Source organism: Citrobacter sp. Ct235 (genome assembly GCF_030332305.1).
Classification (GTDB): domain Bacteria; phylum Pseudomonadota; class Gammaproteobacteria; order Enterobacterales; family Enterobacteriaceae; genus Citrobacter_A; species Citrobacter_A telavivensis.
In genome coordinates, this window is sequence record NZ_JAOWIC010000043.1 from 344,765 (window position 1) to 402,435 (window position 57,671).

Annotated in this window: 51 protein-coding genes, 1 other RNA gene and 1 pseudogene (2 of these 53 running past the window's edge); 27 read left to right on the forward strand and 26 right to left on the reverse strand. The window is 55.3% G+C overall.

Going from position 1 to position 57,671, the window contains the following annotated elements:
• The 5 genes in view from ygeW to arcC are tightly spaced (at most 59 nt apart) and all read left to right on the forward strand, a layout consistent with a single transcriptional unit that may run on beyond the window.
• Window positions 1-68: the end of a knotted carbamoyltransferase YgeW gene (ygeW, locus tag OGY35_RS10765; protein WP_152402191.1), read on the forward strand. Its footprint begins 1,120 nt before the window's first position; the window shows 68 of its 1,188 coding nt (coding positions 1,121-1,188); its start codon lies beyond the left edge, outside the window; the stop codon is at window positions 66-68.
• Between the two features lie 56 nt (window positions 69-124).
• Window positions 125-1,321, forward strand: coding sequence for a diaminopropionate ammonia-lyase (gene dpaL, locus OGY35_RS10770; RefSeq protein WP_152402188.1), 1,197 nt, complete (start codon window positions 125-127; stop codon window positions 1,319-1,321).
• Window positions 1,322-1,380: 59 nt separating this feature from the next.
• Entirely contained in the window at window positions 1,381-2,592 is a 1,212-nt protein-coding gene (locus OGY35_RS10775; RefSeq protein WP_152402185.1) for a YgeY family selenium metabolism-linked hydrolase, read from the forward strand.
• A gap of 48 nt (window positions 2,593-2,640) precedes the next feature.
• Window positions 2,641-4,047 (forward strand): dihydropyrimidinase, encoded by a 1,407-nt coding sequence (hydA, locus tag OGY35_RS10780; protein WP_286632264.1) that lies wholly within the window; start codon window positions 2,641-2,643, stop codon window positions 4,045-4,047.
• 13 nt (window positions 4,048-4,060) lie between these two features.
• Window positions 4,061-4,993, forward strand: coding sequence for a carbamate kinase (arcC, locus tag OGY35_RS10785; RefSeq protein ID WP_152402180.1), 933 nt, complete (start codon window positions 4,061-4,063; stop codon window positions 4,991-4,993).
• Window positions 4,994-5,096: 103 nt separating this feature from the next.
• Here arcC and yqeB read toward each other — a convergent pair whose 3' ends face one another.
• Window positions 5,097-6,722 carry a selenium-dependent molybdenum cofactor biosynthesis protein YqeB gene (gene yqeB / locus OGY35_RS10790; RefSeq protein ID WP_286632265.1) on the reverse strand — a complete coding sequence of 542 codons (1,626 nt, stop codon included), beginning with the start codon at window positions 6,720-6,722 and terminating at the stop codon, window positions 5,097-5,099.
• A gap of 48 nt (window positions 6,723-6,770) precedes the next feature.
• Window positions 6,771-7,538 carry a selenium cofactor biosynthesis protein YqeC gene (gene yqeC / locus OGY35_RS10795; RefSeq protein WP_286632266.1) on the reverse strand — a complete coding sequence of 256 codons (768 nt, stop codon included), beginning with the start codon at window positions 7,536-7,538 and terminating at the stop codon, window positions 6,771-6,773.
• A 48-nt stretch (window positions 7,539-7,586) separates the two neighbouring features.
• Between yqeC and mocA the strand changes: the two genes are divergently transcribed.
• From mocA to idi, 11 genes are all read left to right on the forward strand, one after another.
• Window positions 7,587-8,159, forward strand: coding sequence for a molybdenum cofactor cytidylyltransferase (gene mocA / locus OGY35_RS10800; protein ID WP_286632267.1), 573 nt, complete (start codon window positions 7,587-7,589; stop codon window positions 8,157-8,159).
• 378 nt (window positions 8,160-8,537) lie between these two features.
• Entirely contained in the window at window positions 8,538-11,636 is a 3,099-nt protein-coding gene (gene ygfK, locus OGY35_RS10805; RefSeq protein WP_286632268.1) for a putative selenate reductase subunit YgfK, read from the forward strand.
• A gap of 2 nt (window positions 11,637-11,638) precedes the next feature.
• On the forward strand, window positions 11,639-12,967 hold the full coding sequence (ssnA, locus tag OGY35_RS10810) for a putative aminohydrolase SsnA (protein ID WP_286632269.1): 1,329 nt from the start codon (window positions 11,639-11,641) through the stop codon (window positions 12,965-12,967).
• A gap of 46 nt (window positions 12,968-13,013) precedes the next feature.
• Window positions 13,014-13,793 carry a molybdopterin-dependent oxidoreductase FAD-binding subunit gene (gene ygfM / locus OGY35_RS10815; protein ID WP_152402165.1) on the forward strand — a complete coding sequence of 260 codons (780 nt, stop codon included), beginning with the start codon at window positions 13,014-13,016 and terminating at the stop codon, window positions 13,791-13,793.
• Window positions 13,790-16,660: a molybdopterin-dependent oxidoreductase Mo/Fe-S-binding subunit gene (locus tag OGY35_RS10820; protein ID WP_286632270.1), complete on the forward strand. Its 2,871-nt coding sequence runs from the start codon at window positions 13,790-13,792 to the stop codon at window positions 16,658-16,660. The genes ygfM and OGY35_RS10820 overlap by 4 nt, the downstream gene beginning before the upstream one ends.
• Before the next feature lie 162 nt (window positions 16,661-16,822).
• Window positions 16,823-18,223, forward strand: coding sequence for a nucleobase:cation symporter-2 family protein (locus tag OGY35_RS10825; protein ID WP_152402161.1), 1,401 nt, complete (start codon window positions 16,823-16,825; stop codon window positions 18,221-18,223).
• 17 nt (window positions 18,224-18,240) lie between these two features.
• A complete protein-coding gene (gene guaD, locus OGY35_RS10830; protein WP_286632271.1) occupies window positions 18,241-19,557 on the forward strand; it encodes a guanine deaminase in 1,317 nt (438 codons plus the stop codon).
• Between the two features lie 32 nt (window positions 19,558-19,589).
• The gene (gene ghxQ, locus OGY35_RS10835) at window positions 19,590-20,957 is read left to right on the forward strand and encodes a guanine/hypoxanthine transporter GhxQ (protein ID WP_286632272.1); all 1,368 of its coding nucleotides are present in this window, start codon (window positions 19,590-19,592) and stop codon (window positions 20,955-20,957) included.
• 61 nt (window positions 20,958-21,018) lie between these two features.
• Window positions 21,019-22,467, forward strand: a complete 1,449-nt coding sequence (locus OGY35_RS10840; RefSeq protein ID WP_286632274.1) for a nucleobase:cation symporter-2 family protein — start codon at window positions 21,019-21,021, stop codon at window positions 22,465-22,467.
• A 1-nt stretch (window position 22,468) separates the two neighbouring features.
• A complete protein-coding gene (locus OGY35_RS10845; RefSeq protein WP_286632275.1) occupies window positions 22,469-22,594 on the forward strand; it encodes a hypothetical protein in 126 nt (41 codons plus the stop codon).
• A 133-nt stretch (window positions 22,595-22,727) separates the two neighbouring features.
• On the forward strand, window positions 22,728-23,273 hold the full coding sequence (gene idi / locus OGY35_RS10850; RefSeq protein WP_152402154.1) for an isopentenyl-diphosphate Delta-isomerase: 546 nt from the start codon (window positions 22,728-22,730) through the stop codon (window positions 23,271-23,273).
• A 67-nt stretch (window positions 23,274-23,340) separates the two neighbouring features.
• Here the strand turns inward: idi and lysS are convergent, their stop codons facing one another.
• The 5 genes from lysS to xerD form a co-directional block, all read right to left on the reverse strand.
• Window positions 23,341-24,858: a lysine--tRNA ligase gene (gene lysS, locus OGY35_RS10855; RefSeq protein WP_286632276.1), complete on the reverse strand. Its 1,518-nt coding sequence runs from the start codon at window positions 24,856-24,858 to the stop codon at window positions 23,341-23,343.
• A 9-nt stretch (window positions 24,859-24,867) separates the two neighbouring features.
• Window positions 24,868-25,966, reverse strand: a protein-coding gene (gene prfB, locus OGY35_RS10860; protein ID WP_152402150.1) for a peptide chain release factor 2 whose coding sequence is annotated in 2 segments (ribosomal slippage) — window positions 24,868-25,890 and window positions 25,892-25,966 — 1,098 coding nt in all. Because the reading frame shifts where the segments join, the coding sequence is not laid out codon by codon here.
• A 105-nt stretch (window positions 25,967-26,071) separates the two neighbouring features.
• A complete protein-coding gene (recJ, locus tag OGY35_RS10865) occupies window positions 26,072-27,805 on the reverse strand; it encodes a single-stranded-DNA-specific exonuclease RecJ (RefSeq protein ID WP_286632277.1) in 1,734 nt (577 codons plus the stop codon).
• Window positions 27,806-27,810: 5 nt separating this feature from the next.
• On the reverse strand, window positions 27,811-28,524 hold the full coding sequence (gene dsbC, locus OGY35_RS10870) for a bifunctional protein-disulfide isomerase/oxidoreductase DsbC (RefSeq protein ID WP_152402146.1): 714 nt from the start codon (window positions 28,522-28,524) through the stop codon (window positions 27,811-27,813).
• Window positions 28,525-28,547: 23 nt separating this feature from the next.
• On the reverse strand, window positions 28,548-29,444 hold the full coding sequence (xerD, locus tag OGY35_RS10875) for a site-specific tyrosine recombinase XerD (protein ID WP_152402144.1): 897 nt from the start codon (window positions 29,442-29,444) through the stop codon (window positions 28,548-28,550).
• Window positions 29,445-29,544: 100 nt separating this feature from the next.
• On the opposite strand from xerD, the gene fldB reads away from it, so the two are divergent.
• Window positions 29,545-30,066: a flavodoxin FldB gene (gene fldB / locus OGY35_RS10880; RefSeq protein ID WP_286632278.1), complete on the forward strand. Its 522-nt coding sequence runs from the start codon at window positions 29,545-29,547 to the stop codon at window positions 30,064-30,066.
• A gap of 99 nt (window positions 30,067-30,165) precedes the next feature.
• Here the strand turns inward: fldB and OGY35_RS10885 are convergent, their stop codons facing one another.
• Together OGY35_RS10885 and sdhE are read right to left on the reverse strand one after the other, a co-directional pair.
• Complete coding sequence (locus OGY35_RS10885) at window positions 30,166-30,573, reverse strand: protein YgfX (protein WP_152402141.1); 408 nt, start codon at window positions 30,571-30,573, stop codon at window positions 30,166-30,168.
• Entirely contained in the window at window positions 30,554-30,820 is a 267-nt protein-coding gene (gene sdhE, locus OGY35_RS10890) for an FAD assembly factor SdhE (RefSeq protein WP_152402139.1), read from the reverse strand. The genes OGY35_RS10885 and sdhE overlap by 20 nt, the downstream gene beginning before the upstream one ends.
• A gap of 256 nt (window positions 30,821-31,076) precedes the next feature.
• On the opposite strand from sdhE, the gene ygfZ reads away from it, so the two are divergent.
• A complete protein-coding gene (gene ygfZ / locus OGY35_RS10895; RefSeq protein ID WP_286632279.1) occupies window positions 31,077-32,057 on the forward strand; it encodes a tRNA-modifying protein YgfZ in 981 nt (326 codons plus the stop codon).
• 357 nt (window positions 32,058-32,414) lie between these two features.
• Here the strand turns inward: ygfZ and trhA are convergent, their stop codons facing one another.
• Window positions 32,415-33,074: a PAQR family membrane homeostasis protein TrhA gene (trhA, locus tag OGY35_RS10900; RefSeq protein WP_046486956.1), complete on the reverse strand. Its 660-nt coding sequence runs from the start codon at window positions 33,072-33,074 to the stop codon at window positions 32,415-32,417.
• Between the two features lie 162 nt (window positions 33,075-33,236).
• Entirely contained in the window at window positions 33,237-33,548 is a 312-nt protein-coding gene (yqfB, locus tag OGY35_RS10905) for a N(4)-acetylcytidine aminohydrolase (RefSeq protein ID WP_152402134.1), read from the reverse strand.
• 51 nt (window positions 33,549-33,599) lie between these two features.
• Between yqfB and OGY35_RS10910 the strand changes: the two genes are divergently transcribed.
• Both OGY35_RS10910 and bglA read left to right on the forward strand, forming a co-directional pair.
• Window positions 33,600-34,328, forward strand: coding sequence for a MurR/RpiR family transcriptional regulator (locus tag OGY35_RS10910; RefSeq protein ID WP_152406257.1), 729 nt, complete (start codon window positions 33,600-33,602; stop codon window positions 34,326-34,328).
• A 119-nt stretch (window positions 34,329-34,447) separates the two neighbouring features.
• The gene (gene bglA, locus OGY35_RS10915) at window positions 34,448-35,881 is read left to right on the forward strand and encodes a 6-phospho-beta-glucosidase BglA (RefSeq protein ID WP_152402132.1); all 1,434 of its coding nucleotides are present in this window, start codon (window positions 34,448-34,450) and stop codon (window positions 35,879-35,881) included.
• Between the two features lie 94 nt (window positions 35,882-35,975).
• Here bglA and OGY35_RS10920 read toward each other — a convergent pair whose 3' ends face one another.
• The 4 genes from OGY35_RS10920 to gcvT form a co-directional block, all read right to left on the reverse strand.
• Window positions 35,976-36,719 (reverse strand): SDR family oxidoreductase, encoded by a 744-nt coding sequence (locus OGY35_RS10920; protein WP_152402130.1) that lies wholly within the window; start codon window positions 36,717-36,719, stop codon window positions 35,976-35,978.
• A gap of 64 nt (window positions 36,720-36,783) precedes the next feature.
• Complete coding sequence (gene gcvP, locus OGY35_RS10925) at window positions 36,784-39,657, reverse strand: aminomethyl-transferring glycine dehydrogenase (protein WP_286632280.1); 2,874 nt, start codon at window positions 39,655-39,657, stop codon at window positions 36,784-36,786.
• 131 nt (window positions 39,658-39,788) lie between these two features.
• Complete coding sequence (gene gcvH / locus OGY35_RS10930; protein ID WP_152402127.1) at window positions 39,789-40,178, reverse strand: glycine cleavage system protein GcvH; 390 nt, start codon at window positions 40,176-40,178, stop codon at window positions 39,789-39,791.
• 25 nt (window positions 40,179-40,203) lie between these two features.
• Complete coding sequence (gene gcvT, locus OGY35_RS10935; protein WP_178824757.1) at window positions 40,204-41,298, reverse strand: glycine cleavage system aminomethyltransferase GcvT; 1,095 nt, start codon at window positions 41,296-41,298, stop codon at window positions 40,204-40,206.
• A gap of 316 nt (window positions 41,299-41,614) precedes the next feature.
• On the opposite strand from gcvT, the pseudogene OGY35_RS24565 reads away from it, so the two are divergent.
• Window positions 41,615-41,674 (forward strand): annotated as a pseudogene (locus tag OGY35_RS24565) (hypothetical protein); the annotation flags it as partial.
• Between the two features lie 72 nt (window positions 41,675-41,746).
• Here OGY35_RS24565 and ubiI read toward each other — a convergent pair.
• The 4 genes from ubiI to ygfB all read right to left on the reverse strand — a co-directional run bounded on the left by ubiI (window position 41,747) and on the right by ygfB (window position 46,139).
• Window positions 41,747-42,949 (reverse strand): FAD-dependent 2-octaprenylphenol hydroxylase, encoded by a 1,203-nt coding sequence (ubiI, locus tag OGY35_RS10940; protein ID WP_286632281.1) that lies wholly within the window; start codon window positions 42,947-42,949, stop codon window positions 41,747-41,749.
• A gap of 91 nt (window positions 42,950-43,040) precedes the next feature.
• Complete coding sequence (gene ubiH / locus OGY35_RS10945) at window positions 43,041-44,219, reverse strand: 2-octaprenyl-6-methoxyphenyl hydroxylase (protein WP_286632282.1); 1,179 nt, start codon at window positions 44,217-44,219, stop codon at window positions 43,041-43,043.
• The gene (pepP, locus tag OGY35_RS10950; RefSeq protein WP_152402118.1) at window positions 44,219-45,532 is read right to left on the reverse strand and encodes a Xaa-Pro aminopeptidase; all 1,314 of its coding nucleotides are present in this window, start codon (window positions 45,530-45,532) and stop codon (window positions 44,219-44,221) included. Before pepP ends, ubiH begins: the two co-directional genes overlap by 1 nt.
• A 28-nt stretch (window positions 45,533-45,560) precedes the next feature.
• On the reverse strand, window positions 45,561-46,139 hold the full coding sequence (gene ygfB, locus OGY35_RS10955) for a UPF0149 family protein YgfB (protein WP_152402116.1): 579 nt from the start codon (window positions 46,137-46,139) through the stop codon (window positions 45,561-45,563).
• A gap of 166 nt (window positions 46,140-46,305) precedes the next feature.
• On the opposite strand from ygfB, the gene zapA reads away from it, so the two are divergent.
• The 3 genes from zapA (at window position 46,306) to OGY35_RS10970 (ending at window position 47,492) form a co-directional block, all read left to right on the forward strand.
• The gene (gene zapA, locus OGY35_RS10960) at window positions 46,306-46,635 is read left to right on the forward strand and encodes a cell division protein ZapA (RefSeq protein WP_286632283.1); all 330 of its coding nucleotides are present in this window, start codon (window positions 46,306-46,308) and stop codon (window positions 46,633-46,635) included.
• 41 nt (window positions 46,636-46,676) lie between these two features.
• Window positions 46,677-46,860, forward strand: a non-coding RNA gene (gene ssrS / locus OGY35_RS10965) — 6S RNA.
• A gap of 20 nt (window positions 46,861-46,880) precedes the next feature.
• Window positions 46,881-47,492 carry a 5-formyltetrahydrofolate cyclo-ligase gene (locus OGY35_RS10970; protein WP_286632284.1) on the forward strand — a complete coding sequence of 204 codons (612 nt, stop codon included), beginning with the start codon at window positions 46,881-46,883 and terminating at the stop codon, window positions 47,490-47,492.
• 373 nt (window positions 47,493-47,865) lie between these two features.
• Here OGY35_RS10970 and serA read toward each other — a convergent pair whose 3' ends face one another.
• Both serA and rpiA read right to left on the reverse strand, forming a co-directional pair.
• Window positions 47,866-49,098, reverse strand: a complete 1,233-nt coding sequence (gene serA, locus OGY35_RS10975; RefSeq protein WP_152402111.1) for a phosphoglycerate dehydrogenase — start codon at window positions 49,096-49,098, stop codon at window positions 47,866-47,868.
• A gap of 267 nt (window positions 49,099-49,365) precedes the next feature.
• On the reverse strand, window positions 49,366-50,025 hold the full coding sequence (rpiA, locus tag OGY35_RS10980) for a ribose-5-phosphate isomerase RpiA (protein ID WP_042322083.1): 660 nt from the start codon (window positions 50,023-50,025) through the stop codon (window positions 49,366-49,368).
• Between the two features lie 159 nt (window positions 50,026-50,184).
• On the opposite strand from rpiA, the gene argP reads away from it, so the two are divergent.
• The gene (argP, locus tag OGY35_RS10985; RefSeq protein WP_061075288.1) at window positions 50,185-51,078 is read left to right on the forward strand and encodes a DNA-binding transcriptional regulator ArgP; all 894 of its coding nucleotides are present in this window, start codon (window positions 50,185-50,187) and stop codon (window positions 51,076-51,078) included.
• Between the two features lie 7 nt (window positions 51,079-51,085).
• On the opposite strand, the gene OGY35_RS10990 is transcribed toward argP, so the two are convergent.
• The 4 genes from OGY35_RS10990 to serB are packed head-to-tail and all read right to left on the reverse strand — an operon-like array spanning window position 51,086 to window position 55,624.
• Entirely contained in the window at window positions 51,086-51,985 is a 900-nt protein-coding gene (locus tag OGY35_RS10990) for a LysR family transcriptional regulator (RefSeq protein WP_152402109.1), read from the reverse strand.
• Window positions 51,986-52,007: 22 nt separating this feature from the next.
• The gene (gene nadR, locus OGY35_RS10995; RefSeq protein ID WP_286632285.1) at window positions 52,008-53,240 is read right to left on the reverse strand and encodes a multifunctional transcriptional regulator/nicotinamide-nucleotide adenylyltransferase/ribosylnicotinamide kinase NadR; all 1,233 of its coding nucleotides are present in this window, start codon (window positions 53,238-53,240) and stop codon (window positions 52,008-52,010) included.
• 21 nt (window positions 53,241-53,261) lie between these two features.
• Entirely contained in the window at window positions 53,262-54,644 is a 1,383-nt protein-coding gene (gene radA / locus OGY35_RS11000; RefSeq protein WP_286632286.1) for a DNA repair protein RadA, read from the reverse strand.
• 11 nt (window positions 54,645-54,655) lie between these two features.
• Window positions 54,656-55,624, reverse strand: coding sequence for a phosphoserine phosphatase (gene serB, locus OGY35_RS11005; protein ID WP_152402102.1), 969 nt, complete (start codon window positions 55,622-55,624; stop codon window positions 54,656-54,658).
• A gap of 116 nt (window positions 55,625-55,740) precedes the next feature.
• Between serB and OGY35_RS11010 the strand changes: the two genes are divergently transcribed.
• Entirely contained in the window at window positions 55,741-56,409 is a 669-nt protein-coding gene (locus tag OGY35_RS11010) for a YtjB family periplasmic protein (RefSeq protein ID WP_286632287.1), read from the forward strand.
• A 1-nt stretch (window position 56,410) separates the two neighbouring features.
• Entirely contained in the window at window positions 56,411-57,427 is a 1,017-nt protein-coding gene (lplA, locus tag OGY35_RS11015; RefSeq protein ID WP_286632288.1) for a lipoate--protein ligase, read from the forward strand.
• Window positions 57,428-57,523: 96 nt separating this feature from the next.
• Here the strand turns inward: lplA and deoD are convergent, their stop codons facing one another.
• Window positions 57,524-57,671 carry the 3' end of a purine-nucleoside phosphorylase gene (deoD, locus tag OGY35_RS11020; protein WP_061075292.1) on the reverse strand. 572 nt of this gene lie beyond the right edge of the window, so 148 of the gene's 720 nt are visible here — the last part of the coding sequence; the start codon falls outside the window, past its right edge — the gene reads right to left on this strand; it ends in the stop codon at window positions 57,524-57,526.

Here is a 57,671-nt window from a genome sequence, read left to right on the forward strand (position 1 = left end):
GCAAATATCCGAAGCCAGGCGTACTGCTGGAACAACTGTTGAAAGAAGCGCAACCGCGCGTGAAATAACCCCCTGAGCCGACCTGCCGGTCGGCTCTCCTTTCCGGAGGCCAAAAGGATAGGATATGTCCGTTTTCTCATTGAAGATCGATATTGCCGATAACCGCTTTTACAACGGTGAAACGTCGCCCCTTTTTTCGCAAAAACAGGCCAAAGTCGCTCGCCAGTTCCATCAAAAGATCGCCGGCTACCACCCAACGCCGCTTTGTGCGCTGGATGACCTTGCCTGCCTGTTTGGCGTGAAGAAAATTCTCGTCAAAGATGAATCAAAACGCTTTGGACTCAACGCGTTCAAGATGCTCGGCGGAGCCTGGGCCATCGCCTGCCTGCTGTGTGAGAAATATCATCTTGATATTGAGACGCTCTCTTTCGAGCAGCTCAAAAACGCCATCGGCGAAAAAATGACGTTTGCCACCACCACCGACGGCAACCACGGTCGCGGTATCGCCTGGGCGGCACAACAGCTTGGACAACATGCGGTGATTTACATGCCGAAAGGCTCTGCGCAAGAGCGCGTGGACGCCATTCTCAACCTCGGCGCGGAGTGCATCGTCACCGACATGAACTATGACGATACCGTTCGTCTGACGATGCAGCATGCCCAACAGAACGGCTGGGAAGTGGTGCAGGATACCGCCTGGGAAGGCTACACCAAAATTCCCACCTGGATTATGCAGGGATACGCCACGCTGGCCGATGAAGCCGTTGAGCAAATGCGCGCCCTGGGCGTCACGCCAACCCACGTGCTGTTACAGGCCGGCGTTGGCGCCATGGCGGGCGGCGTATTGGGCTATCTGGTGGACGTCTATGGCCCACAAAATCTGCACAGCATCATCGTCGAACCGGACAAAGCGGACTGCATTTATCGTTCTGGCGTGAAAGGCGACATCGTCAACGTCGGTGGGGATATGGCAACCATCATGGCCGGTCTGGCCTGTGGCGAACCTAACCCGCTTGGCTGGGAAATTCTGCGCAACTGCGCCACACAGTTTATCTCCTGTCAGGACAGCGTTGCCGCGCTGGGCATGCGCGTACTGGGCAATCCCTTTGGCCACGACCCACGCGTGATCTCCGGAGAGTCCGGAGCCGTAGGGCTAGGCGTTCTGGCAGCCGTCCATCATCACCCACAGCGTCAGGCCTTAATGGACAAACTGGCGTTAGATAAAGACGCCGTTGTGCTGGTCATCAGTACCGAAGGCGATACCGATGTGAAGCACTACCGCGAAGTGGTCTGGGAAGGTAAACATCCGGTCGCACTGTAATCACCCCCTATTGGACAACGCTCCCCAGGAGATTCGGGAGCGAACACTGGAGAAAAGTCATGGCGAAGCACATTCCCTTTAAACTGATTCTTGAAAAAGCAAACGACTACAAAGAGGACATGACGCGTTTCCTGCGCGACATGGTCGCCATTCCCAGCGAGAGTTGCGATGAAAAACGTGTCATCCATCGTATCAAGCAGGAAATGGAGAAAGTCGGTTTTGATAAAGTCGAGATCGACCCGATGGGCAACATTCTGGGGTACATCGGTCATGGTCCGCGCCTGGTTGCGATGGACGCGCATATCGATACGGTCGGTATTGGCAACATCAAGAACTGGAATTTCGATCCCTACGAAGGGATGGAGACCGACGAACTGATCGGCGGACGCGGCACGTCTGACCAGGAAGGCGGCATGGCGTCAATGGTTTACGCCGGGAAGATCATTAAAGATCTCGGCCTGGAAGATGAGTACACGCTGCTGGTCACCGGTACGGTACAGGAAGAGGACTGCGACGGCCTGTGCTGGCAGTACATCATCGAGCAATCCGGTATCCGCCCGGAATTCGTCGTCAGCACCGAACCAACCGACTGCCAGGTCTATCGTGGACAGCGCGGACGCATGGAGATACGCATTGATGTACAGGGAGTCAGTTGCCACGGTTCCGCCCCGGAGCGCGGCGATAACGCCATTTTCAAAATGGGCCCCATCCTCAACGAGCTACAGGAATTGTCACAGAATCTGGCCTGGGACGACTTCCTCGGTAAAGGAACCTTAACCGTTTCCGAAATCTTCTTCACGTCACCCAGTCGTTGCGCCGTGGCGGACAGTTGCGCCGTCTCCATCGACCGTCGTCTGACCTGGGGCGAAACCTGGGAAGGTGCGCTGGAAGAGATTCGCGCCCTGCCGGCAGTGAAAGCGGCCAATGCAGTGGTCTCGATGTACAACTATGACCGCCCCTCCTGGACCGGGCTGGTTTACCCCACCGAATGCTACTTCCCAACCTGGAAAGTGGAAGAAGATCACTTCACCGTCAAAGCGCTGGTCAGTGCCTATGAAGGACTGTTCGGCAAAGCGCCGGTGGTCGACAAGTGGACCTTCTCCACCAACGGCGTATCGATTATGGGACGTCACGGTATTCCGGTGATCGGCTTTGGTCCGGGTAAAGAACCCGAAGCCCATGCGCCAAACGAAAAAACCTGGAAATCACATCTGGTGACCTGCGCCGCGATGTACGCAGCTATTCCACTGTCCTGGCTGGCAACGAAATAACAATCCATCTACCTCCCCCGGTTTACCGGGGGATTTCTGGAGTGTGCTATGCGCGTATTGATTAAAAATGGCATCGTCGTTAACGCCGACGGACAGGCAAAACAGGACTTACTGATTGAGAACGGCATTGTTCGCCAACTGGACGCGGAGATCGCGCCGCCTCCCTCTTGTGACGTCATTGACGCAGCGGGATGTTACGTATTTCCCGGCGGCGTGGATGTGCATACACATTTCAATATCGACACAGGCCTCGCCCGTAGCTGTGATGATTTTTTTACCGGCACCCGCGCGGCGGCGTGTGGCGGTACAACAACCATTATCGATCATATGGGATTTGGTCCGAGAGGCTGCCGCTTACGCCATCAACTGGAGGTCTATCAGGAATATGCCGCGCATAAAGCGGCGATCGACTACAGTTTCCACGGCGTCATTCAGCACGTTAATCACGCCATTCTCGATGAGATCCCGATGATGGTGGAAGACGGCATCAGCAGCTTCAAGCTCTATCTGACCTACCAGTACAAACTCAACGATGATGAAACCTTGCAGGCGCTGCGCCATTTGCACAAGTCCGGCGCGCTGACCACCGTCCACCCGGAAAACGATGCCGCTATCGCCAGTAAACGGGCCGAATTCATTGCCGCTGGCTTAACCTCGCCGCGCTATCACGCCCAGAGCAGACCGCTGGAATGTGAAGCCGAGGCCATCGCCCGGATGATCAACCTTGCACAGCTTGCAGGGAACGCGCCGTTGTATATCGTTCACCTGTCCAACGGTCTGGGACTGGACTATTTACGTCTGGCGAAAGCGAATCATCAGTCCGTGTGGATAGAGACCTGCCCACAATATCTGCTGCTGGATGAACGCCGTTATGACGCGGAAGATGGCCTGAACTTCATTCTCAGCCCACCGTTACGCAATGTTCGTGAGCAGGACAAGCTCTGGTGCGGCATCAGTGACGGAGCCATCGACGTGGTGGCAACCGATCACTGTACCTTCTCAATGGCCCAACGCCTGCAGATCTCAGGCGGTGATTTTAGCCGCTGTCCGAATGGTTTGCCCGGCGTGGAAAACCGCCTGCAACTGCTCTTTTCTGAAGGCGTTATGAGCGGACGAATTACCCCTGAACGTTTTGTCGCGCTGACCAGTGCGATGCCCGCCAGACTGTTCGGCCTGTGGCCGCAAAAGGGTCGGCTGGCACCTGGCGCTGATGGCGATGTGGTGATTATCGATCCCCGTCAGAGTCAGGAAATCCATCATGCCCACCTGCACGATAACGCTGACTATTCGCCCTGGGAGGGTTTCCGCTGTCAGGGAACGATTGTCAGAACGCTGTCGCGTGGCGAAACGATCTTCTGCGACGGCATCTTTACAGGGAAAGCAGGTCGGGGCCGCTTCTTACGGCGTAAACCGTTTACCCCGCCCGGCGTTTGTGAAACAGACAACTGTGTATGATAAGTGAGGAAAAATGAGGAAGAAAATAGTTCTCGCGCTGGGTGGTAACGCGCTGGGTGAGGATCTGGCCGGACAGATGCAGGCCGTCAAAATTACGGCGCAGGCCATTGTGGATCTGATTGCGCAGGGCCATGAAGTTATCGTGACCCACGGTAATGGGCCGCAGGTAGGTATGATCAACCAGGCATTTGAAGCGGCGGCAAAAACAGAAGCGCACTCTCCCATGCTGCCGATGTCCGTCTGCGTGGCATTAAGCCAGGGCTACATCGGCTACGATCTGCAAAACGCGCTGCGTGAAGAATTACTCTCACGTGGGATGCACAAACCTGTCGCCACGCTGGTGACGCAGGTAGAGGTCGACGCTAACGATCCTGCGTTCCTGAATCCCACCAAACCCATCGGTTCGTTCTTCACGCAGCAGGAAGCGGAACAGCTGGAGAAACAAGGCTATACGCTCAAAGAAGATGCGGGTCGCGGTTATCGTCGCGTCGTTGCTTCTCCTAAGCCGGTGGACATCATCGAGAAAGAGACCGTCAACGCGCTGGTTGAGGCCGGACAGGTGGTTATTACCGTGGGCGGAGGCGGAATTCCGGTGATTCGAGAGGGTAATCATCTGCGTGGTGCCAGCGCGGTGATCGACAAGGACTGGGCCAGTGCCCGCCTGGCAGAGATGATTGATGCGGATATGCTCATCATCCTGACGGCTGTCGAAAAAGTCGCGATTAACTTTGGCAAAGAAAATGAACAATGGCTGGATCGTCTGTCGTTGAGCGACGCGGAGCGTTTTATCCGCGAGGGGCATTTTGCCAAAGGTTCTATGCTACCGAAAGTCGAGGCCGCGGCGTCGTTTGCCCGCTCCCGTCCCGGCCGGGAAGCCCTGATTACGGTGCTGAGTAAAGCGAAAGAAGGGATTGAAGGAAAAACCGGAACCGTAATCTGTCAGTAATCTAATGCGTTTATCCAGCGCGTTTGCCGGGGAGCTTCGCTTGCCCGGCCTACCGTTTACTCCCCGTAGGCTGGATAAACGCAGCGCCATCCGGCAACGCCTTTTACGCCACTTCAAGCACCTCATTCGTTGACTTCACGCCCTGATGCATCAGCATCATTAGCGCTTCCAGCACACCGCCGCCTATCGCTCTCGCCTTGTCGGAGACGCTGGTAAAATCAGCCGTCACGCCGCGTGGATCGATATCGCCGATCTTAAAGCCGCCCACCACCGCCAGTCCGTCGCTTAACAGGCCGCGCACCATACCCGACAGCGGCGCTTTGATTTCGTTTTCGCCAATCCAGGCAATCACGTCGCCTTCTTCCACCAGATCGCCTAATTTCACTCTGGCACGCATGATGCCTGCGGCAGGCGCACGGATCACCCGTCGTGCGGTATGCCCCATGATATTGCCAGGAATGCCGGTATTTTCCTGCGCGCAACCGGCGTAAATCACCTGTCCCAGCCAGTGTCCGCGATTCGTTTCAATCACCGCATGGCAGTCTTCACCGGCAGTAAACCCTGGCCCCAACGCAATGGTGACGGGCGCCATCTCTTTACGCATGCCCAGATTCTGTTTTGCCAGGATAGCATCGACCACGCAGACGGGTTTCAGTGCGTCAATCAGCGAACCGGCAGGATCAACCAATATCGGAATGAAGCCGCGCTCGGCTAACGCCGCTGCCTCTGCAGACGAGGTGGCCAACCGGGCCGTCACGCCTTCCACGATCATTTCGCCATCAAAGACCGCCTGCGCGAACGCGACGCTGCGGCGAATGACGGTCGGTTTCTCCACTTCCAGCATGATTACTTTGAAACCGGCATGAAACAGACGCAGCGCCACGCCGCTGGCAATATCCCCCGCGCCGCGAATCACCACGCGCTGATGACCGGATGGATGTGCGGCTCGCATCATCAGTCCGCCTGGGGCATTGTTTTTAACCTGTAGGATCTCCGCCAGCACGCTAACCGCAATTTCCTGCGGCGTTTCCGCACCAATGTTGTAACCAACAGGCGCATGCAGACGCGCAATGTGCTCTTCACCGACGCCCTTTTCCCGCAACTGACGCAGGAACAACTGCACTTTTCGACGGCTCGCCAGCAAACCCAACCACGCGACGGGCTGCGCGATCAATTTGTCCAGCGCTTCCCGATCCTGATTATTCGTCGCGATAAGCACAAAGTTGTCTGGACGAATCTCCAGCGCATCCACCGCCGCGGAAAAAGAATCGGCATGTAACAGCTGTACCGAAGGGGGGAAAGCGTCCGGATTGACACTCTCGCGATAAACATCCGCCACGGCAATATCAAACCCTAGCAGTGCCGCACTCTGCGCAATCGCCCGGTTCACATGCCCACCGCCAATTAGCACCAGTCGCGGACGCAGGCCGTGCACGCTAATAAAGACCGACATCGCGCCGCCGCAGTCCGAGCCAACGGCATCGGCACCGTTGCGGGCCATCCGGCCATGGAACATGCGCGGCTTTCTCTCCTGCAACGCCAGCAGCGCCTCCTCGATAACCTTGCGCTCCACCATGCCCCCGCCAATAGTCCCGACGATAGATCCATCCTGATGCACCAGCATCTGTGCCGAATGGCGGGGTGTGGAACCCCGGCTGTCGACAATCTGCGCCAGCGCAAAGGGGCGGTTTTGCTCTTCAAGTTTTGCAGCCTCTGTGAAAATATTCATACGAACCTCAATGGATATCCTTTCAGTAACCCGGTGTTCCCGGCGTCGCTATCTCACAAATCTGCGCGCGATTGCAGGTGTTTCCTGTACATTCCCCAGCCAGATAGCCTCCACATCACCGTCTAACAACGGCTGGATGAGCTCACTTTCATCAATAGCATTCTCAGATTGAGAAAAACGATTGAGAAACCAGACTCGTCGACTGGCAGGCGGTGCATTTTTGAATGCCCCCTGTGGATGCTGAACCAGTCGGATAAGCGCCTTCAGCGGTAAGGGGGATCCCTCCGTCAGACCAGTAATCCCGGCGAACTGCGGCCAGCGATGCACCTGCTCTCCCCCCACGCTTTTCCCCATAAGGTGTCCACCCATAACGGCAATCACGCAGCAACTGCTTTCAGGTATGCAAGGTTCGTGCTCATCTGGCGCTTTGAGCGGCATTCCGCGGGCACCGTCTGCCTCGACGAGAACCACGTCACATTCCGCCCGCCGGGCTAGCGCATCTATGGCGTCTGGTGAGAAGCCACACGCTTTTCCTGATGCCGCTTTCCATGACTGAAAGCAGGTTATGATGGGTTGCATTAAGGTGTGATATGGCAACGCGGCGGGCTCCCGACAGAAAAGGGTCGGCCAGGGCTGGTCAGACAGAAACATATGCGTCGTGGTGGTGATAAATACCCGTCGACCTGATAATTGAAAGAGGCGAGCGAGCCAGAAAAGGGTACTGGTTTTCCCACCGGCACCGACAACCGAAATAACCGTAGGCCGTTTCTGTGCACCCAAATCAAAGAATAAAGAAGCATGACCCGATATACTCATAAGCCTCTCTGAAGTGACGCAACGTCTAATAGACATTATGGAGTCGCTATGCCTGCGGTCGACTGTATAATTACTGCTGCTGGGTTATCATCCAGAATGGGAAAATGGAAAATGATGTTACCCTGGCATGGGGGAACAATTCTTGATGCAAGTATCAAAAACGCGCTGCAATTTTGCAACAGAGTGATATTAGTTTCCGGCTATCGCGCAACGGAGATACATAATCGCTATGCGAATCAGCCTAATATTATTATTACGTACAATCCAGATTATGCTCAGGGCTTATTTACATCAATTAAGGTCGCCGCCACCGCCGTGCGCAGTGAATATTGCTTCATTACGCACGGTGACATGCCAGAACTGAACCGCGATATCTTTCGTAAAATCTGGGCATTACGCAATGACAGCGCCCTTATCCCCTGCTATCAGGGCCAGCCAGGGCATCCTATTTTACTCTCTAAAAAATGCCTGTTGCAGGCCATATCACAGCCGAATGTCAACAGCATGCGTCAGGCATTGCTGCGCGGGAAACATAATATCGCTGAAATGAACGATCCCCGGATCACGCTGGATATTGATACCCAGGAGGATTTTATCAATGCGCAGAACCGACACAAATAAATAGAGAACCCGTAGTTAAACGATTGCGTTCAAATATTCTCCCGCCTCATTTTCCACTTATCATAATGATAAGAGTCCACCATTTTTGAGAAAATAGAATGCGGCAATGAAATTGCCTTATCGCAATAACTCCCCGGCTGATTTTCATTCTCATTTAGCGTTTGTGAGATATTTCACAAAGCGGACTTAAGATTAGAACCGCTTCACAAAATTATATTTTTATAGCGCTGTTTTGTCAGAGTGGTGCGAATGTTGCTCTATCTCTCCAAACCGCTGGCCTTATTAGTCCCGGTCAACCAATGACATCTATGAACACGCGCTCCTTCCCGTTGCCTTGCAACTCCCTGAAGGAGGTCGAGTAAAGCTAAGGAGAGGGGTATGGGGGATATAATGCGTCCGATTCCATTTGAGGAACTTTTGACGCGCCTATTTGATGAATATCAGCAGCAGCGCTCGATCTTTGGTATTCCTGAGCAGCAGTTCTATTCACCGGAAAAAAGCAAATCGGTAAGCGTCTTCGGTGAAACCTGTGCCACCCCCGTCGGCCCCGCCGCCGGCCCGCACACTCAACTCGCCCAAAATATCATCACCGCCTGGCTGACAGGCGGCCGGTTCATCGAACTCAAAACCGTCCAGATTCTCGATCGGCTGGAGCTGGAAAAACCCTGTATTGATGCGGAGGATGAGTGCTTCAATACCGAATGGTCAACTGAATTTACCCTGCTGAAAGCGTGGGATGAGTATCTTAAAGCCTGGTTCGCACTGCATTTGCTGGAACAACTGCTGCACCCTTCCGGTGCTGGTAAGTCGTTCATTTTTAATATGAGTGTCGGCTATAACCTTGACGGCATCAAGCAACCGCCCATGCAGCAGTTCATCGACAACATGATGGACGCGTCGGCGCATCCTAAGTTCGCGCAGTATCGCGACACGTTGCAGCACTGGCTGCACGATGAGACGTTCCTGGCTCGCCACGGGCTGAACGAACATCGACAGCGTCTACAGGCGCTGCCAGCACGCATTCCCGCAAAACTGGTGCAGGGCGTCACGCTGTCCACGATGCACGGTTGTCCACCGCACGAAATAGAAGCCATCTGCCGCTACATGCTGGAAGAGAAAGGCCTGAATACCTTTGTGAAGCTGAATCCGACGCTGCTGGGTTACCCACGCGCGCGTGAAATTCTGGACCGCTGCGGCTTTGGTTATATCGGCTTAAAAGAGGAGTCGTTCGAGCACGATCTCAAACTCAGCCAGGCGCTGGAAATGTTGCAGCGGTTGATGACGCTGGCAAAAGAAAAATCACTGGGTTTCGGCGTCAAACTCACCAATACGCTGGGCACTATTAATAACAAAGGCGCGCTTCCCGGTGAAGAGATGTATATGTCCGGCCGGGCGCTGTTTCCCCTCTCGATCAACGTAGCCGCCGTGCTTTCCCGGGCCTTTGACGGCAAATTACCCATCTCCTATTCCGGCGGCGCCAGCCAGTTGACCATCCGCGATATCTTCGACACCGGAATCCACCCGATCACGATGGCGACCGACCTGTTAAAACCAGGTGGTTATCTGCGTCTTAGCGCCTGTATGCGTGAGCTGGAATCCTCGGATGCGTGGGGAATGGAACATGTCGATGTCGAACGGTTGAATCGGTTGGCGGAAGAGGCCGTTACGATGGCCTACACCCAGAAACACTGGAAGCCTGAAGAGCGCATTGACGTGGCCGACGGCTTACCGTTGACCGACTGCTACGTGGCCCCCTGTATTACAGCCTGCGCCATCAAACAGGATATTCCGGAGTATATTCGCCTGCTTGGCGAGCAGCGTTATGCCGACGCGCTGGAGCTGATTTATCAGCGAAACGCCCTCCCCGCGATCACCGGCCATATCTGCGATCATCAATGCCAGTACAACTGTACCCGTCTGGACTACGACAGCGCGCTTAACATTCGTGAACTGAAAAAAGTGGCGCTGGAAAAAGGCTGGGAAGAGTACAAACGGCGCTGGCATAAACCTGCAGGCTCGGGTTCATGTCATCCTGTTGCGGTCATCGGCGCGGGTCCGGCCGGGCTTGCGGCCGGTTATTTCCTTGCCCGGGCAGGACATCCGGTGACGCTATTCGAGCGCGAAGCCAATGCGGGTGGCGTGGTGAAAAATATCATTCCCCAGTTCCGTATTCCGGCAGAGCTCATTCAGCACGATATCGATTTTGTCGCCGAACACGGCGTGAAGTTCGAATATGGCTGTGCACCGGATCTGACCGTTCAGGGCTTGAAAGATCGGGGTTTCCACTATGTCCTGATCGCAACCGGTACGGATAAAAACAGCGGCGTGAAGCTCAACGGCGACAACCCCAACATCTGGAAATCACTTCCTTTCCTGCGTGAATACAACCAGGGAACGGCGTTGACGCTCGGTAAACATGTGGCGATCGTCGGCGCGGGCAACACGGCGATGGACTGCGCCCGTGCGGCACTGCGCGTGCCGGGCGTGGAAAACGTCACGGTGGTCTACCGTCGTTCGCTACAGGAGATGCCCGCCTGGCGTGAAGAGTATGAAGAAGCCCTGCACGACGGAGTTGAATTCCGTTTCCTCAACAATCCGGAACGCTTTGATGCGGATGGTACGCTCACCCTGCGCGTCATGACGCTCGGGGAACCGGATGAGAAAGGGCGTCGCCGTCCGGTGGAAACCGACGAAACGCTGACCCTGCACATCGATAGCCTGATTACCGCCATCGGTGAACAGCAGGATAGCGACGCGCTGAGCGCAATGGGCGTACCGCTGGATAGCAAAGGTTGGCCTGCGGTGAACAACAATGGCGAAACCCGTCTCTCCGACGTGTTCATGATTGGCGATGTCCAGCGCGGCCCGTTATCCATTGTTGCCGCCATCGGCTCTGCGCGACGGGCCACAGATACCATTCTCTGGCGGGAAAATATCCGCTCCCACCACGGCGATAAGCGCTGGAGTAACGTCAGTCCCGCTGAAATCTATCAGCGTAAAGGTGAGATAGCGGTCGCGAAGGTCGATAAAGACGACCGTGACGCCTTTGTCGCCCAGGAAGCGGCCCGTTGCCTTGAATGTAACTATATCTGCAGCAAATGCGTGGACGTCTGTCCGAACCGCGCCAATGTGTCGATTCCCGTTCCTGGCTTCCAGAACCGCTTCCAGACGCTGCACCTGGACGCTTACTGCAACGAATGCGGTAACTGCGCCCAATTCTGCCCGTGGCAGGGCAAACCGTATAAAGACAAAGTCACGCTCTTTAGCCTGGCCGAGGATTTCGACAACAGCAGCAACCCCGGTTTCCTGGTGGAAGACGGTCGGGTCAGGGTCCGGTTGAATGACCAACGCTGGACATTGAACATCCGCAGTGATGGGCAGTTCGCCAGAATCCCGCCGGAGCTGGATGACATGTGCCGCATCATCAGCTATGTCCACCAGCATCACCATTACCTGTTAGGCCGCGTGGAGGTGTAATCATGTTGATTCTGAAAAATGTCACCGCCGTACAACTTCATCCGGCCAGCGTGCGCGAAGGCGTGGATATTGCGATAGATAAAGACGCCATCGTCGAAGTGGGCAATGCGCTGACGCAGCGCTACCCGCAGGCGCAATGGAAAGAGATGCACGGGCGAATCGTGATGCCGGGACTGGTCTGCGCGCATAACCATTTTTACTCCGGTTTATCGCGTGGGATCCAGGCCAATATTGCCCCCAGCCCGGACTTTATCTCAACGTTGAAGAACCTGTGGTGGCGTCTGGACCGGGCTCTGGACGAAGAGTCGCTCTACTACAGCGGGCTGATTTGCTCGATGGAAGCGATTAAGAGCGGATGCTCTGCAGTTATCGATCACCACGCTTCGCCGGGCTACATACAGGGGTCGCTCTCTACGCTGCGTTCAGCATTTATAAAAGTGGGCCTGCGGGCAATGACCTGCTTTGAAACCACCGACCGTAACGAGGGAATCAACGAGTTGCAGGCCGGCGTCGAAGAGAATATCCGCTTCGCCCGTCAGATAGACCACGCGCGGGAGACCGGTAACGAGCCGTATCTGGTGGAAGCGCACATTGGCGCGCACGCCCCGTTTACCGTATCCGACGCCGGTCTGAAGATGTTGCGCGAGGCCATCAACGCCACCGGGCGCGGCCTGCACATTCATGCGGCGGAAGACCGCTACGATGTCTCCCACAGTCATCACCTGTACGGTAAAGACCTGCTGGTAAGGCTCGCGGAATACGGACTTATCGACAGTAAAACGTTGGTGGCACACGGCCTGTACCTGTCTGCGGAAGATATCGCGTTGCTGAATCAGCAGGATGCCTTCCTGGTACACAATGCCCGCTCCAACATGAATAACCATGTGGGTTACAACCCCCACCTTACCCACATTCGCAATCTGGCGCTGGGGACGGACGGCATCGGCTCCGACATGCTTGAAGAGATGAAATTTGCCTTCTTCAAACATCGTGACGCGGGCGGTCCTCTGTGGCCTGACAGCTTTGCGAAAGCGCTGGCGAACGGCAACGAACTGTTGCACCGCAACTTCGGGGAAAACTTTGGTCAACTGCAAGCCGGTTATAAAGCCGATTTAACCTTCCTCGACTATTCGTCGCCGACGCCGATGATCGCTGAAAACGTTGCCGGGCATATCGCTTTCGGCCTCGGTTCAGGCAGCGTGCACAGCGTGATGGTGAATGGTGTGATGGTGTATGAAGACCGTCAGTTCACTTTCGATACCGATTCCATTTATGCGCAGGCCCGAAAAGCCGCCGCCAGCATGTGGCGGCGAATGGATGCGCTGGCATAGCCCATACCCTCTCCTGAACGGGAGAGGGAGTGATGAGGAATGATTGATGATTGAACAATTTTTCAGGCCCGACTCCGTTGACCAGGCGCTGGAACTCAAGCGCCGCTATCAGGAGGACGCCGTCTGGTTTGCCGGGGGCAGCAAGCTCAACGCCACGCCAACGCGTACCGATAAGCGGATTGCCATTTCACTGCAGGAGCTGGAGCTGGAGTGGATCGACTGGGACAATGGCGCATTGCGTATTGGGGCGATGACTCGCCTGCAACCGTTACGCGACGCCCGCTATCTCCCGGCGGCACTGCGGGAGGCAATCGGCTTTATCTACTCGCGTCATTTACGCAACCAGGCAACCCTCGGCGGAGAGATTGCCGCGCACCAGAAAGAGTCCGTGTTACTCCCCGTCCTGCTGGCGCTGGACGCTCAGTTGGTTTTTGGTGATGGCGAAACCCTGTCGCTGGAAAGCTATCTCGCCTCCCCGCACGATCGCCTGATCACCGAAGTTATCATTAAAGATCCCTTCCGCCCTTGCGCCACTCGCAAAGTGAGCCGTTCACAGGCCGGACTCACCGTCGTGACGGCGGCGGTCGCGTTAACCGAACACGGAGGGATTTGCATCGCGCTGGACGGCGTGGCGGACAAAGCACAACGCCTGCGTGATGTGGAAACACAAACGCGTGAAGGTACGGAACTGGAACAGGCGGTCGCTAACGCGATATTCCCGCAGGAAGATATACGGGGCAGCGCCGCCTATAAGCGCTATATCACCGGCGTGGTGGTGGCCGATCTGTATGCCGACTGCCTGATGGCCGGGGAGGACGTTGTATGATGATTCACTTCACATTGAACGGCATGGTCCGTGAAATGAAGATTAACCCGGGCGAAAACGTACAGAAACTGCTGTTCAACCTCGGTATGCACTCGGTGCGCAACAGCGACGACGGATTCGGCTTCGCCGGTTCGGATGCGATTCTCTACAACGGTCGCATCGTCAATGCCTCATTACTGATTGCCGCGCAGTTGGATCACGCGGAGATCCGCACCAGCGAATCACTCGGTAAATGGAATGCGCTGAGCCTGGTACAACAGGCGATGGTGGATGTCGGCGTTGTACAGTCCGGTTACAACGATCCTGCCGCTGCGCTTATCATCAGCGATCTGCTGGAGCGTATCGCACTCCCCACGCGGGAAGAGATTGACGATGCGCTGTCCGGTCTGTTCAGTCGCGACGCGGGCTGGCAGCAATATTATCAGGTGATCGAACTGGCGGTAGCGCGTAAAAGCGATCCGCAAGCCCATATCAATGTCGCCCCCACGTTCCGCGACGATCTCGCAGTCATTGGCAAGCCCTGGCCAAAAACCGATGCCGCAAAAATGGTCCAGGCCAAGCCCTGCTATGTGGAAGATCGCATCACCCCTGACGCCTGCGTGATTAAAATGCTGCGCAGTCCGCATGCCCATGCGTTGATTACTCATCTCGACGTCAGCAAAGCCGAAGCGTTACCCGGCGTGGTTCACGTTATCACCCACCGTAACTGTCCCGATATCTACTATACGCCAGGCGGGCAAAGTGCGCCGGAACCCTCCCCGCTTGACCGTCGCATGTTCGGTAAGAAACTGCGCCACGTCGGCGATCGTGTTGCCGCCGTGGTTGCAGAAAGCGAAGAGATTGCACTGGCAGCGCTGGCGCTTATCGACGTGAAATATGACGTGCTTAAACCGGTATTGTCGATTGACGAAGCGATGGCGGACGATGCGCCAGTCGTACACGATGAACCGGTGGTATATGTTGCTGGCGCGCCGGAGACGCTGGAAGAAGACAACCGCCATGCCGCCCAGCGTGGCGAGCACATGATCATCAACTTTCCGATTGGTTCTCGTCCGCGCAAGAATATCGCCGCCAGTATTCATGGCCATATCGGCGACATGGAGAAAGGTTTTGCCGAAGCGGATGTGATTATTGAGCGTACCTACCATTCCACACAGGCGCAGCAGTGCCCGGCTGAGCCTCACATCTGCTTTACCCGCATGGACGGCGATCGCCTGATCATTCACGCCTCAACGCAGGTGCCGTGGCATCTTCGTCGCCAGGTCGCCCGTCTCGTCGGCATGAAGCAGCACAAGGTCCACGTCATCAAGGAGCGCGTCGGCGGCGGCTTTGGTTCCAAACAGGATATCCTGCTGGAAGAAGTCTGTGCCTGGGCGACCTGCGTGACCGGACGCCCGGTCTATTTTCGCTATACCCGTGAAGAGGAGTTTATTGCCAATACCTCCCGCCACGTTGCGAAAGTCACGGTTAAACTGGGCGCGAAGAACGATGGTCGCCTGACGGCGGTAACAATGGACTTCCGCGCCAATACCGGCCCTTACGGCAACCATTCGCTGACCGTGCCGAGCAACGGTCCGGCGCTCTCGCTACCGCTGTATCCTTGCGACAACGTCGATTTCCAGGTCACCACCTACTACAGCAATATCTGTCCAACCGGGGCGTATCAGGGCTATGGCGCGCCGAAAGGCACCTTTGCAATGACGATGGCGTTAGCCGAGCTTGCCGAACAGTTGCAAATTGACCAACTGGAGATCATCGAGCGCAACCGGGTTCACGAAGGACAGGAACTGAAAATCCTCGGCGCAATCGGTGAAGGGAAAGCGCCGACCTCTGTCCCTTCCGCCGCCAGCTGTGCGCTGGAAGAGATCCTGCGCCTGGGGCGGAAGATGATCGACTGGTCTTCCCCCAAACCGCAGGACGGTGACTGGCATACCGGTCGCGGGGTCGCCATTATCATGCAGAAATCAGGGATCCCGGATATCGATCAGGCCAACTGCATGATCAAACTGGAGTCCGATGGCACCTTCATCGTCCATTCCGGCGGGGCGGACATCGGCACCGGACTGGATACCGTGGTCACCAAACTGGCGGCGGAAGTGCTGCACTGCGCGCCAGAGGAAGTGCATGTCATCTCCGGCGATACTGACCATGCGCTCTTCGACAAAGGCGCTTATGCCTCATCCGGCACCTGCTTCTCGGGGAACGCGGCGCGTAAGGCGGCGGAAAACCTGCGCGAGAAAATCCTCTTTCACGGGGCGCAAATGCTGGGCGAACCCATTTCTGACGTTCAACTGGCGGCCCCTGGCGTCGTGCGCGGCAAGCAGGGAGAAGTGAGTTACGGTGACATCGCGCACAAAGCGGAGACAGGAACCGGTTTTGGCACGCTGGTCGCCACGGCCAGTTACATCACCGCAGACTTCGCTTTCCCCTATGGGGCGAACTTCGCCGAAGTCGCGGTGAATACCCGAACCGGCGAAATCCGTCTCGACAAGTTCTACGCGCTGCTGGACTGCGGCACGCCGGTCAACCCGGAACTCGCGCTGGGGCAAATCTACGGGGCATCAATGCGGGCCATCGGTCATAGCCTGAGCGAAGCGATCCTCTATGATGCCGAAGGCCATCCTCTGACCCGCGACCTGCGCAGCTATGGCGCACCCAAAATTGGCGATATCCCCCGGGATTTTCGTGCCGTGCTGGTGCCGAGCGACGATAAGGTCGGCCCGTTCGGCGCCAAATCGATCTCTGAAATTGGCGTAAATGGCGCGGCACCTGCCATTGCTACCGCGATTCATGATGCCTGCGGCGTGTGGTTGCGCGAATGGCATTTCACACCGGAGAAAATACTGACCGCGCTGGAAAAACTGTAGCGACGCGGGCCGCTCAGGCGGCCCGTGTTCATGACTCAATAATGATTAAATGCCGTCTGCGGAAATGAGATAAGCCGTTCTCAGGGCAACCTGCGCCTCAAATTCGCAGAATTTAATTCTGCTGATTCAGATGATCAAATTTACTTATTAAGGAGTGAAGGGATGTCTGATATATCACGTGCAGGCTCAGATCTGATTTACGAACTGGAGGATCGCCCTCCCTTTCATCAGTCGATTATTGGCGCGATCACCCACCTGCTGGCCATTTTTGTTCCCATGGTTACGCCAGCATTAATTGTCGGCACCGCGCTACAGCTCTCGGCGGAAACCACCGCCTATCTGGTCTCAATGGCGATGATTGCCTCCGGCATCGGCACCTGGCTGCAGGTCAATCGCTATGGCATGGTCGGCTCCGGTTTACTCTCGATTCAGTCGGTGAACTTCTCATTTGTCACGGTGATGATTGCGCTGGGCAGCGGGATGAAAAACGACGGCTTCCATGAAGAGTTGATCATGTCATCGCTGCTCGGCGTTTCCTTTGTCGGGGCATTTCTGGTGGTGGGGTCGTCTTTCATTCTGCCTTACTTGCGCAGAGTCATCACCCCAACCGTCAGCGGCATTGTGGTGCTGATGATTGGCCTGAGCCTGATTAAAGTCGGGATCATCGATTTTGGCGGCGGCTTTGCGGCGAAAAGCAGCGGCACCTACGGGAATTACGAGAACATCGGCGTCGGGTTGCTGGTGCTGGTCGTGGTGATCGGTTTTAACTGCTGTCGCAGTCCGTTATTGAGAATGGGGGGTATCGCGATCGGCCTTTGCGTGGGCTATATCGTCTCTCTGTGCCTTGGCATGGTGGACTTCAGTGGTATACGCAATCTGCCGTGGGTCACCATCCCGACCCCGTTTAAGTACGGTTTCCAGTTCAATTTTCATCACTTCCTGGTTGTCGGGACCATTTATCTGCTCAGCGTGCTGGAAGCGGTAGGCGATATTACCGCGACAGCGATGGTTTCCCGGCGTCCGATTCAGGGAGATGAATATCAGTCGCGCCTGAAGGGTGGCGTGCTGGCCGATGGACTGGTCTCGGTCATTGCCTCTGCGGTGGGTTCACTCCCCTTGACGACCTTTGCGCAAAACAACGGCGTTATCCAGATGACCGGCGTCGCCTCACGCTATATCGGACGCACCATCGCCATCATGCTGGTGTTGCTTGGGCTGTTTCCGATGATTGGCGGCTTCTTCACTACCATTCCCTCGGCGGTGCTGGGGGGCGCGATGACGCTGATGTTCTCGATGATCGCGATCGCCGGGATCCGCATCATCATCACCAACGGGCTTAAGCGCCGTGAAACGCTGATTGTCGCCACCTCGTTGGGGCTGGGTCTGGGCGTCTCCTATGACCCGGAAATTTTCAAAATCCTGCCCGCCTCAATTTATGTGTTGGTGGAAAACCCCATCTGCGCAGGCGGTCTGACCGCCATTCTACTGAATATCATTCTCCCTGGAGGCTACCGGCCTGAAGAAGTGCTGCCTGGCATCGCCTCTGCGGAGGAAACGGATTAACGGTAAAGGAGTTTACGATGTCTGGAGAACACACGTTGAAAGCGGTGCGCGGCAGCTTTATTGATGTCACCCGCACCGCCGAAGACCCGGAAGAAATTGCCTCAGCGCTGCGATTTGTGGAAGACGGATTACTGCTGATTCGCCAGGGGAAAGTCGAATGGTTTGGCGAGTGGGAAGAAGGGAAAAAACGGATCCCTGACGCCATCCGTATCCGCGATTATCGCGGGAAACTGGTCGTGCCGGGATTCGTTGATACGCATATCCACTACCCCCAGAGCGAAATGGTCGGCGCCTATGGCGAGCAGTTACTGGAATGGCTGAATAAACACACTTTCCCGACCGAAAAACGCTACGAGGATCTGGAATACGCACGCGAGATGTCGGCTTTTTTCATCAAGCAGCTGTTGCGTAACGGCACCACCAGCGCACTGGTTTTTGGTACGGTCCATCCACAGTCCGTTGACGCGTTGTTCGAAGCCGCAAGCCACATCAATATGCGTATGATCGCCGGCAAAGTGATGATGGATCGTAACGCACCGGATTACCTGCTGGACGACGCCGAAAGCAGCTACCTGCAAAGTAAGGCGTTGATTGAACGCTGGCATAAAAATGGCCGCCTGCTGTACGCCATCACGCCGCGCTTTGCGCCGACCTCTTCTCCACAGCAGATGGCGATGGCACAGCGTCTGCGTGAGGAATATCCCGATACCTGGGTGCATACCCATCTCTCTGAAAACAAAGACGAAATTACCTGGGTTAAGGAACTCTATCCTGAACATGACGGCTACCTGGATGTGTACCACCAGTACGGGCTGACCGGCAAAAACTGCGTCTTCGCCCACTGCGTACATCTCGAAGAGAAAGAGTGGGATCGCCTGAGTGAAACCCGCTCCAGCATCGCCTTTTGTCCAACCTCTAACCTCTACCTCGGCAGCGGTTTGTTCAATCTGCAGAAAGCCTGGCGTAAGAAGATCAGCGTCGGCATGGGAACCGATATCGGTGCGGGCACCACTTTCAACATGCTGCAAACGCTGAACGAAGCCTACAAAGTGGTGCAATTGCAGGGTTACCGCCTCTCAGCATACGAAGCATTTTACCTGGCGACCCTCGGCGGCGCGAAAGCGCTGGGTCTCGACCATCTTATTGGCAACTTTATGCCCGGCAAAGAGGCGGACTTCGTGGTGCTGGAACCGACGGCGACGCCGCTACAGCAACTGCGCTATGACAACTCTACATCCCTGGTCGACAAATTGTTCGTGATGATGACGCTGGGCGACGATCGCTCTATTTACCGCACCTACGTCGATGGGCGTCTGGTGTACGAACGGACCTGACAGAACGCTAACATCCTGCTGAGGACATTATTATGTCTGGAGATATACTGCAAACCCCCGGCGCGTCGAAACCTCGCGGCGCGCTGGATAATTACTTCAAGATTACTGAGCGTGGCAGTACCGTGCGCCAGGAGATACTGGCCGGGTTGACCACCTTTCTGGCGATGGTCTATTCAGTCATTGTCGTGCCCGGAATGCTGGGGAAAGCGGGATTCCCACCCGCCGCCGTCTTTGTCGCCACCTGTCTCGTCGCAGGCTTCGGTTCGCTGTTGATGGGACTCTGGGCCAACCTGCCGATGGCTATCGGCTGCGCAATTTCGCTAACTGCTTTTACCGCATTCAGCCTGGTGCTGGGCCAGCAGATCTCGATTCCTGTCGCCCTCGGCGCGGTTTTCCTGATGGGGGTGATTTTTACCGCCATTTCGGTAACCGGAGTCCGGACCTGGATCCTGCGAAACTTACCCATGGGTATTGCACACGGCACAGGGATCGGTATTGGGCTGTTCCTGTTGCTGATCGCGGCAAACGGTGTCGGCATGGTGATTAAAAATCCGCTGGAAGGACTTCCGGTGGCACTCGGCGCATTTACCTCTTTCCCGGTGCTGATGAGTCTGCTGGGGCTGGCGGTCATCTTCGGGCTGGAGAAATGCCGCCTCCCCGGCGGGATCCTGCTGGTGATTATCGCCATCTCCATTATCGGTTTGATATTTGACCCTGCCGTCAAATATCACGGTCTGGTCGCCATGCCCAGTCTGAGCGGCGAAGATGGTAAGTCTCTGATTTTTAGCCTTGATATTATGGGGGCCTTACAACCTGCGGTGCTGCCAAGCGTACTGGCGCTGGTGATGACGGCGGTATTCGATGCCACCGGCACCATCCGCGCCGTCGCCGGACAGGCGAATCTGCTGGATAAGGACAACCAGATAATCAACGGCGGTAAAGCGCTGACCAGCGACTCCATCAGCTCCGTGTTTTCCGGGCTGGTAGGCGCAGCACCGGCTGCCGTCTATATTGAATCCGCTGCAGGAACCGCCGCCGGAGGGAAAACAGGGCTGACCGCCACCATCGTCGGCTGTTTATTCCTGCTTATCCTGTTTTTATCTCCTCTCTCTTACCTGATTCCAGGCTATGCGACTGCCCCTGCGCTGATGTACGTAGGCTTACTGATGCTCAGCAACGTCTCAAAACTGGATTTCGATGATTTTATCGATGCGATGGCCGGTCTGGTCTGCGCGGTCTTTATCGTCCTGACCTGTAACATCGTTACCGGCATTATGCTCGGTTTCGTGACGCTGGTTGTTGGTCGTGTTTTTGCCCGGGAATGGCAGAAGCTGAATATCGGTACCGTCATCATTACCGTCGCGCTGGTCGCGTTCTACGCCGGCGGATGGGCAATTTAAGCGATGCTCCGCGCGCACGCGCGGAGCTGTTCTATCGGCCTCGCCCTTCAGGAGAAAACGCATGAGCGCCATAGATTCCCAACATCCCTCACCTTCGGGGCAAGACCGCGCCACCGATGAGGTAGACCGCCTGTTATCGCCAGGCAAACTGGTCGTACTCGGTTTACAGCATGTGTTGGTCATGTACGCAGGCGCGGTCGCTGTCCCGTTGATGATTGGCGACAGGCTCGGCCTCAGTAAAGAAGCCATCGCGCTGTTAATCAGTTCTGATCTCTTTTGCTGCGGGATCGTTACCCTACTGCAATGTATTGGCATCGGCCGCTTTATGGGGATTCGCCTACCCGTGATTATGTCGGTGACGTTTGCCGCCGTGACGCCGATGATTGCGATTGGCATCAATCCGGATATCGGTCTGTTGGGCATTTTTGGCTCAACTATCGCCGCAGGGGTGATAACCACACTCTTAGCGCCGCTTGTCGGTCGCCTGATGCCGTTATTTCCGCCGCTGGTGACGGGTGTGGTGATCACCTCAATTGGCCTGAGCATTATTCAGGTGGGCGTTGACTGGGCAGCAGGCGGGAAAGGCAATCCTGAATATGGGAATCCGGTCTATTTGGGCATTTCGTTTGCGGTCTTAATTTTTATTTTATTAATCACCCGATATGCCAAAGGTTTTATGTCCAACGTCGCAGTCCTGCTGGGGATCATCTTTGGCTTTGCGCTCTCATGGATGATGAATGAAGTGAACTTGTCAGGCCTGCACGATGCTTCGTGGTTCGCGATTGTCACACCGATGGCCTTCGGTACGCCCGTCTTTGATCCAGTGTCGATTCTGACCATGACGGCCGTGCTGATTATTGTGTTTATTGAATCGATGGGGATGTTCCTGGCGCTCGGCGAAATCGTCGGTCGCAAACTCTCTTCGCAGGATATCATTCGCGGTCTGCGCGTGGATGGCGTCGGGACGATGATTGGCGGACTGTTTAACAGCTTTCCCCATACCTCGTTTTCCCAAAACGTTGGTCTGGTCAGCGTCACGCGCGTGCACAGTCGATGGGTCTGCATCGCCTCTGGCGTCATCTTAATTTTGTTTGGCATGGTGCCGAAAATGGCAGTTCTGGTCGCCTCCATTCCGCAGTTCGTCCTCGGCGGCGCAGGGCTGGTGATGTTTGGCATGGTACTGGCGACCGGGATCCGCATTCTCTCACGCTGCAATTACACCACGAACCGTTACAACCTCTACATTGTGGCCATCAGCCTGGGCGTTGGCATGACGCCGACGTTATCACATGACTTTTTTTCTCGCCTGCCTGCCGTACTCCAGCCGCTGCTGCACAGCGGCATTATGCTAGCCACCTTCAGTGCGGTGGTATTGAATCTGTTTTTCAATGGTTATCACCACCATACCGGGCTGGTACAGGAATCCATCTCGGATAAAAACCTGAAGGTCAGAACGGTGCGAATGTGGCTGCTGATGCGCAAGCTGAAAAAAAATCAGCAGGATGAGTAGCATGAATCTCTTTTTGCGCTGCCTGATAACCCTGCTGTTGCTTATGTTGATGTCGATCCCCGCCGTTTCAGACGGCATTGCGCTGGGTATCGAAAGTCGCTTCCAGTTTATGCTGCTGTTTTTCTAAAATCGCGCCTGCTCCCGACATCCGTACGGCAAGATACGGATGTCAAATTCCGCCGTTAAACGCTCCCTGAGCTAATCAATACGTCGTGAGATCTCATATACTGGTACGTGCTTAAGAATTACAGTGAGACATTATGCGACAGGAACACGTCATTTTGCTGGATGCACAGGACACCCCTTCCGGCACGCTGGAAAAATACAGCGCCCACACCGCCAACACACCATTGCATCTCGCCTTCTCTTCCTGGCTGTTCAATGCAGAGGGGCAACTTTTGGTGACTCGCCGATCGCTTGCGAAAAAAGCGTGGCCGGGAGTTTGGACGAACTCGGTTTGCGGCCATCCTCAACGGGGTGAAAGCCACGAAGAGGCCGTTATCCGCCGCTGCCGGCATGAGCTTGGCGTAGAGATTGCCAGCCTGACCCCCGTCTACCCTGCATTCCGCTATCGGGCGACCGATCCCAGTGGGATCGTAGAAAATGAGGTTTGTCCGGTCTATGCGGCACGGGTAACCAGTGAACTGCAGGTCAATCACGACGAAGTGATGGATTATCAGTGGAGCAGTCTGGAGGATGTTTTACGCGGAACTGACGCGACGCCGTGGGCCTTCAGTCCGTGGATGGTGATGCAGGCTGCTGATGATAATGCGCGCGAGCGACTGCGAGAATATTGCCGACGTTAATTGACGCCGGATGGCGCTACGCTTATCCGGCCTATGGCAAGCGTAACGCTATCCGACATTTCACCGCTTATTTTACCGGGCGCATCGCCGGGAACAGGATCACGTCACGAATAGTGTGGCTGTTGGTGAACAGCATAACCATACGGTCAATCCCAATGCCCAGACCCGCCGTCGGCGGCAGACCGTGCTCCAGCGCGGTGACGTAGTCTTCGTCGAAGAACATCGCTTCGTCGTCGCCCGCCGCTTTCGCGTCAACCTGATCCTGGAAGCGCTGCGCCTGATCTTCCGCATCGTTCAGTTCGCTAAAGCCGTTACCGATCTCACGACCGCCGATGAAGAATTCAAAGCGATCGGTGATCTCCGGATTCTCGTCATTACGACGCGCCAGCGGAGACACTTCTGCCGGGTATTCGGTAATGAAGGTCGGCTGAATCAGATGCGCTTCGGCCACTTCTTCGAAGATTTCAGTCACGATACGGCCCAGACCCCAGCTCTTCTCTACCTTGATACCGAGAGATTCGGCGATCGCTTTGGCGGAGTCGAAGTTATCCAGTTCAGCCATTTCCGTTTCCGGACGGTATTTCTTGATAGCTTCGCGCATGGTCAGTTTTTCGAACGGCTTGCCGAAGTCGAACACTTCATCACCGTAAGGGACTTCCGTTTTACCTAACACGTCCTGCGCCAGGGTACGGAACAGAGACTCGGTCAGTTCGATCAGATCTTTGTAGTCCGCATACGCCATGTAGAGTTCCATCATGGTGAACTCTGGGTTATGACGTACGGAGATCCCTTCGTTACGGAAGTTACGGTTGATTTCGAACACGCGCTCGAAACCACCCACCACCAGACGCTTCAGGTACAGTTCCGGTGCAATACGCAGGTACATATCCAGATCCAGCGCATTGTGATGGGTGATAAACGGACGCGCAGAGGCGCCGCCTGGGATCACCTGCATCATCGGGGTCTCAACTTCCATAAAGCCGCGACCGACCATGAACTGACGGATGCCCGCCAGGATCTGGGAACGCACCTTAAAGGTGTTACGGGATTCATCGTTAGAGATGAGATCCAGATAGCGCTGACGATAACGGGCTTCCTGATCCTGCAAACCGTGGAATTTATCCGGCAGCGGACGCAGCGCTTTAGTCAGCAGACGCAATTCGGTGCAGTGGATAGACAGTTCGCCCGTTTTGGTCTTAAACAGTTTCCCCTTCGCGCCAAGGATGTCGCCGAGGTCCCATTTCTTAAACTGCTCGTTGTAAGTGCCTTCCGGCAGATCGTCACGGGCAACGTACAGCTGAATACGACCACCCACGTCCTGCAACGTAACAAAGGACGCTTTACCCATGATACGACGGGTCATCATGCGGCCTGCAACGGACACCTCGATGTTCAGCGCTTCTAGCTCTTCGTTCTCTTTCGCATCGAAGTCAGCGTGCAGTTGGTCTGAGGTGTGATCGCGACGGAAATCGTTCGGGAAGGCGATACCCTGCTCGCGCAGTCCTGCCAGCTTCTCACGGCGCGTTTTCAGTTCGTTGTTAAGATCGGCTACCGCGTCAGCGCCCTGTGCGTGTTGTTCAGACATGTTGGTTCCTCATAACCCTGCTTTCAAACTTGCTTCGATAAATTGATCCAGGCTGCCGTCCAGCACGGCTTGCGTGTTGCGGGTTTCAACCCCGGTACGCAAGTCTTTAATGCGGGAGTCATCAAGGACGTAAGAACGAATCTGGCTTCCCCAGCCGATGTCGGATTTAGTATCTTCCATCGCCTGCTTCTCGGCGTTCTTCTTCTGCATTTCCAGTTCATAAAGCTTTGCTTTCATCTGCTTCATGGCCTGGTCTTTGTTCTTGTGCTGGGAACGGTCGTTCTGGCACTGCGTCACAATCCCGGTCGGGATGTGAGTAATACGCACCGCTGATTCGGTACGGTTAACGTGCTGACCGCCCGCGCCGGATGCGCGATACACATCGATACGCAGGTCTGCCGGGTTGATTTCGATATCAATATCGTCATCCACTTCCGGGTAAACGAACGCGGAGCTAAACGAGGTATGACGACGACCGCCGGAGTCAAACGGGCTCTTACGTACCAGACGGTGAACGCCAGTTTCCGTACGCAGCCAGCCGTAGGCATATTCGCCAGAAATCTTAATGGTCACGGATTTGATCCCGGCCACTTCCCCTTCTGACTCTTCAATAATTTCGGTCTTGAAGCCGCGCGCTTCTGCCCAGCGCAGATACATACGCTCCAGCATACTTGCCCAGTCCTGCGCTTCAGTCCCGCCGGAACCGGCCTGGATGTCGAGGTAGCAATCGGCGCTGTCATATTCACCGGAGAACATACGACGAAACTCCAGCTGCGCCAGTTTTTCGTCAAGCGTTTCGAGTTCCGCAACGGCTTCGTTAAAGGTTTCTTCGTCGTCGGCTTCTACAGCCAGATCCAGCAGGCCGGAAACATCTTCCAGCCCCTGAGACATTTGGTCGAGGGTGTCGACAATCGCTTCAAGCGAGGAACGTTCTTTGCCCAGCGCCTGCGCGCGTTCGGGTTCGTTCCAGACGTCCGGCTGTTCCAGCTCGGCGTTTACTTCTTCCAGACGCTCTTTCTTGGCATCATAGTCAAAGATACCCCCTAAGAACGTCAGAGCGCTCCGTGAGGTCCTGAATGCGGTTTTTTACCGGATTAATTTCAAACATGGTCTGATTTCTTTTATTGGACTTGTCAAAATGCGGTGATAAGAGCGGGATTGTAACCAATCCACGCTCTTTTTTATAGAGAATAGTGACGGTAAAGTGGTCAGATTACACGGGCCAGATATTATCGATGATTAACTGCAAACTACGGTTGCCACGAAATTCGTTAATATCCAGTTTGTAGGCCAGTTCAACTTCGCGCACGCCGTTATCCGGCCAGCAGGCGGTATCGACGTTAAAGGCGATGCCGTCCAGCAGCGGTCCTCCGCCAACGGGTTCGACCATCACTTTCAAATGCCGCTCGCCGACCAGACGCTGCTGAAGCAGGCGGAAACGCCCGTCAAACAGCGGTTCCGGAAACATCTGCCCCCACGGACCGGCGTCGCGTAGCAACTGCGCGACCTCCATCGTCATCTCCGCCACGCTCAGCGGGCCATCAGAGACCACTTCCCCCTGTAACAGCGACGGATCCAGCCATTCGGTGACCAGCTCGCCAAAACGCTGCTGGAACAGATCGAATTTCGCCTCTTCCAGCGACAGTCCCGCCGCCATCGCATGGCCGCCGAATTTAATCATCAGCCCCGGATGCAGCGAATCCAGCCGCTCCAGCGCATCACGCATGTGCAGACCCTGAATGGATCGCCCGGAGCCTTTCAGCGTGCCGTCACCTGCCGGTGCAAAAGCGATCACCGGGCGATGAAAACGCTCTTTAATGCGCGAGGCGAGGATCCCAACCACTCCCTGATGCCACTCAGGATGATACATCGCCAGACCGCCAGGCAGCGTCTCGCGGCTGCGCTCCAGCTTCTCGCACAGGGTCAGCGCTTCCGCCTGCATCCCCTGCTCAATCTCTTTACGCGTCTGGTTCAGCGCATCCAGCTCATTGGCCAGTACCCGCGCTTCGCCGATGTTATCGCACAGCAATAGCGCCACACCGACGGACATATCATCCAGCCGACCTGCGGCGTTCAGACGCGGACCGAGGGCGAAACCTAAATCACTGGCGGCAAGCTTTTGCGCATCGCGGTTGGACACTTCCAGCAGCGCTTTGATCCCCGGACGGCATTTTCCGGCGCGAATGCGGCTTAAGCCCTGCCAGGTGAGGATCCGGTTGTTGGCATCCAGCGGCACCACGTCCGCCACGGTGCCCAGCGCGACCAGATCGAGCAGATCCGCCAGGTTAGGCGGCGCAATGCCACGTTCGTCAAACCAGCCCTTATCGCGCAGGAAAGTGCGCAGGGCAAGCATCAGATAAAACGCCACGCCCACGCCAGCCAGCGATTTCGACGGGAAATCACAGTCAGTCAGATTTGGGTTGATGATGGCTTCGGCTGCTGGCAACGTCTCGCCCGGCAGGTGGTGATCGGTAACCACCACCGGGATCCCCAGTGCCCTGGCGTGATCCACACCGGCATGGGAAGAGATACCGTTATCGACGGTGACAATCAGCTGCGCGCCGCGCGCATGGGCCTGATCGACCACTTCCGGACTTAAACCGTAACCGTCCTCAAAACGGTTTGGCACCAGGTAGCTGATGTTATCGCAGCCCAGCGAGCGCATCCCCAGCACGCTCAGGGCGGTACTGGTTGCGCCGTCCGCATCGAAGTCGCCGACCACGATGATGCGCGTCCCCTCGCGAAAGGCGTTATAGAGGATTTCGACCGCTTTTTCGACGCCGCTCAGTTGCTGCCAGGGCAGCATGCCTTTTACGCTGCGCTCGAGATCCCGGGCACTGCGTACACCACGACTGGCGTACAAGCGGCGTAACAGCGGCGAGAGATCGGCAGGCAGTTCTGCCGATTCATCGACTTCCCGCCGACGAAGTTGTATCTGTTGTTTCACGCGAATTACTTACCACTGGTCTGTTTTTGGTGCTCGTCAAGAAACGCTTTCATCTCTTTCGGCCCCTGATAACCGGGTACGACATAGCCGTTGCTCAGCACAATGGCTGGCGTGCCACTTACGCCAAACTGCACGCCCAGCGCGTAGTGATCCGCGATGTTCACATCACAGGTTGCCGCTTTAACACCTTTGCCAGCCATCGCGTCATCAAACGCTTTGGCTTTGTCTTTTGCACACCAGATGGACTTCATATCCTGTTCGGCCTGGCTTTCCAGTCCCTGGCGCGGGAAGGCGAGGTAGCGGACGGTAATGCCCAGCGCATTGTAGTCCTTCATCTCTTCATGCAGCTTGTGGCAGTAGCCACAGGTGATATCGGTAAAGACGGTAATAACGTGTTTTTCCTGTGGCGCTTTATAGACGATCATTTCATTTTCCAGCGCGTTCAGGTGTTTCATCAGCAGCTGATTGGTCACGTTGACCGGCGTCGCACCGCTGACGTCGTACATTGGCCCCTGAATGATGTGTTTACCGTCTTCCGTCACGTACAGCACGCCGCTGTTGGTCAGCACCGTTTTCATCCCGGCAATTGGGGCGGGTTGAATATCCGTACTCTGCACGCCCAGTTTCGTCAGAGACTGGCGGATCGCGGCGTCGTCGGCGTGTGCCAGGCCGGAAAACGCGGTGGCCAGCAGGGTAAACAGCATTAAACCTTTTTTCATAACCTTTCCTGTTCGCTCAGCATTCACGCTCTTGGGTGATGCTGTTGATGAAGTTGACGCAAGCGCGCTGTCGCAACATGAGTATAAATCTGCGTGGTGGAGAGATCGCTGTGACCCAGCAACATCTGCACCACGCGTAAATCGGCGCCATGATTGAGCAAATGCGTGGCAAATGCGTGGCGTAAAACGTGCGGTGACAGCTTTTCACTGTCGATTCCCGCTAATACGGCATAGTGCTTAATGCGGTGCCAGAAGGTCTGGCGCGTCATCTGCTGGGCGCGTTGACTGGGAAACAGCACGTCAATCGACACGCCGTTCAGCAGCCACGGACGCCCATGCTCCAGGTACGTCTCCACCCAGTACACCGCCTCTTCGCCCAATGGAACGAGTCGCTCTTTATTGCCTTTACCGATCACCCGAACCACACCCTGGCGCAGACTGATGTCACTCATCGTCAGCCCGACGAGTTCAGACACACGCAGTCCCGTGGCATACAGGATCTCAAGCATGGCTTTATCGCGTAACTCCAGCGGTTGGTCAACCACTGGTGCCTGTAATAATCTCTCAACTTGCGCTTCACTGAGATCTTTCGGTAAGCGCTGTGGCAATTTAGGCGACGCCAGCGTCGCTGTTGGATCGTCTGAACGGATCTTCTCGCGATAAAGATGCTGGAAAAGCCGCCGCACCGCGCTCAGCAGTCGTGCGGTACTGGTCGCTTTATACCCGCCGTCCATCCGCTCGGCCAGTAATGCCTGCAGATCGTCGCTTTGCGCGGTATCCAGCGACACCTGACGGTGTGCGAGCCACTCCACCAACATGGTCAAATCGCGGCGATAGGCGCTCAGCGTATTTTCCGCCAGATTTTTCTCCAGCCAGAGCGCATCAAGGAATTGTTCGATGCGCGCAAGATCCTGTTCCACATCAGCCTCTTTGATTCTGCAACCCGCCATTATGACTCAATGATACGGGTTTCTGGTACACTACGCGCAAAGTCATAGCAAGTATTGAGACGTTTACGCGATGAATATTGGTCTTTTTTACGGTTCCAGCACCTGCTACACCGAGATGGCGGCAGAGAAAATTCGCGACATCATCGGCCCGGAACTGGTAACACTGCATAATCTGAAAGATGATGCCCCGGTCCTGATGGAGCAGTACGATGTGCTGATCTTAGGCATTCCCACCTGGGATTTCGGTGAAATTCAGGAAGACTGGGAGGCCGTCTGGGATCAACTGGACGAGCTCAACCTCGAAGGCAAAATTGTCGCACTTTACGGTATGGGCGACCAGTTAGGCTACGGCGAGTGGTTCCTTGACGCGCTGGGCATGCTGCATGACAAACTGTCGACCAAAGGGGTCAAATTCGTCGGTTACTGGCCTACCGAAGGCTACGAGTTCACCAGCCCTAAACCGGTCATTGCCGAGGGTCAGCTGTTCGTCGGTCTCGCCCTGGATGAAACCAATCAATACGATCTCAGCGATGAGCGTATTCAGGCATGGTGCGAGCAAATTCTTGGTGAAATGGCCGAGCACTATTCCTGATACCGATTTCCTGATACCGATTATCTGAGACAAAACCCCTGACCCGTAGGGCTGGCAGTAAAAACCGTCAGCCCTGCCAGCGCATTCCATCCATTACGCCTATCCCAGCGTCGAATTTTGCATCATCAGGCGGCGTAAATCTCGCCATTCAGCTTTATCCATACTGTCTGCCGCGAGCCACAAATGCTGGCGTTTACCGGTTTCTGACCGCAAGCGCAGCATCATGCCGGTTTTAATCATCCACGGCGCACTGACGATAAGCCAGTCCTGCCCCTGCCAGCGGAGCCGTCCATCCATCAGAAGTTTGACCTCCCCCTGACGGGCGTTAATTCGACGCTGGCTACGGACGCAGTCAAACACAACCAGCGAAAGCAGTATCAACCACAACGGCGTGTAGCTCAGCGGCCATGGCATTAATAGAATAGCCGCAGCGACCAGCCCATGCAGAAGCAGCGATAACCACTGTGCGCGCCATGAGACGCGGAGATCAGATTGCCACAGGACCACGATCCCGATTCCGTGTCTGAATGAGTCGTACCATCTGCGCCAGTTCAGCATCTGCCGGTTTACCGTGATTCATCAACCAGTTGAATAAATCCGGGTCATCACACTCCAGCAGACGAATAAAAATACGTTTTTCATCGTCGCTCAACGTGTCGTATTCATGTTCGAAAAACGGCATGATGGAAATATCGAGTTCACGCATACCGCGTCGGCATGCCCAGTGAATACGTGCTTTATTGTTAATATCCATTTTTTTCTTCCTGTCTCACACAAATGAACTACCCGGCTATTGTAACGTGTTTTTCATCCTGTTTTGCGGGAATATCCGTAATCACAAGCGCGATCGCTAATTAAATCCCCAATAACTCAATGGGTTCATGTTTTCTGGATGCCGCCTCGCAATCTATACGATAAGGCACAAATGGGACTATCAAAGCGCTTGCATTGGGCAATAGCTCTTTTACCATTAGTCATTATCACTGCGTTAAGCAAATCAGGACATTTTTATGGCATTTACTCCATTTCCACCTCGTCAGCCGTCAGCTTCAGCACGTTTGCCCGTGACGTTAATGACGTTAGATGACTGGGCGCTGGCCACGATTACCGGGGCTGACAGCGAGAAGTATATCCAGGGTCAGGTGACTGCTGACGTGAGTCTACTGACTGAGCACCAACACGTACTGGCCGCCCATTGCGACGCTAAAGGAAAAATGTGGAGCAACGTGCGACTGTTCCGCGACGGCGATGGCTTTGCCTGGATTGAGCGTCGTAGCCTGCGTGACGCGCAGGTGACCGAACTGAAAAAATACGCCGTGTTTTCGAAAGTGGCGATTGCCCCGAACGATGAGCGCGTGCTGCTGGGCGTAGCGGGTTTCCAGGCGCGTGCCGCACTGGCAAATCTGTTTAGCGAACTGCCTGACAGCGAAAAGCCCGTCACGCGTGAAGAAGCAACCACCCTGCTGTGGTTTGAACATCCGGTGGAACGCTTCCTGTTGGTTACTGATGTGACAACAGCGGAAGCCGTGACGGAAAAGCTGCGTGGCGAAGCCGAACTGAATAACAGCCAGCAGTGGCTGGCACTGGATATTGAGGCTGGACTTCCGGTGATCGATTCTGCCAACAGTGCGCAGTTCATTCCGCAGGCGACCAATCTTCAGGCGCTGGGGGGGATCAGCTTTAAGAAAGGCTGCTATACCGGGCAAGAGATGGTGGCGCGAGCGAAATTCCGCGGGGCGAACAAACGTGCATTGTGGTCTCTGGCGGGTAAGGCCAGCCGGGTACCAGAAGCGGGTGACGATCTTGAGATGCAAATGGGTGAGAACTGGCGTCGTACTGGCACCGTCCTCGCGGCAGTGCAGTTGGATGACGGTCAGCTACTGGTACAGGTGGTGATGAACAACGATATGGAAGCCGACAGCGTATTTCGTGTACGCGACGATGCCAACACGTTGCACATCAAACCGCTGCCCTATTCGCTGGAAGAGTAACAAAATAACGCCTGATGGCGCGTCGCTTATCAGGCCTACGAAGATATACCTCTCGCCCTGTAGGCCGGATAAGACGTTTACGTCGCCATCCGGTATCTCTCGCCTGATGGCGCTTCGCTTATCAGGCCTACGAAGATATACCTCTCGCCCTGTAGGCCGGATAAGACGTTTACGTCGCCATCCGGCATCTCTCACCTGATGGCGCGTCGCTTATCCGGCCTACGAAGATATACCTCTCGCCCTGTAGGCCGGATAAGACGTTTACGTCGCCATCCGGCATCTCTCGCCTGATGGCGCGTCGCTTATCAGGGCTGCATAGATGTACCTGTAGGCCTGATAAAACGTCAAACCATCACATCACGCCTGTCCTACGTACAAGTAGATCGCCAGAAAGTGGCACACGCTGCCGCCCAGCACAAACCCGTGCCAGATGGCATGGTTGTAGGGAATGCGTTTACTGACGTAGAAAATCACTCCCAGTGAATAGACCACGCCGCCGACGGCCAGTAGCGTTACGCCTCCCGCCGCCAGTTTGATTGCCAGTTGATACACCACAATCAGCGACAGCCAGCCCATCGTCAGATAGGTCACCAGCGACAGCACCTTAAACCGGTGGGCTATCGTCAGTTTGAATAAAATACCGAGCAGCGCCAGGCTCCAGATAACAATCATCAGCCCACGTGCCAGTGTTGAATCCAGCCCCACCAGCAGAAACGGCGTATAGGTCCCGGCAATGAGCAGGTAGATAGCACAGTGGTCGAATTTTTTCAGCCAGATCTTCGCCCGCTGATGTGGGATAGCGTGATACAAGGTCGACGCCAGAAACAACAGAATCATACTGCCGCCGTACAGGCTGTAGCTGGTAATCGCCGTCGCGCTGGCGTTCATATCCACCGCCTGCACCAGCAACAGCACCAGACCGACGATACCAAACACCAGCCCAATGCCGTGGCTGATGCTGTTGGCGATTTCTTCTGCCAGTGAATATCCCTGCGCGATTAATGGCTTCTGGACCATAACTTACTCCGGTGAAACGAACACGTTCGTGATTGCGCCTCTAGCGTAACTGAGAATGGTTCCAGTGAACACCTGTTAGCTAAAATAAATATCGAATTTAAAATAATCGTTATAAATCATAATATTGAAATGTATTTTTCAACTAACAGTTGTTCATTAAATTCAAAGGCATTTAAAATCAATCACATAAAACTGTGACTGATTCGGGTAAATCTCGCCAATCACCTGCCTGAGTTCCTCCAGCGTCATGTTTTCCTGCTGGGCATGTTTTTCCGTCAGTGTGTCGAGGGTGACGGTTGACGTACCCTGCACCTCGATCGTGCAAAAATAGCCATCGTCCTCGAAACGCCCTACCCGCAGAATGTCACCGGCCTTGAAGTGAGATTCAGACTCATCGCGAATGGTGATCGTTTTACGCCCTGCCAGAATGTCGTCCTGGAAACGCTGAAAAAAAGTGATGTCATTTGGCTGCATGTTATTATTCCCTGTAGATATATCTGATGAGTGAGTATTGCCATTGTGAGTATGTTCTCCCACGCTGCCATCGCCAGTCTCAACAACATTGAGATGTTGGTCTACAACTATGTCATCAGAAACCGTGACAAAGTCATGTATATGACCATTCGGGAACTGGCTGAAGCGGCGGGCGTATCGACGACCACCGTGCTGCGTTTCTGTCGCAAGCTTAACTGTGAAGGCTACTCCGAATTTCGCGTACGCTTTAAATTATATTTAGAGCAGAATGAACCGCAACAGGCTAATTTTGGTGCCAGCGAGATTATCAGTTTCTTTAAAGGGGTCAATAACGATGAATTTGATCAATTACTCGAAAAGGCGGTAGACATTATTTTATCGTCCGAGCGTATTATATTTGTCGGTGCCGGTACCTCAGGAGCCTTAGCGAAATATGGCGCGCGTTTTTTCTCAAACGTCGGAAAATTCAGTAACCATATTGACGATCCTTATTTCCCGGTCACTAACGACATGGCACGTAATGCGCTGGCGATTGTGTTATCTGTCTCTGGTGAAACCGAAGAGATCCTGCGCTTTGCCAGCCAGTTCAGCCTGCATAACTGCAAAGTGCTCTCGATTACCAGCCATGAACACTCGCGTCTCGCTAAACTGGCGGACTTTAATCTTTCCTGGCATGTGCCGCAAACCCGTATTGCCGGTGTGTACGATATCACCACGCAAATTCCCGTTATTTATATTCTCGAATCCCTCGGGCGAAAGCTGGCGAAAAAATTAGCGTAAAAAAACAGACTGTTTTTTGGCGGTAACAAATTACCGTTTCGCTATTTTGTTATATCGTGACATTTATCTTCCCTTTGTTAGACTCAAATCAGTTTGTATTAATTTGAGATGACGCAACGATGAAAAAACTCACCTTACCGAAAGATTTTCTCTGGGGCGGCGCGGTTGCTGCACATCAGGTTGAAGGCGGCTGGAACAAAGGCGGCAAAGGTCCCAGCATTTGTGATGTTCTGACCGGCGGCGCGCATGGCGTACCCCGTGAAATCACCCAGGAAGTGGAGCCTGGTAAATACTACCCGAACCACGACGCGGTCGATTTTTATGGTCACTACAAAGAAGACATCCAACTGTTTGCCGAAATGGGCTTTAAATGCTTCCGCACATCCATCGCCTGGACCCGCATCTTCCCGCAAGGTGACGAAACGCAGCCAAATGAAGAAGGGCTGAAATTCTACGACGACATGTTTGACGAGTTGCTCAAGTACAACATCGAGCCGGTTATTACCCTTTCTCACTTTGAAATGCCGCTGCATCTGGTGCAGCAGTATGGCGGCTGGACTAACCGCAAGGTCGTTGATTTCTTTGTTCGTTTTGCCGAAGTGGTGTTTGAACGCTACAAGCATAAGGTCAAATACTGGATGACCTTCAACGAAATCAACAACCAGCGCAACTGGCGCGCGCCGCTGTTTGGCTATTGCTGTTCCGGCGTGGTCTATACCGAGCACGAAAACCCGGAAGAGACCATGTATCAGGTGCTGCACCATCAGTTTGTCGCCAGCGCGTTAGCGGTGAAGGCGGCACGTCGCATCAACCCGGAGATGAAAGTGGGCTGCATGCTGGCGATGGTCGCGCTGTATCCGTTCTCCTGTAAGCCAGAGGACGTCATGTTCGCCCAGGAATCCATGCGCGAGCGCTATGTATTCACCGACGTTCAACTGCGCGGTTACTACCCTTCCTATGTCCTCAACGAGTGGGAGCGTCGCGGCTTTAACATCAAAATGGAAGATGGCGATACCGCGATTCTGCGTGAAGGCACCTGCGATTACCTTGGTTTCAGCTACTACATGACCAACGCGGTGAAGGCCGAAGGCGGCAGCGGTGATGCTATTTCGGGTTTCGAAGGCAGCGTACCGAACCCGCACGTCAAGGCCTCCGACTGGGGCTGGCAGATTGACCCGGTGGGCCTGCGCTATTCACTGTGCGAACTGTATGAGCGCTACCAGAAACCGTTGTTCATCGTTGAAAACGGCTTTGGTGCCTTAGATAAAGTGGAAGAAGACGGCAGCATTAACGACGACTACCGCATTGACTATCTGCGCGCCCACATCGAAGAGATGATGAAGGCGGTGACGTATGACGGCGTGGATCTGATGGGCTACACGCCGTGGGGCTGCATCGACTGTGTCTCTTTCACCACCGGCCAGTACAGCAAACGCTACGGCTTTATCTATGTGAACAAGCACGATGATGGCACGGGTGACATGTCGCGTTCCCGCAAGAAGAGCTTCGACTGGTACAAAGCGGTGATCGCCAGCAACGGCGAGGATCTCTAAGGGGTTGCCGGATGGCGCTGCGCTTATCCGGCCGACAGGTTCTGTTGCCACAGGCCGGATAAAGCGTTTACGCCGCCATCCGGCATTCCTTATCCTACTTCCCGCCCGCCAGTTCCAGAAAACTGCCCGTGACATACGACGCTTTCTCACTCAGCAGCCAGGCAATGGCTTGCGCCACCTCTTCCGGTTGACCACCGCGCTGCATAGGCAACATTGACTTCACGCGATCCACCCGACCAGGCTCGCCGCCGGAGGCGTGGATTTCGGTGTAGATAAGCCCCGGACGCACGCCGTTAACCCGGATCCCCTGCGCCGCGACTTCCAGTGCTAAGCCGGTGGTCAGTGAATCTACGGCCCCTTTCGACGCCGCGTAGTCAACATACTCTCCCGGCGCTCCCAGACGCGACGCCGCTGATGACACGTTCACAATCGCCCCGCCGTGACCGCCGTGTTTGTGCGACATGCGCTTTACCGCTTCGCGACAGCAGAGGAAGTACCCCGTCACGTTGGTCGCCAGCACGCGGTTAATCCGCTCGGCAGAAAGATTTTCGATGGTACTTTGTTCAAATAAAATTCCGGCATTATTGACCAGCGCCGCAAGGGGCTCATTTTCACGATCGATTGATTCAAACATCGCCACGACCTGCGCTTCGTCACTGATATCTGCACGCAGGGTAAACGCGTTTCCCCCGGCGGCGACAATGTTGTTCACCACCTCGGTGGCGGCCCGGATATTGTGATGAAAGTTGACGGCAACCGTGTAACCTTCCTGTGCCAGCAGCAAGGCCGTCGCGCGCCCGATACCGCGACTACCGCCGGTAACTAATGCTATTGCCATGCCATTTTCCCCCAAAAAGAATAAAGGCGCCGAAGCGCCTTTAAAAGATAGTCGAATCAGCAGATTACTGGTATTCGCTCATCGGCACGCAGGAGCAGAACAGATTACGGTCACCGTAAACGTCATCAAGACGCTTCACGGTTGGCCAGTATTTGTTCGCCACGCCCGCCGGGAAGACGGCGATTTCACGGCTGTAACCGTGATTCCACTCCGCCACCAGTTCATTCTGGGTGTGCGGCGCGTTAACCAGTGGGTTATCTTCCAGCGACCAGACACCCGCTTTCACGCTGTCAATTTCTGCGCGAATCGCCAGCATGGCGTTGATAAAGCGATCCAGTTCCACTTTGCTTTCAGATTCCGTTGGTTCAACCATCAGCGTACCCGCAACCGGGAACGACATGGTTGGCGCGTGGAAACCGTAGTCGATCAAGCGCTTGGCAATATCCAGTTCACTGATGCCAGTCTCTTCTTTCAGTGGACGAATATCGAGAATACACTCGTGCGCCACGCGACCATCGCGACCGGTATACAGAACCGGGAACGCGTCTTTCAGTCGGCTGGCGATGTAGTTGGCATTCAGAATCGCTACCTGGCTTGCCTGCTTCAGCCCTTCTGCGCCCATCATGCGGATGTACATCCAACTGATCGGCAGAATTGATGCGCTACCGAACGGTGCGGCAGAGACCGCGCCCTGACGGGTCAGCATCCCTTCAATCTGCACCACGCTGTGTCCCGGCACAAACGGTGCCAGGTGCGATTTCACACCAATGGGTCCCATACCCGGACCGCCGCCGCCGTGCGGAATGCAGAAGGTTTTATGCAGGTTAAGATGTGAAACGTCAGCGCCGATAAAGCCCGGAGAAGTGATGCCCACCTGAGCGTTCATATTTGCGCCGTCGAGATAAACCTGACCACCGAACTGATGCACTATCTCGCACACTTCGCGGATCGTCTCTTCGTAAACACCGTGGGTGGACGGATAGGTCACCATGATGCAGGAAAGGTTCTCGCCCGCCAGACCCGCCTTGTCACGCAGATCGCCAAGATCGATGTTACCGTTCTTATCACAGGCCACGACCACCACCTGCATACCCGCCATCTGTGCTGAAGCCGGGTTAGTCCCGTGTGCAGAGGCCGGGATCAGACAGATATCACGATGCCCTTCATTACGGCTTTCGTGGTAATGACGAATGGCCAGCAGCCCGGCGTATTCACCCTGCGCGCCGGAGTTCGGCTGCATGCAAACCGCGTCGTAACCGGTCAGTTTAACCAGCCAGTCAGAAAGCTGACCGATCATCTGATGGTAGCCTTCCGCCTGTTCTGGCGGGCAGAACGGATGCAGTTCAGCAAATTCTGGCCAGGTAATCGGGATCATCTCCGCTGCCGCGTTCAGCTTCATAGTGCAGGAGCCCAGCGGGATCATCGCCTGATTCAGCGCCAGATCTTTACGCTCAAGCCCGTGCATGTAGCGCATCATTTCGGTTTCGCTGTGATAGCGATTAAATACCGGGTGACTCAGGATAGCGTCATCACGCAGCATACTTTCCTGAATGGAACGACTGTCGTGCGCCACCTCTTTATCCAGCGAGTCGATATTCAGACCGTGGCTGTCGCCCAGCAGAACGCTGAACAACTGCACGATATTTTCACGGGTGGTGGTTTCGTCGAGCGTTATACCTACGGCGTTATGGATATCACTGCGCAGGTTGATTTCTGCCGCTTGCGCACGCGCCAGCACCGCCGCTTTGTCCGCCACTTCCACGCACAACGTGTCGAAATAGTGGGCGTGACGCAGTTTCAGCCCTTTCTGTTGCAGGCCTGCCGCCAGAATGTCGGTCAGACGGTGAATTCGATTCGCAATGCGTTTCAGGCCAACCGGGCCATGATAAACGGCATACAGGCTGGCAATATTTGCCAGCAGCACCTGAGAGGTACAAATGTTGGAGTTCGCTTTCTCGCGGCGAATATGCTGCTCACGAGTCTGCATCGCCATGCGCAGTGCGGTATTGCCCGCCGCATCTTTCGATACACCGATAATACGGCCCGGCATGGAGCGTTTGAATTCATCTTTCGCAGCGAAGAATGCCGCGTGTGGACCGCCGTAGCCCATCGGTACGCCAAAGCGTTGCGCAGAGCCGAAAACAATGTCCGCGCCCTGTTTGCCCGGCGCGGTCAGCAGAACCAGAGCCATAAAGTCGGCAGCAACGCTGACGATCGCTTTGCGCGACTTCAGTTCACTAATCAGCGCGCGGTAGTCGTGGACTTCACCGGTAGTTCCCACCTGCTGTAACAGCACGCCGAACACATCCTGGTGATCCAGCACTTTCGCCGCATCATCCACAATCACTTCAAAACCAAAGGTTTCTGCACGCGTACGCACAACATCCAGCGTTTGCGGATGCACATCCGCGGCAACGAAGAAACGGTTCGCGTTTTTCAGTTTGCTGATGCGCTTCGCCATCGCCATCGCTTCTGCAGCCGCAGTGGCTTCATCGAGCAGCGAAGCGGAAGCCATATCCAGACCGGTCAGATCCAGCGTCACCTGCTGGAAGTTCAACAGCGCTTCCAGGCGCCCCTGAGACACTTCCGGCTGATAAGGCGTATAGGCGGTGTACCAGCCTGGGTTTTCCAGCATGTTGCGCAGGATAACCGGTGGCAGCTGCACGGCGGTGTAACCCATGCCAATGTACGACGTGAAGCGCTTGTTACGCCCGGCGATGGCCTTTAATTCTGCCAGCGCAGCGTATTCGGTCACCGCCTCGCCGACCTGCGGCGGGGTCGCGAGCTGAATGTCTTTCGGCACAATCTGGCCGATCAACGCATTTAACGACTCGGCGCCAACCGCATTCAGCATCTCTTGCTGCTGCGCGGCGTCCGGTCCGATGTGGCGTTCAATGAAAGCGCCGCTGTTTTCAAGCTGGCTTAACGTCTGTGTCATGGGCGATGGTTCCTGAAACGTGCAGTGAATCGTGATTGTCTGACTGGTTTGCCCGGTGGCGCTCACGCTTACCGGGCCTACGCGCGATCGGTTGGCCGGATAAGCGTAAGCGCCATCCGGCCTAAGCGTATTTATTCGTCTTCGAGCAGAGCTTCGTACGCTGTCGCATCCAGCAGCGAGTCCAGTTCGCTCTCATCGCTGGCTTTGATTTTGAAGATCCAGCCACCGGCATACGGCTCGCTGTTCACCAGTTCCGGGGAGTCGCTCAGCGCGTCGTTGACGGCCACGATCTCACCGCTGATCGGCGCATAGATGTCAGAAGCGGCTTTGACCGACTCAGCCACCGCGCAGTCGTCGCCCGCGCTAACGGTCGCGCCAACGTCCGGCAGGTCAACAAAAACCATGTCGCCCAACAGCTCCTGAGCGTGTTCGGTGATACCAACGGTGTAAGAGCCGTCAGCTTCTTTGCGCAGCCATTCGTGTTCTTTGCTGTATTTCAGTTCTGCTGGTACGTTGCTCATCAATCAATCTCCAGAAAAGGATGAATCACGCGACGGCTTTGCCGTTACGCACAAAAACAGGTTTAGTCACTTTTACCGGCATTTCGCGGTTGCGAATCTGCACAATTGCCGTTTCGCCAATGCCCGCCGGCACCCGCGCCAGCGCAATACTGTAGCCCAGCGTCGGTGAGAAGGTACCGCTGGTGATAACGCCTTCCAGTTGATTGCCCTGGGCATCAGTGAAGCGTACCGGCAGTTCGTTACGCAGAACGCCTTTCTCGGTCATCACCAGACCAACCAGTTGTTCGTGGCCTTTTTCACGCTGAACTTCCAGCGCTTCACGACCGATAAAGTCGCGGTCAGTCGGTTCCCAGGCAATGGTCCAGCCCATATTGGCCGCCAGCGGCGTGATCCCCTCGTCCATCTCCTGACCATACAGGTTCATACCCGCTTCCAGACGCAGCGTATCGCGCGCGCCCAGGCCACATGGCTTCACGCCCGCTTCCACCAGCGCACGCCAGAAATCCGCTGCCTTTTCATTCGGCATTGCAATTTCATAGCCCGCCTCACCGGTGTAACCGGTCGTGGCGATAAACAGGTCACCCGTTTGCACGCCGAAGAACGGCTTCATGCCTTCGACGGCTTTGCGCTGCTCGTCAGTAAACAGGGATGCCGCCTTCGCCTGCGCGTTTGGTCCCTGCACGGCAATCAGCGACAGGTCATCACGCACGGTAATGTCGATGGCATAAGGTTCAGCGTGTTGGGTAATCCAGGAAAGGTCTTTTTCGCGGGTGGCGGAGTTTACAACGAGGCGGAAGAAGTCTTCGGTAAAGTAATAGACAATCAGGTCATCTATTACGCCGCCCGAGGCGTTGAGCATACCGGAATAAAGGGCTTTGCCGGTTTTCGTTAGCTTTGCCACGTCGTTCGCCAGCAGATAACGCAAAAACTCCCGGGTGCGACTGCCGCGCAGATCGACGATGGTCATGTGCGACACATCAAACATCCCGGCATTAGTGCGGACCGCATGGTGCTCATCAAGCTGAGAACCATAATGCAGTGGCATCATCCAGCCGTGAAAATCGACCATGCGAGCACCGCATAGCGTGTGTTGTTCGTACAAAGGAGTCTGTTGAGCCATCTTGTCCTCATTGAATAAGCGGGGCTGACCACCCTTTCGCGGCGAAATTATCGCCACGAAACCCGGCATCGACGCCACTGCAGGGCCCCGACGCAAACGTTCTCTTTGCCCCTGAACTTACCACCGAAACCCACGCTAAACCATAAAACAAAATTAACCATCACATTAGCTTATGGCCAAAACTCACCGAAACGCCGTCAGTATAAAAAACCACAACAAAAGCAAACTACGCAGATAAATAACTACAATTCGCGCTTAACAGGCGAACATAACCACATTAAACGCTAAAAAAATGTCAAAACTGGCGTTATGAAAAAATCGCGACATTAGAAAATATAATGCGAAAAGAACAGTGAAATTAGTTTATTTCAAATGAGAGATGCCCCCGGCGAAGTCGCCGGGAGGAGGAAATGTGACGGGTTTCAAATTCTTTAAAAGAGGTGAATACTTAGCGAAGCCACTCAGGCAGATCGTTGAGTCCCATTGCCTGACGGAGAAGTTGCGGTTTAACACCCGGAAGGGTATCAGCCAGTTTCAGCCCCATATCACGCAGCAGTTTTTTTGCCGGATGCGTCCCCGCAAACAGCTCGCGGAACCCCTGCATGCCCGCCAGCATCATCGCCGCGCTGTGCTTACGGCTGCGCTCATAACGACGCAAATAGAGGTACTGTCCAATGTCTTTACCCTGACGATGCAGACGTTTGAGTTCATCCACCAGTTCTGCTGCATCCATAAACCCGAGGTTCACGCCCTGCCCGGCCAGTGGATGGATGGTATGCGCGGCGTCGCCGACCAGCGCCAGACGATGCGCGGCGAACTGACGCGCATAGCGTCCCGTCAGCGGAAACACCTGGCGTTCGCTCTCCACGCTGCACAGCCCCAGACGATTATCAAACGCGATATTCAGCGCCTGATTAAACTGCTCATCGCTTGCCTGCTGCATCCGTTCAGCCTCTTGCGGCGCAAGCGACCAGACGATGGAGCACAAATGCGGATCGCGAAGCGGCAGGAACGCCAGAATGCCTTCGCCATGAAACGCCTGACGGGCAACGGCACCGTGGGCTTCTTCGGTACGAATGGTCGCGACCAGCGCATGATGGCGATAATCCCAGAAGGTCAATGGAATGTCCGCTTTATTGCGTAGCCACGAGTTTGCCCCATCGGCGCCAATCACCAGACGCGCCGTGAGCATGGCGCCATCTTTCAGCGTCAGGAAGGCGTCGTTTTCGCCCCACGCCACCTGCTGTAATTCAGCAGGCGCCACCAGCGTAATATCGGAGGATTGCTGCGCTTTTTGCCACAGCGCGTAATGGATAACCGCGTTTTCCACGATATGGCCCAGATGGCTGTAGCCCATGCTTTGGTCATCAAATTCGATACGACCAAAGCTGTCTTTATCCCACACTTCCATCCCGTGATAGCAACTGGCGCGACGAGCCACAATGTCTGACCAGACGCCCAGTCGGGTAAGCAGTTTTTCACTGGCGGCATTGATCGCCGACACGCGAAGCGCGGGATCGGCATCTGCCGCCAGCGGTTGCGGTTCGCGCTGTTCAAGCACAGCGACACGTAAACCGCTGCCCTGCAGTCCACACGCGACAGCCAGGCCAACCATGCCTCCGCCCACGATTGCTACATCAACACTTTGCACTGTTTACTCCTGAAAATCGGAAACCGCCATCGGGCGTCATATTCGTAAAAATGCCGGATCGCGCTTCGCCTGTCCGGTCTGGAGGTGATGTTTACCGCGCCACCCAACCTAACGCCCGCTGTGCAAACGCATCGCGGGCGGGAGGGCATAATTCCATGGTCATCAGACCCACGTTGCGCCCGACAACCAGCGGCGCCCAGCGATTGGCAAACAGATGAACCAGACTGTCCGTCACGCCGACCGTGGCCTGGCGATCCCCCTGACGACGATGTTGATAGTGCGCGAGCACGGCGTAGTCGCCGACGTCCCTGCCTATCGCCTGAGCTGTTGTGAGCGTTTCGGCGAGGCTCATAACATCACGCAGTCCAAGGTTAAACCCCTGCCCCGCAATCGGATGCAGCGTCTGCGCGGCGTTGCCCACCAGCACGGTGCGGTGCGTAAACGCCTTCGCCGCCGTAGTGAGAGAAAGCGGATACGCGCTGCGTTTGCCCGCGTGGGTGATTTTCCCCAACCGCCAGCCGAAAGCTGTCTGAAGTTCACGGCAGAAACGTTCATCTGACCAGCTCAGAATTTCCTCTCGTTGTTCCAGCGGATGGCACCACACCAGCGAACAGCGCCCTTCAGACATCGGCAGCATCGCCAGGGGGCCATGCGCCGTAAACCGTTCAAACGCGCGGCCGTTATGGGCAACCGCAGTTGAGACGTTAGCGATCACCGCCAGCTGCTCATAAGATTCCTGCTGCCAGTCAACGCCGCAGGTGGTTGCCAACGCAGAACGCGTCCCATCTGCCGCCACCAGAACGCGTCCGGCGATCGTTTCGCCCGTTTCCAGCGTGACATTCACCTGTTCCTGGGTGCGCGACACGCTGGCAACCCGGTCCGGGCAGTGCAACGTGACGCCTGGCGCTTTTCGCAGCAGGGAAAACAAGCGCAGCCCCACGTCGTGCAGTTCAACCACCTGCCCCAGCGCCGGAATGCGATAATCATCAGCGTTGAGCGTCACAAACCCGGCATGGCCTCGATCGCTGACGTGAACCGTATGGATCGCGGTGGCACAATCGGCAATCGCCTGCCAGACACCGATTCGCGCCAGTTGTTGGCAGGTTCCCGCCGCAAGCGCAATCGCCCGGGCATCAAACCCAGGATGACTGTCTGCTTCAGGGGCGGTCGCTTCAATCAGATGAACCGGCAGTGTTCCCTGACTTAACCGGGAAATGGCCAGCGCCAGCGTCGCGCCCACCATGCCACCGCCAACAATGATCACGCTCATTACGCTCTCGCCGCCGCCATTAACGCTTCAATCTCATCCGCCTTTTTGACGACGCCGGCGGTCAGATTTTCGTTACCGTTTTCCGTAATCAGGATGTCATCCTCAATGCGGATCCCGATCCCACGATAAGCTTCTGGTACATCAGCATCGGGGGCGATGTACAGTCCCGGCTCAACGGTGATCACCATTCCCGGTTTCAGAATACGGGAACGATCCTGCTCATATTCACCGACATCGTGAACATCCAGCCCGAGCCAATGGCTCAGACCGTGCATGAAAAACGGTCGATGCGCGTTATCGGCGATCAGTTGATCCACTTCGCCTTTCAAAATACCCAGCTTCACCAGCCCGGTAATCATAATGCGCACGACTTCACCGGTGACCTCCTGAATCGAAGTACCAGGACGGTACAGACGCAGGCTGGTCTCCAGCGATTCCAGCACGATGTCGTAGATCTCACGCTGCGCCGGGGTAAATTTGCCATTCACCGGGAAGGTTCGCGTGATATCGCCCGCATACCCTTTGTATTCACAGCCAGCATCAATCAGCACCAGGGCGCCGTCGCGCAGTTCACTTTCGTTTTCGGTGTAATGCAGAATGCAGCCGTTTTCACCGCTGCCCACAATGGTGTTGTAGGACGGATAGCGCGCGCCGTGGCGAGTAAACTCGTGATGAATTTCGCCTTCCAGTTGATACTCAAACATCCCCGGACGGCATTTTTCCATCGCCCGGGTATGCGCCAGTGCCGTAATTTCTCCGGCGCGACGCATCACCGCAATCTCTTCTGGCGACTTAAACAGGCGCATTTCATGCACTATCGGCCGCCAGTCGATCAGGGTTGACGGCGATTTCAGGTTCTGGCGCGAACCTTTGCGCAGTTTTTCCAGCGCGGTGAAGACGACCTCATCCGCATACGCATATTCGCCCTGCGCGTGGTAGACCACGTCCAGACCGTTAAGCAACTGAAAAAGCTGTTGATTGATTTCGCTAAAGGCCAGCGCACGATCCACCGCCAGTTTTTCCGGCGCGGCATCTTGTCCCAGACGACGACCAAACCAGATTTCCGCAGTCAGATCGCGAACGCGATTGAACAACACGCTGTGGTTATGGGTATCGTCGCTTTTAATCAGTACCAGAACGGCTTCCGGCTCGTTAAAACCGGTGAAATACCAGAAATCGCTGCTCTGGCGATACGGGTATTCACTGTCCGCGCTGCGCGTAACTTCCGGCGCGGCAAAAATCAGCGCGGCGCTGCCTGGCTGCATTTGCGCAAGCAGTGCCTGGCGACGACGTTGGTATTCCTGCGGTGTCATGACGTGGCCTCCATTATCGTTTTACTTTTTAGTGTAGGGTCGGTTTACGCACTTCCGGTGCGGTCGGCGATTGGCGGGTAAAGGTGTCGTGGCACAGCAGCGCAGCGACACGCACATACTCGATGATCTCTTCGAGCGACATCTCCAGCTCTTCCTGATCTTCATCTTCGTCATAGCCGAGCTGCGCGATGTTGCGCAAATCGTCGATGGCTTCACCCGTCTCGCCGGTCACTTTATCGAGCTTAGGCTGCGTGACGCCAAGACCAAGCAGGAAGTGATTGACCCATCCCGCCAGTGCATCGGCGCGATCAAAGACGCTCACGTCATCGCCTTCAGGCAGATAAAGCTGAAAAAGGAAACCGTCATCTTCCAGCGCGTCGCTGGTCGCAGAGTGCATTTTACGCAGCGCCTGAGCCAGTTCATGACCGAAGGCCAGCCCTTCATTCGTCAGGTCGTGAAGCAGCGGCTGCCAGGAGCTATCGTTATTGCCACCGCAAATCATCCCACTGATCAAACCGTGCATTTCCGCCGGGGTCAGTCCGGCCCCTTGTTGGTTCAAATACTGGTTCATTTCACTGTAACCAGGCATTTCGTTCTGTATAGACATAAGCATTCGTCATCAAAGGGAGGATATTCATGGTATGCTACCACTTTGGACCCTGGTGAACCAGAATAGGGCTTGTATCTTCACATCAGGGTAGCTATAGTGTCGCCCCTTCGCGGACCCAGGGTCTGGAGACGAAGGCAGCGCAGTCAATCAGCAGGAAGGTGGCATGTCTGCACAACCCGTCGATATCCAAATTTTTGGCCGTTCACTGCGAGTGAATTGCCCGCCTGAACAAAGGGATGCGTTGAATCAGGCAGCGGACGATCTGAATCAGCGGTTGCAAGATCTGAAAGTTCGCACTAGAGTCACAAATACTGAGCAACTGGTATTCATTGCTGCACTGAATATTAGCTACGAACTGACTCAGGAAAAAGCGAAGACCCGCGACTACGCGGCGAGCATGGAACAACGTATTCGGATGCTACAACAGACCATTGAAGAGGCACTGCTTGATCAGGGTCGCATAACCGAAAAAACGAGCCAAAACTTTGAATAACACTTTTCGGTTTACTATGGTAGAGTGACCGTGAAGACAAAATTTCTCTGAGATGTTTGCAAGCGGGCCAGTCCCCTGAGCCGATATTTCATACCACAAGAATGTGGCGATCCATGGTTGGTGAGCATGCTCGGTCCGCCCGAGAAGCCTTAAGACTGTGACGACGCATTCACCTTGAACCAAGGGTTCAAGGGTTACAGCCTGCGGCGGCATCTCGGAGATTCTCCTTCTACCTGGCGACAGCCATGACATTACTTTCTGAACTCCCTTTATCACGACAAGCCCTTCGCCAGATGATCAGGCAACGTCGTCGTGCACTCACGCTTTCGCAACAAATCGCCTTCGGTCAACAGGCCGCGACACGCATGCTTGCGTATCCGCCCGTCTTGATGGCACAGACGGTCGCTGTGTTTTTGTCATTTGATGGCGAACTTGATACCCAGCCGCTGATTGAACAACTCTGGCGGGCGGGAAAGCGTGTCTATCTCCCGGTTCTACACCCGTTCAGCCCCGGTAATTTGCTATTTCTGCACTATCACCCACACAGTGAGCTGGTTACCAATCGGCTGAAGATTCAGGAGCCTAAACTGGACGTTCGTGATGTCCTGCCGCTTTCGCAACTGGACGTGCTGGTCACGCCTTTAGTCGCGTTTGATGAACAGGGCCAGCGTTTGGGGATGGGCGGCGGATTCTACGATCGCACCTTACAAAACTGGCAACAGCATGGACTGATACCAGTAGGGTACGCCCACGACTGTCAACGCGTGGAGAAACTGCCGGTAGAAGAGTGGGATGTTCCCTTACCGGCCGTTGTGACACCATCAAAAGTATGGGAGTGCCAGGCGCTTCTTTGTTGATTGACACCGCCGTTTTTTTGACCTAGATTCCTCGGTAAGGGTGAGGGAGGCGAACCTCCCTCCTGCGTTTTCGCTGTTAATATGCTGGCCAGGCGATGATTAACAGGATAAGCAGCATGATGACATGACTCATCATCGTCCCTTTCCTTCTAAGAGCCCCTGCTTCCCCAGGGGCTTTCCCGTTTCAGCGTTGTGCTGCGCCTCTATCGTAATTTCCTTTTGTTGATGTACAACGCGCAGTGAAGCCTTTAATCATCAATTGCGGCAAGGCTCGAAAACAGAATGTATGCGTTACAGAAAGGGATGACGGGAAAACGAAGGAAGAAAAGAAGAAATGACGGGCAGACTCCACGCCTGCCCGCACAGGTGAGAATTAGTACAACAGACGCGCGCGAATGGTGCCCGGAATAGCCTTCATCGCCAACAGCGCTTTCTCGGCGACATCTTCATCCGCTTCAATATCAATAACGACATAGCCCATTTGTGCCGACGTTTGCAGATACTGCGCGGCGATATTGACGCCCTGCTCAGCAAAAATCTGGTTCAGAGACGTCAGCACGCCGGGACGGTTTTCGTGGATGTGCATCAGACGACGCCCACCGTGCAGCGGCAGCGACACTTCCGGGAAGTTAACCGCAGAAAGCGTAGAGCCGTTATCGGAATACTTCGCCAGCTTACCCGCGACTTCCAGACCGATGTTCTCCTGTGCTTCCTGGGTGGATCCCCCAATATGCGGCGTCAGAATCACGTTATCAAAGTCGCACAGCGGTGAGGTAAACGGATCGCTGTTCGTCGCTGGTTCAGTCGGGAATACGTCGATTGCTGCCCCAGCCAGATGTTTGGTTGCCAGAGCATCACACAGTGCGGGAATATCCACCACCGTGCCACGTGCGGCGTTGATCAACAGCGAGCCTGGCTTCATCAGGGCAATCTCTTTCGCGCCCATCATGTTCTTCGTTGAGGCATTTTCCGGCACGTGCAGACTGACCACGTCGCTCATGTTAAGCAGTTCGGAAAGATGCTGAACCTGGGTAGCATTACCCAGCGGCAGTTTGTTCTCAATATCGTAGAAGTAAACGTGCATCCCCAGCGATTCCGCCAGAATACCTAACTGAGTCCCGATGTGGCCGTAGCCAATAATGCCCAGTCTTTTACCACGCGCTTCAAACGAACCGGCGGCCAGTTTATTCCACACGCCACGGTGTGCTTTGGCGTTTGCTTCCGGTACGCCGCGCAGCAGCAGCAGCAGTTCGCCAATCACCAGTTCCGCCACGGAACGGGTGTTGGAAAACGGCGCGTTAAACACCGGAATACCGCGTTTTGCCGCCGCCGCCAGATCAACCTGGTTGGTGCCGATGCAGAAACAGCCGACGGCGACCAGTTTTTCCGCCGCGCTGATCACCTCTTCTGTCAGATGGGTACGGGATCGCAGGCCAATGAAGTGGGCATCACGGATGGACTCTTTCAGCTGTTCAGCATCCAGCGCCCCTTTGTGAAATTCGATGTTGGTATAACCTGCCGCCCGAAGGCTATCCAGCGCCTTTTGATGCACGCCTTCAACCAGCAGAAACTTAATCTTGTCTTTCTCCAGCGATACCTTTGCCATTTCCCGACCCTGTCTTTTTATGCAATCTGATGTTGTGTGTGTGGATTTGCATCCGCCTTTCAACATATCAAAAATAATGATTGCGGCAATATGAACGTTTGCGTCGCCCTGTTGAGGAGCGTTCATTCAGGGGCAAATGGTAGAGGAAAATGCTGGGGATAAGTTTTTCTTTGGAGAAATCAGCAGGGCAAGATTCAAAACGTGATACATGTCACCAAATTTGCCCCACAAAAAAATTTTAACCGGGGAAGCGCTCCCCCGGTAAGATCATTTCACGATGGTTTTGACGCCGTCAGCGGTCCCGATTAACGCCACATCCGCGCCACGGTTGGCAAACAGACCGACGGTAACCACGCCAGGAATGGCGTTAATGGCATTTTCCATCGCCACCGGATCGAGGATCTCCATTCCGTGCACATCGAGGATCACGTTGCCGTTGTCAGTGACCACGCCCTGACGATATTCCGGACGCCCCCCCAGCTTAACCAACTGGCGAGCCACTGCGCTACGCGCCATTGGGATCACCTCAACCGGCAGCGGGAAGTTGCCCAGGATATCGACTTCTTTGGAAGCATCAGCGATACAGATAAATTTCTTCGCAACGGAGGCAATGATCTTTTCACGGGTCAGCGCCGCGCCGCCGCCTTTAATCATCTGCATGTGGCCGTTAATCTCGTCCGCACCGTCGACGTAGACGCCAAGGCTGTCCACTTCGTTGAGATCAAACACAGGAATGCCGAGGCTTTTGAGTTTTTCAGTTGAAGCATCCGAACTGGAAACGGCACCTTCAATCTGGCCTTTCATGGTGCCCAGCGCGTCAATAAAGTGCGCGGCTGTTGAACCGGTACCTACCCCTACAATGGTGCCGGGCTGTACATACTGAAGTGCCGCCCATCCAACTGCTTTTTTCAGTTCATCCTGCGTCATGATCGTCTCGCCTTTGTGGAGAAAAATTCACGCGCATTATAGACCATTGCGCGGAAAAATCTTCCCGACCCGCTCCCAGGCTACGGATTTCGTCTTTACCCAATGCAAATTTATGTCATAGTGCAGGACAAACAAAAATTTCAGGAGTGTGTCAGAGCAATGAAACGTCCGGACTACAGAACACTACAAGCACTGGATGCCGTCATACGAGAACGCGGGTTTGAACGCGCGGCGCAGAAGCTGTGCATCACCCAATCTGCCGTTTCGCAACGCATCAAGCAGCTTGAGAATATGTTCGGACAACCGCTGCTGGTCCGTACCGTTCCGCCGCGTCCGACGGAGCAAGGACAAAAGCTGCTGGCGCTGCTTCGTCAGGTGGAGTTGTTGGAAGATGAATGGCTGGGCGATGAGCAAACCGGCTCCACGCCGCTGCTGCTGTCGCTGGCGGTCAACGCCGACAGTCTGGCAACCTGGCTGCTGCCGGCCCTGGCGCCGGTACTGGCCGACTCCCCTATTCGCCTCAACTTGCAGGTGGAAGATGAAACCCGCACCCAGGAACGCCTGCGTCGCGGTGAAGTGGTTGGGGCGGTGAGTATTCAGCATCAGGCGCTGCCCAGCTGTCTGGTGGATAAACTCGGCGCGCTCGACTATCTGTTTGTTGGATCCAAAGCGTTCGCGGAACGCTACTTCCCGAACGGCGTCACCCGTTCCGCGCTGCTGAAAGCGCCTGCGGTGGCGTTTGACCATTTGGACGACATGCACCAGGCCTTCCTGCAGCAGAACTTCGATCTGCCGCCGGGCAGCGTCCCGTGTCACATCGTCAACTCTTCTGAAGCCTTTGTGCAACTGGCGCGTCAGGGCACCACCTGCTGTATGATCCCGCACCTGCAGATTGAAAAAGAACTGCAAAGCGGTGAGCTTATCGATCTCACGCCGGGCCTGTTCCAGCGCCGGATGCTCTACTGGCATCGGTTTGCGCCAGAAAGCCGTATGATGCGCAACGTCACCGACGCGCTACTGGCCTACGGTCACAAGGTGCTACGCCAGGACTGAGCCGCTCTTACTCTGCGCTGTAGAAGTGTCTGAGCTCATCGAACTGCATGGCAAATTCGATGTAGCTCATGAGCGCAGGAGAGTTCAGCTTACGACTGGGATAAACCAGCCACAGATCGTTTCCCGCCACCGTCCATTCCGGCAACACCGGTATCAGGTCGCCCTTTTCGATTTTATCTTCCAGCATGAATGCCGGCAACAGCGTGATCCCAGCCCCTGCGATGGCGCTTTCGCGGGCATACACCAGATTATCCGTCAGATGCACACGGTCAGGCAGGTGCTGGTAATCTTCATCGTCCCGATGGAATAACCATTCAGACCAGGCCTTGTGTGCAATGCAATGGTGTTCAACCAGTTGACGGGGGTGGCTCAGCGGCGCAAAACGTGACAGGTAATCGGGCGAGGCCAGCAGATAGCGCGGACAATGGCCAATCATACGTCCAATCAGCGAGGAATCCTGCGGCTTACCGGTGCGCAACGCGACGTCAAAACCGCTGTCCACCAAATCCAGCATCGCATCGGAAATACTGACATCCAGATAAACATCGGGGTAGCGCTGCTGGAACTGCGTGTTCAGGCGCGCTAACAGCGTCGCGCCAATGCCTGCTGGCGAGGTGATGCGCAATCGTCCGCTGGGGTTGTCGCGCAGTCGCTGAACCGCATATTCTGCGCGTTCGCTGGCAGCGAGAATTTCCCGGCAGTGCACCAGATAGTGTTCACCGGCGTAGGTCAGGTTCAGTTTGCGAGTGGTGCGGTTGATCAGCCGAATGCCGACGTGCTGCTCAAGCTGACTGATGCGCTGGCTGACGCTCGACTTCGGCAGCCCTGCCTTCTTCGCGGCAACGGTAAAGCTGCCGTGTTCGGCGACCAGGGCAAACAGCGCCATATCCTGCAAGTGCTTAAACATCGCGTTCACCCTGCGGCGTGGGTCACCCCTGCTCGCCCATCATCTCTTTGACCAGTTCAACGCAGCGCAGGAAACGGCCATCGTAATCCGCCTCTTCAACATGCACGAAGTCGATATTATTTTCGCGCAACATCTCCACCAGCAGCGTCTGAAATTCTTTACGATCCACGGAACTGCCGAGGCTGCGTAAACCGTCCGCCACCCATGGCGTGTTATTTTCCAGCAGGATCACCAGGTCAAAGCGATATTCATCGATCAATGCCTGTACAAATGGATGCTCCCGCCCTTCGTACTTTTTGCAGAAAGCCTGCGTGGTCACGAAGTCGGTGTCGATAAACGCCACTTTATTGGCATACTTCACTGCAAAATCAATATATTGTGCGTGACCCAGCGCGATTTTATCGTAGTCAGAATATTGCAGCGCCATCTCATCACCACCGAGGTGCGAGAAGACATAGTCGCGGCCATATTCCCACGCACTGGTGGTATTGAAGATATTCGCGAGCTTGTTGACCAGCGTCGACTTCCCGCTCGACTCTCCGCCCAGCACCGCCACGGTTCGCACGAAGAACGGCTTCACTTCGGTAGGAATGTACTCCCAGTAGCGGAACGGATTTTCACGGATTTGCGCGCCGCTGATGCTCATAAAGGTACGTTTGGGATCGATGAGTACCGTTTCGATGCCCAGATGTTCCAGGTACTGTGGCGCATCGGCTTCCTCTGAGGTATAGATCCAGTTTGGCGCAATCCCCTTCTCTGCCATGAACGCCTTAGTGCCCTTACTCCAGACATCCCAACCGTGCGGATACGGCTCCATTCCCTCTTCATTGAAGGCATGAATGCGGATATTTTTCTGATACTTGAACGTTTGTAACAACCAGCGCAGGCGATCCGAAACGGTTGGCTGTTGAGACATGGCGCTGTCTTCAAACAGCGCGCGGTCACGGGTATCGTCATAGCCCATGATGATATGCAGTTCGTCTACCTGGCTACAGGCGCGCTGAATCAAATAAATATGACCGGTGTGCAGCGGATAAAATTTGCCAAACACCACGCCGATATTTTTCTGCTGGCGGGGAAATTCCAGCCCAAGGAAACGATGTAGCGACTCCAGCTTTTGCGCGCTGGGACTTTTGATCTTGGCATTGAGGAGCTGGCTGAGATAGCCCTTGGTCATTCCACTGGCATCCGCCACTTGTTGCAGGGTACAGCCCTTTTGCTTAATCGCGGTTTTCAGATATTCAAATGACGACATGGGTAACCTCCGTTTCACTCATTATAAGTCGTCAAATACGTTTAACGCATCCGTCAGCTTCTTGACGCCGAAAACCTGCATCCCTTCTGGCGGCTTTTTCGGCACGTTGGCCGCCGGCACAATCGCGCGACGAAAGCCGTGTTTTGCCGCTTCCGAAATACGCTCCTGACCGCTGGGCACCGGGCGAATCTCTCCTGCCAGCCCCACTTCGCCAAACACCACCAGATCCTGGGGTAGCGGTCTGTCGCGCAGACTGGAGACCATCGCCAGCAGCAGCGCCAGATCCGCACTGGTTTCTGTGACTTTGACGCCGCCGACCACGTTAACGAACACATCCTGATCCGCCATTTGCAGACCGCCATGACGGTGCAGCACCGCCAGCAGAATCGCCAGACGGTTCTGCTCCAGACCCACTGCTACCCGCCGCGGGTTCGCCATCATGGAATGATCGACCAGCGCCTGAATCTCCACCAGCAATGGCCGCGTCCCTTCCCAGACCACCATCACCGAACTGCCGGAGGTGACCTCATCGCCACGGCTCAGGAAGATCGCCGAAGGGTTACTCACTTCGCGCAGGCCCTGCTCGGTCATCGCGAAGACGCCTAACTCATTCACCGCGCCAAAACGGTTTTTGTGGCTGCGCAGGGTGCGAAAACGGGAGTCGGCATCGCCATCCAGCAATACCGAGCAGTCGATGCAGTGCTCAAGCACTTTTGGCCCGGCCAGCGAGCCGTCTTTGGTAACGTGACCGACCATGACAATCGCCACGCCGCGCGTTTTGGCAAAGCGTGTCAGGTAGGCTGCCGTTTCACGCACCTGCGCCACGCTGCCGGGCGATGACTGGATATCCGCCATGTGCATCACCTGAATGGAGTCGATCACCATCAGCTTTGGCTGCTCTTCTTCCGCAATCAGGCAAATCTGCTCAATGCTGGTTTCCGAAAGCATGTTGAGGTTGCTGGTCGGCAGACCAAGACGGTGCGCACGCATCGCCACCTGCTGTAGCGACTCTTCCCCGGTGACGTACAGGGTTTTCATCTGCTCCGCGAGCTTACACAGCGTCTGCAATAACAGCGTGGATTTACCCGCACCGGGGTTACCGCCGATCAGAATTGCGCTGCCAGGGACGACGCCGCCGCCCAGCACACGGTCGAACTCTTTAAAGCCGGTGGAAAAACGCGGCAGCTCTTCCAGGCTGATGTCGGAAAGCTTCTGGACTTTTGCGACGCCCGCGTTCCCGGCATAACCACTGAGTCGCTCATTACGCGCCACCGTCGGCGACGCGGCCAGGCGCACCTCTGTGATGGTGTTCCAGGCATGGCAAGCGCTACATTGCCCCTGCCAGCGCGGATAATCCGCCCCGCATTCATTACACACAAAGGCACGTTTTGGAGCTTTTGCCACGTTTTACCTCGTTATTTCTGGTTCATGCTGCCGGAGAGAATGCAGAACACCCCCATCAGATCGGCGTGACGGATAGTAATCTCCGTCTTTTCATTCACTTTCGGCTTGGCATGGTACGCGATCCCCAGCCCCGCCGTTTTGATCATTGGCAGATCGTTAGCGCCATCACCAATCGCCACCGTCTGCGCGATCGGGATTTCATACTCCTGCGCCAGTCGGGTCAGCGTTTTGGCCTTATACTGCGCATCGACGATGTCGCCAGTCACGTTGCCGGTGAATTTACCGTCCATGATCTCCAGTTCGTTCGCCACCGCCGCCGTCAGACGCAGTTTCTCACGCAGATACTCGGCAAAGAAGGTAAAGCCGCCGGAGGCGATCGCCACCTTCCAGCCCAGCGTTTCCAGCTTCAGCACCAGCTGTGTCAGCCCCGGCATCAGCGGCAGATTTTCACGCACCTGATGCAGAATGTTGGCATCCGCGCCTTTAAGCGTCGCCACGCGGCTACGCAGGCTGGCGGTGAAGTCGAGTTCGCCGCGCATCGCGCGTTCGGTCACTTCCGCTACCCTTTCGCCGGTACCGGCCAGTTTGGCTATCTCATCAATACACTCAATCTGAATCGCGGTCGAATCCATGTCCATCACCAGCAGGCCAGGGGTGCGCAAATGCGGGATTTTCCCCAGCGGCGCAACGTCCAGTTGCGCATCATGCGCCAGTTTCGTGGCGCGAGGCGTGAGCGACCCGGCCAGGCGAATGACCTGATAGTCCTCGACGCACCACGCCGCGACAATCACCATCGCCGCCCCCAGTTTACTCTGGTACTGGGTCAGACGTTGTTTATCCAGCCCGCGTCCGTACAGCAGCCAGCCGCTACGTCCAGCGTGGTAATCCAGTGGCATCACCTCGTCACCACTCAAAGAAAGGGGCAAACCTGGCCATAAAGAGACATCTTCAGGCAAATCGCACCAGGTAATGTTAGGCATTAAAGCTCCTGTAAAATCATTCGGGCCGGAAAGGTTCTGGGGAAAATAACGCATGAGGCTACCTTGTAACCATCGCTTCTGGCAACATTAAGCCTCAAATTTTCAACAGGTGGAATATGGCTCGCGCAAAACTAAAATTCCGACTTCATCGTGCAGTGATTGTATTGTTCTGTCTCGCACTGCTTGTTGCGCTCATGCAGGGCGCGTCCTGGTTCAGCCAAAATCACCAGCGACAGCGAAATCCGCAGCTTGAAGAGCTGGCCCGCACGCTGGCACATCAGGTGACCCTGAACATCGCGCCGCTGATGCGAACCGAAACGCCCGACGAAAAACGCATCAACACCCTTTTGCAGCAGTTGACGAAGGAAAGCCGTATTCTCGATGCCGGGGTTTATGATAATCAAGGCGATATGATCGCCCGGGCAGGCGAAAGCGTAAATGTGCGCGACCGTCTGGCGCTGGACGGTAAAAAAGCAGGCGGCTACTTCAACCAGCAGATTGTCGAACCCATTCAGGGAAAAAATGGTCCGCTGGGCTATCTGCGCCTGACGCTGGATACCCATACCTTAGCCACCGAAGCAAAACAGGTCGATAACACCACCAACATTCTACGCCTGATGCTGCTGCTTTCACTGGCCATCGGCGTGGTGCTAACCCGCACCCTGCTGCAAGGTAAACGTACCCGCTGGCAGCAATCGCCTTTCCTGCTAACCGCCAACAAGTCGGTGCCGGAAGAGGAAGAGAGCGAGAAAAAAGAGTCACTCATTACAGGAAAGGAAAACTGACATGTCGACACTTCGCCTGCTTATTTCTGACTCTTATGACCCCTGGTTTAACCTGGCGGTCGAAGAGTGTATTTTCCGTCAAATGCCCGCCACGCAGCGCGTGCTGTTTTTATGGCGCAATGCCGATACGGTCGTCATTGGTCGTGCGCAAAACCCGTGGAAAGAGTGTAATACCCGGCGGATGGAAGAGGACAACGTGCGTCTGGCGCGTCGCAGCAGCGGCGGTGGCGCGGTGTTCCACGATCTCGGCAATACCTGTTTCACCTTTATGGCCGGGAAGCCGGAATACGACAAGACCATTTCAACGGCAATTGTCCTGAACGCGCTTAACGCGCTGGGCGTTGCGGCAGAAGCCTCCGGGCGTAACGATCTGGTGGTGAAAACGGCGGATGGCGACCGTAAGGTTTCCGGCTCTGCCTATCGCGAAACCAAAGATCGTGGTTTTCACCACGGTACGCTGTTACTGAATGCGGATCTCAGCCGACTGGCAAATTACCTGAATCCGGATAAAAAGAAACTGGCGGCCAAAGGGATTACCTCCGTTCGTTCGCGAGTCGCGAATCTCACCGAACTGCTGCCGGGGATCACGCATGAACAGGTTTGCGCAGCGGTGACCGAGGCCTTTTTCACGCATTACGGTGAACGCGTTACGCCTGAGATTATTTCTCCGGACAACACGCCAGATCTGCCGAACTTTGCCGAAACCTTTGCCCGCCAGAGCAGTTGGGAATGGAATTTCGGTCAGGCGCCGGCCTTTTCACATCTGCTGGATGAGCGCTTTACCTGGGGAGGCGTTGAACTGCACTTTGACGTTGAGAAAGGACACATCACCCGAGCCCAGGTCTTTACCGACAGTCTTAATCCGGCACCGTTAGAGGCGCTGGCGGGACGTTTGCAGGGCTGTTTGTATCGTGCGGATAGGTTGCAACAGGAGTGCGAGGCGCTGCTGGCCGATTTCCCGGAACAGGAAAAAGAGCTGCGGGAATTGTCGGCGTGGATGATGAAAGCGGTTCGATAATCTACTGCAAGAATTGCCGGATGGCGGCTGCGCCTTATCCGGCCTACAGCGTTTGTAGGCCCGGTAAGCGTGAGCGCCACCGGGCACAAAACAAAATTACGCTTTATCGCCCAGCAGAACGGATTCCAGCGCGATTTTGATCATGTCGTTGAACGTGGTTTGACGTTCAGCCGCCGTGGTCTGCTCGTGAGTACGGATGTGGTCAGACACGGTGCAGATAGTCAGCGCTTTCGCACCGAATTCT

Excerpts from the sequence above, each read along its gene's own strand:
- ygfZ (WP_286632279.1), top strand. The coding sequence starts at position 31,077 with ATGGCATTTACTCCATTTCCACCTCGTCAGCCGTCAGCTTCAGCACGT.
- mocA (WP_286632267.1), top strand. The coding sequence starts at position 7,587 with ATGCCTGCGGTCGACTGTATAATTACTGCTGCTGGGTTATCATCCAGA.
- OGY35_RS10820 (WP_286632270.1), top strand. The coding sequence starts at position 13,790 with ATGATGATTCACTTCACATTGAACGGCATGGTCCGTGAAATGAAGATT.
- ghxQ (WP_286632272.1), top strand. The coding sequence starts at position 19,590 with ATGTCTGGAGATATACTGCAAACCCCCGGCGCGTCGAAACCTCGCGGC.
- sdhE (WP_152402139.1), bottom strand. The coding sequence starts at position 30,820 with ATGGATATTAACAATAAAGCACGTATTCACTGGGCATGCCGACGCGGT.
- nadR (WP_286632285.1), bottom strand. The coding sequence starts at position 53,240 with ATGTCGTCATTTGAATATCTGAAAACCGCGATTAAGCAAAAGGGCTGT.
- rpiA (WP_042322083.1), bottom strand. The coding sequence starts at position 50,025 with ATGACGCAGGATGAACTGAAAAAAGCAGTTGGATGGGCGGCACTTCAG.
- ygfK (WP_286632268.1), top strand. The coding sequence starts at position 8,538 with ATGGGGGATATAATGCGTCCGATTCCATTTGAGGAACTTTTGACGCGC.
- pepP (WP_152402118.1), bottom strand. The coding sequence starts at position 45,532 with ATGACACCGCAGGAATACCAACGTCGTCGCCAGGCACTGCTTGCGCAA.
- OGY35_RS10845 (WP_286632275.1), top strand. The coding sequence starts at position 22,469 with ATGAATCTCTTTTTGCGCTGCCTGATAACCCTGCTGTTGCTTATGTTG.
- ubiH (WP_286632282.1), bottom strand. The coding sequence starts at position 44,219 with ATGAGCGTGATCATTGTTGGCGGTGGCATGGTGGGCGCGACGCTGGCG.
- gcvT (WP_178824757.1), bottom strand. The coding sequence starts at position 41,298 with ATGGCTCAACAGACTCCTTTGTACGAACAACACACGCTATGCGGTGCT.
- OGY35_RS11010 (WP_286632287.1), top strand. The coding sequence starts at position 55,741 with ATGGCTCGCGCAAAACTAAAATTCCGACTTCATCGTGCAGTGATTGTA.
- OGY35_RS10920 (WP_152402130.1), bottom strand. The coding sequence starts at position 36,719 with ATGGCAATAGCATTAGTTACCGGCGGTAGTCGCGGTATCGGGCGCGCG.
- OGY35_RS10775 (WP_152402185.1), top strand. The coding sequence starts at position 1,381 with ATGGCGAAGCACATTCCCTTTAAACTGATTCTTGAAAAAGCAAACGAC.
- dsbC (WP_152402146.1), bottom strand. The coding sequence starts at position 28,524 with ATGAAAAAAGGTTTAATGCTGTTTACCCTGCTGGCCACCGCGTTTTCC.
- guaD (WP_286632271.1), top strand. The coding sequence starts at position 18,241 with ATGTCTGGAGAACACACGTTGAAAGCGGTGCGCGGCAGCTTTATTGAT.
- idi (WP_152402154.1), top strand. The coding sequence starts at position 22,728 with ATGCGACAGGAACACGTCATTTTGCTGGATGCACAGGACACCCCTTCC.
- fldB (WP_286632278.1), top strand. The coding sequence starts at position 29,545 with ATGAATATTGGTCTTTTTTACGGTTCCAGCACCTGCTACACCGAGATG.
- dpaL (WP_152402188.1), top strand. The coding sequence starts at position 125 with ATGTCCGTTTTCTCATTGAAGATCGATATTGCCGATAACCGCTTTTAC.
- OGY35_RS10840 (WP_286632274.1), top strand. The coding sequence starts at position 21,019 with ATGAGCGCCATAGATTCCCAACATCCCTCACCTTCGGGGCAAGACCGC.
- lysS (WP_286632276.1), bottom strand. The coding sequence starts at position 24,858 with ATGTCTGAACAACACGCACAGGGCGCTGACGCGGTAGCCGATCTTAAC.
- arcC (WP_152402180.1), top strand. The coding sequence starts at position 4,061 with ATGAGGAAGAAAATAGTTCTCGCGCTGGGTGGTAACGCGCTGGGTGAG.
- gcvP (WP_286632280.1), bottom strand. The coding sequence starts at position 39,657 with ATGACACAGACGTTAAGCCAGCTTGAAAACAGCGGCGCTTTCATTGAA.
- OGY35_RS10970 (WP_286632284.1), top strand. The coding sequence starts at position 46,881 with ATGACATTACTTTCTGAACTCCCTTTATCACGACAAGCCCTTCGCCAG.
- argP (WP_061075288.1), top strand. The coding sequence starts at position 50,185 with ATGAAACGTCCGGACTACAGAACACTACAAGCACTGGATGCCGTCATA.
- OGY35_RS10910 (WP_152406257.1), top strand. The coding sequence starts at position 33,600 with ATGTTCTCCCACGCTGCCATCGCCAGTCTCAACAACATTGAGATGTTG.
- ygfM (WP_152402165.1), top strand. The coding sequence starts at position 13,014 with ATGATTGAACAATTTTTCAGGCCCGACTCCGTTGACCAGGCGCTGGAA.
- ygfB (WP_152402116.1), bottom strand. The coding sequence starts at position 46,139 with ATGTCTATACAGAACGAAATGCCTGGTTACAGTGAAATGAACCAGTAT.
- yqfB (WP_152402134.1), bottom strand. The coding sequence starts at position 33,548 with ATGCAGCCAAATGACATCACTTTTTTTCAGCGTTTCCAGGACGACATT.
- trhA (WP_046486956.1), bottom strand. The coding sequence starts at position 33,074 with ATGGTCCAGAAGCCATTAATCGCGCAGGGATATTCACTGGCAGAAGAA.
- OGY35_RS10990 (WP_152402109.1), bottom strand. The coding sequence starts at position 51,985 with ATGTTTAAGCACTTGCAGGATATGGCGCTGTTTGCCCTGGTCGCCGAA.
- bglA (WP_152402132.1), top strand. The coding sequence starts at position 34,448 with ATGAAAAAACTCACCTTACCGAAAGATTTTCTCTGGGGCGGCGCGGTT.
- hydA (WP_286632264.1), top strand. The coding sequence starts at position 2,641 with ATGCGCGTATTGATTAAAAATGGCATCGTCGTTAACGCCGACGGACAG.
- yqeC (WP_286632266.1), bottom strand. The coding sequence starts at position 7,538 with ATGAGTATATCGGGTCATGCTTCTTTATTCTTTGATTTGGGTGCACAG.
- OGY35_RS10825 (WP_152402161.1), top strand. The coding sequence starts at position 16,823 with ATGTCTGATATATCACGTGCAGGCTCAGATCTGATTTACGAACTGGAG.
- lplA (WP_286632288.1), top strand. The coding sequence starts at position 56,411 with ATGTCGACACTTCGCCTGCTTATTTCTGACTCTTATGACCCCTGGTTT.
- zapA (WP_286632283.1), top strand. The coding sequence starts at position 46,306 with ATGTCTGCACAACCCGTCGATATCCAAATTTTTGGCCGTTCACTGCGA.
- yqeB (WP_286632265.1), bottom strand. The coding sequence starts at position 6,722 with ATGAATATTTTCACAGAGGCTGCAAAACTTGAAGAGCAAAACCGCCCC.
- serA (WP_152402111.1), bottom strand. The coding sequence starts at position 49,098 with ATGGCAAAGGTATCGCTGGAGAAAGACAAGATTAAGTTTCTGCTGGTT.
- gcvH (WP_152402127.1), bottom strand. The coding sequence starts at position 40,178 with ATGAGCAACGTACCAGCAGAACTGAAATACAGCAAAGAACACGAATGG.
- serB (WP_152402102.1), bottom strand. The coding sequence starts at position 55,624 with ATGCCTAACATTACCTGGTGCGATTTGCCTGAAGATGTCTCTTTATGG.
- ssnA (WP_286632269.1), top strand. The coding sequence starts at position 11,639 with ATGTTGATTCTGAAAAATGTCACCGCCGTACAACTTCATCCGGCCAGC.